The following is a 56614-nucleotide window of genomic DNA, read 5'->3' as shown; positions in this document are numbered from 1 at the left end:
GCAAGGAGCAGTTGCAGGAGACACAATGGCTGTTTTCTCAACAGGTGCGTATGGATATTCGATGGCTAATAATTATAATCGTCTTCCAAGGCCGGCAGTTGTTTTTGTTGAAAATGGTGAAGCAAGTCTCGTTGTGAGAAGAGAGTCATATGAAGATTTGATTCGTCATGATTTGCCACTAAAACAGGTGATTATTTCAAAATAATATTCAATAAGTAGAAATGATATGGAAGAGCTTTAGTCTGTGCTATAATGAAAGAGATTTTAAGAAAATTGTTTGTGCAGGAGGATATACTAATGAAAAAAGGTACAATTGCATTTGAAAACGGTGAAGTAATTCAAATTGAATTCTTTCCAGAAGAAGCACCTAACACAGTAGCAAACTTTGAGAAACTTGCAAACGAAGGCTTCTATAACGGAGTAAACTTCCACCGCGTTATTCCTGGTTTTGTTGCTCAAGGTGGCGACCCTACAGGTTCTGGAATGGGCGGTCCTGGTTACACAATTGACTGTGAAACAGAAGGTAACCCTCATAAGCACAAAGCAGGTTCCCTTTCTATGGCACATGCTGGAAAGAATACTGGCGGTAGCCAATTCTTCCTTGTTCATGAACCACAGCCACATCTTGACGGAGTGCATACTGTTTTCGGTCAAGTAACAGACGGCATGGATACAGTTCTTCGCATCAAGCAAGGTGACGTAATGAAAGAAGTTAAGGTCTGGGACGAAGAATAGTCCTTCCTTATTCTAAAAACTAAAATACTTTCCTTCGGGGTCGGGTGAAAGTCCCAACCGGCGGTGATGACTGGCGATAACGCTAGCTAAGTCCGTGACCCGGTTGCAAAAGCAAACGGTGGATCTGGTGAGAAACCAGAACCGACAGTATAGTCTGGATGGGAGAAGGAAAAAAGTGACCAATTTCCTTTTGAATCATAGATTCAGAAGGTTTATTTGGCATATGCTTTTTACCTCCCTGACTGTTGTTTGGGAGGTTTTTTATGTCTTTCTCATCACCATTATTGGAGAGTGACACAGGAGTCGATCGTATGAATCATTTAGATTATATGAAAACTGCAATTAGTATGGCTAGAACCACTCTTGGTCAGACGAATCCTAATCCAGCCGTCGGAGCAATTATTGTTAATAATGGGCGTGTCGTCGGTATGGGAGCCCATTTAAGAGCTGGTGAGGGACATGCAGAAGTACATGCCCTAAAAATGGCTGGGAAGGAAGCTAGTGGTGGTACTGCTTACGTTACACTTGAGCCATGTAGTCATCACGGGCGAACCCCTCCGTGTGCAGACGCTCTTATTGAAGCAGGAATAAAATCGGTTTTTATTGCTAGTCAGGATCCCAATCCTCTTGTAGCGGGAGGAGGAGTAGCAAAATTAAGGAAAGCCGGTGTTACTGTTGAGGTAGGTCTCGAAGAAGAAGAAGCATTAAAGCTTAATAAAATGTTTTTTCATTACATCACCCATAAACGACCTTATGTAACGTTGAAGTCAGCTACTACACTTGATGGAAAAATAGCAACTAGAAATAGAGACAGTAAGTGGATTACTGGAGAAGAAGCAAGAAAAGATGTCCATTCTATTCGCCATCTTCACGATGCTATTCTAGTAGGGGTTGGAACAGTCGTTGCAGATAATCCATCGTTAACGACAAGATTCGGTGAGGGATTGTCACCTATTAGAATCGTACTTGATCATCACCTTAGAATTCCATCCGACTCAATAGTACTTACTGATGACTCTGCTGAAACCTGGATTGTGACAACTACAAGTGCTTTAAATAAAAATAACCGCAAGTTTCAAAAACACGTTCATTTAATTGAGGTGTCACTAGATTCGATTTCAATCGATGAAGTGCTCGTTCTCCTAGGGGAGCGTAACGTTACTTCTTTGTTTGTAGAAGGTGGCTCAGAAGTTCATGGAAGTTTCCTTGAAAGTGGATGCTTTCAACAAGTAATTACATACCTCGCACCTAAGTTAATTGGGGGGAGAGATGCACCGAGTTCATTTGGGGCAACTGGCATTTCTATGATGAGTGATGCAGTCAACTTGACGGTTGAGAGTGTAGACCAAATTGGAGAAGATATTAGAGTGATTGCAACACGAAAGGAGAATGCATAATGTTTACTGGAATTGTTGAAGAAATCGGAAGGATAGAAAGTGTTCAGCAAGCAGGGGAATCCATTGTCATGCAAATTGCTGCTACCACGGTTTTAAAAGACGTACATCTAGGAGATAGTATTTCAATTAACGGGGTATGTTTGACCGTAACGTCATTTACAGATTCTACTTTTACTGTAGACATTATGCCTGAAACTTTTAAATCAACTGCACTCCGTCATCTTGGACCTAATTCTTCTATTAATCTTGAGAGGGCTATGGCTGCTAATGGCCGTTTTGGTGGCCATTTTGTCTCAGGACATGTAGATGGAGTAGGTGAAATCACTCGTGTTGAAAAAGTTGAGAACGCAGTGTATTACGATATTTCTATTCCAAGAGATCTTATCGTTTATTTTGTTGAAAAGGGTTCAGTTTCAATTGACGGGACAAGCTTGACGGTATTTGGAATAGGTGACCATTCTCTTACGATCTCTCTCATTCCACATACAGTTGAAGAGACGGTTCTCGGTCGGAAGCGCGTTGGTGAGCAAGTTAATATTGAATGCGATATGCTTGGTAAATATATTATGAAATATTTAAACCAAAGGAATGGGGCCAAACAAGAACCTGCTTCGCTTGGTAGCCAGTTCTATGAAGAGCATGGATTTAAATAATGAGGCAACAGGAGGGTCAGATATGTTTCATACAATTGAAGAAGCCATTTATGATTTAATGCAGGGAAGAGTAGTCATCGTATGTGATGACGAGGATCGTGAGAACGAAGGAGATTTTGTTGCACTTGCAGATAAAGTTACACCTGAAACTATTAATTTCATGATTACAAAGGGGCGGGGGCTTGTATGTGCGCCAATTACCAATGAACGCGCACAGGCTCTGCAATTAAATCCTATGGTTGATCATAATACTGACTCACATGGGACTGCATTTACAGTTAGTGTTGATCATATAAGTACGACGACAGGAATTTCAGCGGCAGAACGTTCTGCGACCATTCAAGCGCTTATTGATCCAAATGCAAGACCTGCTGATTTTAATCGTCCAGGACATATCTTTCCCCTTATCGCAAAAGACGGCGGTGTTCTGAGAAGAGCCGGCCATACTGAAGCGGCAGTGGATTTAGCGAGACTATCAGGTTCAGCTCCTGCGGGGGTTATATGTGAAATAATGAAAGAAGATGGTGAGATGGCACGCGTGCCAGATCTCGCTGAGATAGCAAAGGAATTTGATTTAAAGATGATTACGATTAAAGACTTAATTCAGTACCGTAATCGGAAAGATGTACTAGTTAAAAAGGAAGTTGAAATTGAACTTCCAACAGAGTTTGGCTCATTTCGAGCAGTAGGATATTCAAATGTTCTTGATCAAAAAGAACATGTTGCACTGATTAAAGGTGAAATTCTCCATGATGAGCCAACGCTAGTCCGTGTTCATTCTGAATGTTTAACAGGAGATGTATTTGGTTCATATCGATGTGACTGCGGACCACAACTTCATGCAGCATTAGCTCAGATTGAAGAAGAAGGCCATGGTGTCTTGCTTTATATGAGACAAGAAGGTAGGGGCATTGGGCTCTTTAATAAAATGAAAGCATATAAACTTCAGGAGCAAGGCTATGATACCGTTGAGGCAAATGAGAAGCTTGGCTTCAAGCCAGACCTAAGAGATTATGGAATTGGAGCCCAAATTCTACGAGATTTAGGGATATCAAAAATGAACCTGCTCACAAATAATCCGAGAAAGATAGCAGGACTAACCGGATACGGTCTTGAGGTAACTGCACGTGTTCCTTTGCAAATGCCTTCGAGAAAAGAAAATGAACGTTATCTAAAGACAAAACATAGCAAGCTAGGGCACATGCTCCATTTCTAAGTAATAAACAAAACAAGGAGGTTTTTCAATATGGGACAATTATTTGAAGGAAATTTGGTTGGATCTGGTCTAAAAGTGGGTATTGTAGTAGGAAGGTTTAATGAATTTATTACCAGTAAGCTTCTAGGAGGTGCAGAGGACGCTTTAAAAAGGCACGGATTATCAGAAGAAAACATTGATATTGCATGGGTGCCAGGGGCTTTTGAAATCCCTTTTGCTGCCAAAAAAATGGTTGATACTGGGCGCTATGACGCAATTATTACGCTTGGAACCGTTATTCGTGGCGCGACGCCTCACTTCGACTATGTGTGTGGTGAAGTCTCAAAAGGTGTAGCAAACTTAACGATGCAATCTGGTATTCCTGTTATCTTTGGCGTGTTAACAACAAATACAATTGAGCAAGCGGTAGAACGAGCTGGAACAAAAGCGGGTAATAAAGGCTGGGATGCTGCAACAGCTGCAATCGAAATGGCGAATTTATCAAAATCATTTGAAGGTTGATTATCAGGTGATTTTTGGCTATGATGAGTATGGTGTTCGATAAAGGCAAGGGAGTTCTACTTTTGAAGCCAGGAAAAGATCAAGAAAAATGGTTGATTCGTATATGTGTGGTCATTGCGATCATCATGCTCGCTGCGCTTGTCCGTAGATTATTGTGAACATTTTATTCGTTCCTTGAATAGTTATATAAACGGCGAGCCAAGAATTACTTTAATGAGGGATAATCATGCTAATTCGTTATAAGAAAGCCCATGAGAAAATTGCGATGGGATTATTAAGCTTTATGCCAAACGAAAAAGACATTAAACGATTGCAACAATCGATTAAGGACTATGAAGAAATGGATTCATGGCAGCTTTTTCTTTGGAAAGAGGAAGATATTATTGGTTTACTTGGTATAGAGTGGGTCAATGATAATGAAGTTGAGCTTAAGCATATTAGCGTCAACCCTTCTCATCGCCATCAAGGGATAGGTAAGCAGATGGTGGAAGCACTTCGTGAAATGCTAAGTGAAGAGATTGATATAAAAGGTAATGAATATACAGGTACGTTCTTTGAACGATGCCATTTAGAAGAGAATATTAAATGAATTCTCTATTTGAAAAGGAACGGCTTAGCCGTTCCTTTTTTGCTGTTTAATTCGATATTGTTGGTCTCTTTCTTCAAGGACATCAGAGCGATCACGTCTGGAATGTCTGTGTACGAGGTCCGCATTTGATAAATCACTAGAATCTCCGTATTTACATCCTAATTCGGTACACCGAGCACGGCATTTTTCTAGAAGTTCATTGCTTACGATAGGAATTTCAAAACCGGCATATGGAGCTTTCGAGTTAATTAAGTGATGTTCATGAGATAAATCCAGAAGAAGCTGATCAACATCAATGGAGAGCTTCTCGAGCTCGGTTCGCTCACTCGTGATAATACGCATTGCATTAGCGATCATCCGCTCTGCTCCTGTGAAATTATTTCTGCGATGGTGGTAAAGCCCGACTGCAACCTGAATAAGTCCTACCCAGTGAAGCTTTCTTTTACCTCTAGGATCTTCTTTCCAGTGCTCTTCGAGAATTTCGTGACATTCAAAGTAATCTCTTAGTCCATGGAAATGCACTAAATACTCAATGTAGGCATCTGAATACATGTCGTCCCTCCATTTCTTTAAGTAGTGTAGCATACTCAAGTTGGTATGATAAAGCGCATGGGTTTCGGTCAGAAGCAGCATAATAGGAATGGTTCTTATGAACCAATACGAATCAGGGAGTTGCTTCATATGGGCAAGGGAAACGGAATGATGTCTGTACTGGCAACGATCAGTGCAGGTGCTGCAGTGTACAGCTATTATCAAAATCACAAATCCCCAAAAATGAATTCTGGTAATGTGATCCAAAGTATCCTCTCCCAGCAAAAGCAATAACAAGACCGGGTTAAAGCCCGGTCTTTCCTTTTACCTCAAGGCTCTTTTCTATAAGCTATTGTAAAAATTTTCATAAAAACTACACTACGCTAATTGGAGCGGAAGGAGGCTCACCGCCCGTCCCGCGGAAAGCGAGCATCCTGGAGCGGAAATTAATCCACTATTATAGCAACAATGTTTACGAAAAGAGCCTTCCTAAAGTTGTTAACTTTCTAAAGAATTTCTATTGACCGTGGGTGTATTCATCTATGATATAATCGGTTAAGAGATGTACAAGGATAAAGGAAGATGAAGACATGATGCAATATAGTGTTAAGGTTGATGCATTTGAGGGTCCATTGGATCTATTGCTACACCTAATTAATAAGTACGAAGTGGATATCTATGATATCCCTGTTTCGCAAATAACAGACCAATATTTAACATTCATACATACAATGAAAGAACTGCAATTGGATGTAGCTAGTGAGTATCTCGTAATGGCAGCAACGCTGTTAGCTATTAAAAGTAAGATGCTACTACCTCAAAGAGAAGAAGAATTACTTGAAGAAGACATGGATTTCGATGAAGATCCACGTGAAGAGCTTGTTCAGCGTCTTGTGGAATATAGAAGATTTAAAGAAGCAGCTAATGATTTAAAGGAAAAGGAAAGTAGCCGCAGTCTTCTTTACTCACGACCTCCAGCTGATATAAGTGAGTATAGCCGTGAAGATAGTAACACTTCGATAGGGGATGTCACTCTTTATGATATGCTTGCAGCATTTCAGAAAATGTCTCGGCGAGTGAAAGAGAAAAAACCGAAGCGAACTAGAATTCAAGGACAAGATATATCAATTGAAGAACGAATGAATGATATTCGGAAGCAGTTACATGGAAAAGGCAGAAGGCGATTTATAGATCTATTCGGGGAAGAAGATCGCGGGCATATGATTGTGACATTTCTTGCAGTTCTAGAGTTAATGAAAACGAGAGATGTGGCGTGTGAGCAAGATCGGAATTTTGGAGAAATTATGATTTTTGAACGTGAAGGGAAGGTCTCGGAGTGACGAAAGAAGAAGTAAAGAGCATTATCGAAAGTCTCTTATTTGTGGTAGGTGACGAGGGAATTACAGTTAAAGATCTCTCAGAAACGATATCACTAGAAGAAGAGACACTTCTGGATGCGTTAAATGACTTACAACAGGAATATGATGATAGAGATCGCGGATTTAGAATAGCATTTATTGGTGGTGGCTATCAACTTACGACAAATGCCAAAAACGCTCCTTTTATTGAAAAATTAATCGATAAACCTGGAAATCACTCATTGTCTCAAGCTGCCCTTGAAACGCTAGCCATCATTGCCTACAAACAGCCAATCACAAGAGTGGAAATTGAGGAAATTCGTGGAGTCAAAACAGATAAACCACTGCAAACTTTAATGAGTAAGTTGCTGATTAAAGAAGCTGGAAGAGCTGAGAAGGCTGGTAGAGCGATACTGTATGGAACAACAAGAGAGTTTCTGTTTCATTTTGGACTGAGTACCATTAATGAGCTGCCTCCATTGCCAGATGGCAGTGAGGAAACAGAAGATGATGAAGCAGATCTATTTTTCGAGAAATTCCAGGAAATTCCAAGTAAAGAATAGTAACTGGTTTTTCATAAGGAGGGCTATACTTGCGGTTAACTCATATAGCTTACGAACAGCTTGAGAAGGAACGTTCTAATTCACCTGAAGATTCATTTGTTCGATCCTCAGTGACATACGAAGAAGCTGGCAATCAGAAAACTTTCTATGTGCTCTACCCTGCTATTTTTGCGTTACGTGCAAAAGAGGTGGGGGTGTGGATTGCTGAGTCGCCGGTCCATGAAGTGGTAGCCCTCAATCTGTTGCCTAGCTACACGGGGAGAAAACGACTTTATATAAGCGACGAGTCTGAGTTTCTACTAGCATTAGAAAAAGCCGATTTATCAAAGCTCCTTGAAATCGTTCAGGAAGTGAAATTAAATGGTTTTTATCACATATAAGAGATGCCTTCAGAGGCATCTCTTTTCTTGTTTCTGAGATCTTCCCTTCCTATCATTTCTTGTATAAAAGTACCCATCATTTCTCAAACTACTTAAAAAGAGTAGCTAAAGGAGCTAAGCGGAATGATTTTATCGATCGGAAAACATCTTCTTCCACATTGTCTTCAACAGTCAGAGGCTGCAGCTTTTGCAAAAAAGCAATTTGGTGACCACTTTCGTGATATAGATCGTCTTCTCCCAGTTTTCCAGAGTGCTGAAATTGATACACGATATTTTGCAATGCCGTTGGATTGGTATAGTAGTGGACCGACATTCGAAGAAAAAAATGAACGGTATATCGCTTTATCAGTAGATTATGCTACAGAAGCGATAAAAGATTGTTTAAACAATACTTTTTATTTAGAGAGAGAAATAGATTGTAGTGATGTGGCAGCGATCTTTTTTGTCTCAACTACGGGTATATCAACTCCCAGTATTGAAGCAAGAATTATGAATGTCCTTCCTTTTTCACCACACACAAAGCGTATTCCGATCTGGGGACTTGGATGTGCTGGAGGAGCATCAGGCCTTTCACGTGCAAATGAATACTGCATGGCTCATCCCGAAGAAGCTGTACTTGTTGTGAATGTAGAATTATGTAGCTTAACGTTCCAACATGGAGATTATTCCAAAAGCAACTTAATAGGCACAGCACTTTTTGCTGATGGCGTATCGTGTATGCTCGTTACTGGTGAAAAATCACCGTTACTCCAATACTCGAAAATGAACAATATACCAGCTATCGTTTCGGTTAAGTCCACTCTTATGAAAGATTCTGAGGATGTTATGGGATGGGAAGTAAGTAACGAGGGGTTACACGTTGTTTTCTCAAAATCCATTCCATTAATTGTTTCGACATGGCTTGAACCTAACGTTAAGGAATTCCTTACATCACAGAATAAAGTCCCTGAAGATATTGACTATTTTATTGCGCACCCGGGAGGTACAAAAGTGTTAACAGCTTATGAAGAGGCGCTGGGTTTAGAGAAGTCAATGACCGCTATATCACGCGAGGTACTAAGACAATTCGGCAACATGAGCTCTGTTACAATCGTTTATGTATTGGATCAATTCCTGAGAAATGGGTGCGAAACGGGTGCCAATGGCCTAATGGCTGCTCTTGGTCCTGGCTTTTGTTCAGAGTTATTACTCCTAGAATGGAAAGAAGGGGCGTAATCTATGGTTTTTCTCTTTACATTGGTGTTTATACTTCTTATTGTGCAAAGGGCAGGTGAACTTATACTTGCTAGAAAAAATGAAAAGTGGATGAAGGATCGAGGTGCAATAGAATGCGGAGAAGACCACTACAAATACATTGTTATGTTGCACATTGGTTTTCTACTTGCTGTTGCGGTAGAAACAGCTCTTCGCGGTTTCACTCTTTCATTAATTTGGACAGTAATGCTTGGAATATTTCTGTTAGCACAGTTGTTAAGAGTTTGGACAATCAGGTCTCTAGGAAAGTTCTGGAACACTAAAATTATCGTGTTGCCTAAAGCAAGCGTTGTTGCTAAAGGGCCGTATCGTTTTATACGACACCCTAATTACGTGATTGTAGCGTTAGAAATCTTATCTCTTCCCCTTATCTTTTCTTCGTATTGGACTGCCATTGTTTTCACATTTTTAAATGCTGGATTACTATTAAAGGTTCGTATTCCAGCTGAAGAGAAAGCGTTAAAAGAAGTAACGAATTATACAGATGTTTTTACTGAACCAACCAATAATTGATATACATATCCAACGTCTCCTCCTCATAGACTTGTACAAATACGGAGCTTAAGGGACGTGGATGGCATGATCAAATCGTTGCATACAAAAATTGGCGTCTTTATTTTGATAGCAGCTCTGCTGTTTCTTATGATTCCTCGAAATGCTTCAGGAGAAGGTGTTGGTGTCTCAGCTAGAAGTGCCATCCTAATGGAACAAGAAACCGGACGAGTGCTTTACGAGAAAGACGCTTATACACAAAGAAGGATAGCAAGCATAACAAAAATTATGACAGCAATTCTAGCGATTGAGTCAGGGAAATTAGATGATATGGTTGTTGTAAGTTCAAGGGCTGCAGGAACAGAAGGATCGTCACTTTATTTAAAAGAAGGCGAAAAAATAAAGCTCGAGAATCTGGTTTATGGGCTTATGCTCCGTTCTGGTAATGATGCAGCAGTTGCTATTGCAGAAGCAGTTGGAGGAAGTCTTGAGGGTTTTGTAAGTCTGATGAATCAAAAGGCAGAAGAGATTGGGATGTCTAATACTGTTTTTGCCAATCCTCATGGACTTGATGATCATGAGAATCACCTTTCCACAGCATATGATATGGCTTTATTAACTCAGTATGCTATGAATAATGAAATTTATCAGGTCATATCTGGGACTAAGGTACATAGAGCTCCCAACGAGAAAGAAGACTGGGATTATGTGTGGCGGAACAAAAATAAACTATTAACAGGTTTATATGAAGATTCAACCGGTGGAAAGACGGGCTATACAAAGAGAGCGAAACGTACCCTTGTTTCAACAGCAGAACGTGATGGAATGAATCTGATTGCGGTAACACTTGATGCTCCGAGCGATTGGAATGATCATATTTCAATGTTCAACTTTGGATATAAGAATTATGAGCTTACCTTATTGCAATCTAAAGGCGTCCTTAAGGATCTGAAGGAGGAGCCTTACAAGGGTAGGGTGAAGTTAAATAGGGATCTACTATATCCATTAACTGAAGAGGAAAAAGACAGCATTGAGTCAACAATACAGCTTGCAAAACCTCCAGAGAAAAGTGATTGGGATAAGCCAGATTCTTTTCAAAATCCAATCGGTTTATACAAAGTCACACTAAATAACGAAACCCTAATTAAAGCTCCTCTTACTTATGAAGCTGTTGAGAAAAAACCAAAAGGATTTTGGGGATTCTTTAGAAATCTATTCTCTCTAGATTCCGGACGTGATCTCAATGGTTAATATCATCTGGGTTGCTTTATTTCTTATCGGCATCATCTTTGCGTTCATAAACGGGACAATGGAAGAAGTAAACAAAGCTATTTTTAGTGGTGCTGAAGAAGCAATTGCTGTTTGTATTGGTCTACTCAGTGTTCTTGTTTTCTGGCTTGGTTTAATGAAGATCGCCCAAAAAGCTGGACTACTTGAAGTCATGGCGCGTTGGTTTAAACCAGTTGCTAGAAAGCTTTTTCCTGAAGTGCCGACAGAACATCCTGCAATGGGTTATATCCTATCCAATATGATCGCTAACATGTTTGGACTAGGGAATGCGGCTACACCAATGGGTATAAAAGCTATGGAGGAATTAAAAAAACTGAACGATATGAAAGATCATGCTTCGAGATCAATGATTACTCTATTAGCACTCAACACATCTAGCTTAACGTTAATACCTACGAGTGTGATTGCAATTCGAATGAAGTATGGTTCCGTTTCACCTACAGAAATCGTAGGTACTACTATTGCTGCAACGGCTTGTTCCACAATAGGTGCGTTAATGATTGATCGGCTTTTTAATAGAAAAAGCAAAGGGGGAATTAAATCGTGAACATTTCGATTTGGATTATCCCCTTGTTAATTGGCTTTATCCTTGCTTATGGAACGTGGAAGAAAGTACCAACCTACGAAGTGTTTGTGGAAGGTGGAAAAGAAGGTCTTTCAATTGCTTTCTCAATCGTTCCTTATCTAGTAGGCATGATGGTAGCTATTTCTGTTTTTCGAGCATCTGGAGCAATGGCATTTTTAAGTGGTCTACTTAAAGCACCATTTGACGCAATAGGTATACCGACAGAAATTGTCCCACTCGCACTGATACGTCCAATCTCAGGTACGGGCGCTTTAGCAATGACAACTGATATTATTAGCACATATGGACCTGATTCATTTATAGGAAGGTTAGCATCAACTATGCAAGGTAGCACTGATACAACCCTCTATATCCTTACTGTTTATTTTGGTGCTGTAGGTATTAGGAAAATGGGGAACGCTTTGAAAGTTGGGTTGTTGGCTGATCTAGTAGGAATGATTGCAGCAATCGTTTTTGTCACCATTGTTTTTGGATGATGGCCACCGTAAAAAAGCGGTGGCTTTTTTTGATTTTAACAAAGGGTTTGCAGGATTCTGGTTTGAGCATAATAAATGATAGAATGAATCTGTACTTGAGGTTTGACTACGACAAGAGTATGATGTTTTAGTGAGGTGAATATGATGGAACGTTTACAAAAGGTAATTGCTCAAGCTGGAGTTACTTCCAGACGGAAAGCAGAAGGATTAATTGAAGAAGGAAGAGTTAAAGTTAACGGTAAAGTCGTTACTGAACTCGGTACGAAAGTTTCTGATCGTTGTAAAATTGAAGTGAACGGTATTCAGGTAGAACGTGAAGCGCCGGTTTACTTTTTGTTCTATAAACCGACAGGAGTCATTTCAGCGGTTGAAGACGATAAAGGAAGAAAGGCAGTAACAGATTATTTCCATGAAATTGAAGAGAGGGTTTTCCCTGTAGGAAGACTTGATTATGATACATCAGGTGCTCTTCTTCTAACAAATGATGGAGACTTTGCAAATAAGCTCATGCACCCAAGCTATCATGTAGATAAGGTATATGTAGCTAAAGTAAAAGGTCTTATGAACAAAGAAACGATTCAAAAGCTTGAAAGAGGCGTGCAGCTTGAAGATGGTAAAACGTCTAAGGCACGTGCACGAATTCTGTCAGTGGATAAACAAAAAGAGAAATCGATTGTAGAACTGACGATTCACGAAGGTAAAAATCGACAGGTGCGAAGAATGTTCGAAGCAATTGGTTTCCCTGTACAGAAGCTAAAGAGAGAACGCTATGGTTTTCTTGAGTTAACAGGAATGAATCCTGGAGATTATCGTGAGTTGAAACCATACGAAGTTAAACAGCTCCGTAATCAAGCTGTCACACAAAAGTCAAAAAAGCGATAAGTTGACACCCTAACAGCACGTTATAGTGAGAGTAGTATTGCTTAGTTTGATTGGAGTTGGTTTAAATGAACAAAAAAAACCGGCTGATCGTGCGGACTGTTATATTGGCGATTGTCTTTATAGCAGTCGGCTATACGTTCTATACAAACTTTTTCGCAAATGAAAGCGGAATCGTACAGGCCGGGGATCAAGCCCCTAACTTTATTTTGACTGACCTTGAAGGAAATGAAGTAGAGCTTGAAGATTATAGAGGAAAAGGTGTATTTCTTAACTTCTGGGCAACATACTGTGAGCCGTGTAAGGATGAAATGCCTGCAATGGACAAGAAGTACAAAGAGTATAAAGACAAAGGCGTAGAGATTCTTGCAGTTAATGTATCAGAGCCGAAATTGACTGCGGAAAGTTTCGTAGATCGCTATAAGCTAAGTTTTTCTGTACTGCTAGATAAAAGTAACGATGTAACAAATCACTATGGAGTTGGGCCAATTCCAGTTACATTCTTAATTGACAAAGACGGCCAAGTCATCAGAAAGACACAAGCTAGCTTGTCTGAAGAAGTAATCGATGACTATATGAAGCAAATCCAACCGTAACGGGGTGTTCCAATGAGCGACAAAAACATCACCTGTGAATGCGGACATGTTAACCCTTATGGAACTGAGATATGCGAAGTATGTGGTAAGCCGCTCCAGGGAGATTTGAAATCTAATAAACTTCTTAATATGAGATATGAGGGAAGCGCTCGTAGATCTCAAACTTATAAAACGACTATAATCGATAAAATATGGAATTTCTTTTCTTCTGTAAAAGTAGGGATATGGATTATTGTCCTTCTTCTCGTTGCTTCTGCAATTGGAACGATTTTTCCTCAGCAAATGTACATACCACCGCTGTCTGATCCTACAGTCTATTATGAGGAACAATACGGTATACTAGGACAACTATATTATGATCTTGGATTTCATAATCTATACGGCTCTTGGTGGTACATGCTATTAATTGCAGCTCTCGGTTTGTCGTTAATAGTTGCAAGTCTTGATCGATTTGTTCCACTATATCGTGCACTTAAAAAACAGCGTGTTATTCGACATGAGAGCTTTATGAAGCGTCAGAAATATTTCGGTATAACTGAGAATCCAGACAACAAAGTTGAATTATCGAATATCAAAGAAGCTTTGCAGAAGAAAAGATACAATGTAAAAGAAGAAGACGGTCATTTGTTCGCCGAGAAAAATCGGTTTTCAAGATGGGGCCCTTATGTTAACCATATTGGACTTATTCTATTTCTAATTGGTGGAATGCTTCGTTTCTTCCCAGGTATGTATGTTGATGAGGTACTCTGGCTACGTGAAGGAGAAACTGAGAAAATTAAGGGAACAGAAGAAGCCTACTATTTAAAAAGTGATGGGTTTATTCTCGAAACCTATGACAATAACGACGCCAAATTCAAGGATGCTATTGAAGCGTCTGGACAAGCAGCTGTTGCCAAAAACTATCAAACGGATGCAGTGCTTTATAAGCAAGTTGGCGAGCGAATAGCAGGAACGGATCCTGAACTTGAAAAGATTAAAGAGCATCCAATTCAAGTAAATAAGCCACTTAAATTTGATGGTTATGCAATCTATCAAGTTGATTACAAGTTAAATGAGCTTCAAAGTATGACGTTTACAATGGATAATAAGGAGACTGATAAGCCGGTAGGTGAACTCACAGTTAATCTTTATAATCCTGAGAAAGAATATGAGCTTAAAGATGGTTATCGAGTAGAGGTAATGGACTATTTTCCTGACTTCGAATTCAATGATAAAGGAGAACCCACAACTAAGTCTAAAGTTCCGAATAACCCAGCATTTATTCTTAATATGATTTCTCCTGAACATCCAGATGGTGAAGTGGCATTTGTTGCGATCAAGCAGAATCTAGAACCTCTTGGTGAGAATGATTACAAGATGTCCTTCCAGAATGTTGATACAAAGAATGTATCGGGTCTTGTCGTTCGTAAAGACAATACGCTATGGATTCTTGCTATAGGTGGAGCGATCTTTATGATCGGTGTTATCCAGGGGATGTACTGGAATCACCGTCGTATTTGGGTGCGTAGAAAAGACAATGAAATTTGGCTAGCGAGTCATACGAATAAGAATTGGTATGGACTTAAGCGAGAGCTTGAAGGTGTGACAGATCAAACGGGTCTTCAAATGCCGCTCGATCAATCTGAACAAAAATAATAGATTTTTATAGCACGAAGGGAGGCGGATAAGATGGCTCAACTTAGTAGTAACTTGCTTTATATTGCTTTCTTCATCTATTTTGCTGCAAGCATTGTTTTCGCTATTTCATTATTCGGTAAGAAATGGAGAAAATCAGATGAAGCTACCCATTCAAGGAAGTGGGGAATGTGGGGTTTTACGTTATCTGCAGTTGGTTTTCTATTTCAACTGAGCTATTTTATTACGAGGTGGATTGCTGCAGGGCATGCACCTGTTAGTAACCTTTTTGAATTTACTACATTTTTTGGAATGGCAATGGTTTTTGCTTTCTTGATTATTTATTTGATTTACAAAAGTAATGTCATCGGCTTATTTGCAATGCCAGTTGCCATCATCGTCATTGCTTATGCTAGTGTGTTTCCATCTGAAATTCAGCCTTTGATTCCAGCATTACAAAGTAACTGGCTTAAAATTCATGTAACGACTGCAGCTCTAGGCGAAGGCATTCTGTCGATTAGTTTCGCAGCTGGACTTGTCTATCTTGTTCGTACAGTTAATCAAGAGAAAGCGAGCAAATCTACTTTTTGGCTAGAAGTCGTCATGTATACACTGATTAGTACAGTTGCATTCGTTATTCTATCGTTAGGATTTGAAGCTGCTGGTTACTCTTCAACTTATGAGTTTGTTGATCAAAACGAGCAGCAAATTACAGTTGAGTATACCTTACCAGCATTAACTGGACCAACAGATGGTAGCTACGTTAGCGGAAATGAATTTGGCCCGCTTTTAGAGGCTCCAGCTTGGATGAAAGGCGAGAAGGCTGCTCATAAGCTTAACACCTTAATCTGGTCTATACTAGGCGGTCTAGTGTTATATGGCTTAATTCGTCTCATTCTTCGCAAACGAATTGGTGCAGCTATTCAACCTGCTTTGAAAAACGTTAATGAAGAATTGGTCGATGAAATTCAGTATCGTGCAGTGGCAATTGGATTCCCTGTTTTCACGCTTGGAGCCCTTATTTTCGCTATGATTTGGGCGCAAGCTGCCTGGACCCGTTTCTGGGGATGGGATCCAAAAGAAGTTTGGGCCCTTGTTACCTTTTTATTCTATGCAGCATATCTTCACCTTCGTCTTTCACGTGGATGGCAAGGAGAGAAGTCAGCATGGCTTGCTGTTGTAGGGTTCGTTATTATTATGTTAAATCTCGTGGTTGTTAACCTCGTTATTTCTGGACTACATTCATATGCATAGTACTGAAAACCTTCACGAGTAGTGAGGGTTTTTTTGTCATTTATAAGTGTATGCGGTTTCCTCATGACTGGTCTAGAAAGCTTTATACGTGGTAGAATAGAAGACATGAGCTATTGTAGGAGGGAATCTTCTTGGAAAAAGATGCAAGAATTTTAGTTGTAGATGATGAAGAGCGTATCAGAAAGTTATTGCGCATGTATCTTGAAAGAGAAAATTATGAAATTAAAGAAGCAGAAAATGGAGAAGAAGCACTTGAGATCGCAACAGAAGATGATTTTGATCTTATCTTGTTGGATTTAATGCTCCCAGGTATGGATGGCATTGAAGTTTGTCAGCAAATGCGCGAGCAAAAAGCGACGCCAGTTATTATGTTGACAGCCAAAGGAGAAGAAGCCAATCGTGTTCAAGGATTTGAAGTGGGCGCGGATGATTATATTACAAAACCATTTAGTCCGAGAGAAGTCGTTCTTCGGGTGAAGGCACTTCTCAGAAGATCATCAACAACCAAGTTTCTACAAACGGAAACAACGACTAAAAATGTGATTGTTTTTCCTTATTTAACAATTGATCACGATGCACATCGGGTACTCGCAGAAGATGAAATTATCAATTTAACACCGAAAGAATATGAGCTCCTTTACTATCTTGCGAAAGCACCTGATAAAGTGTTTTCTCGAGAAGAACTACTTAAAGATGTTTGGAACTACGAGTTTTTTGGAGATCTTCGCACAGTAGATACCCATGTTAAGCGCCTAAGAGAAAAATTAAATAAGGTATCACCTAATGCTGCGTCTATGATCTCGACTGTATGGGGAGTTGGGTATAAGTTTGAGGCAGTAAAAGAGTAATGATTTGGAGAAGTGTAGTTGGTAAGCTTTGGCTTACAATTATTTTACTAGTTGCATTTGTACTTTCGATTTTAACCATCCTTTTGCTTCAGTTTTTTGAAGATTTTCATGTTGAGAAAGAAGCAGAGCAAATGGAGCGACTAGCGGATAAAGTAGCTTCAGTTATTGAACGATACGATGATCGCGACCAAGCGCTTGATACAGCGTGGGAGATTACTGACTTTTATCCTACGAGAGTGATGATCATTAAAAATGAAGAGGCTAATGAAGGCCTGTGGTATTCCCCTAATGCGCACGGGCTCCCACGAATCTCATTAGACGTTTTTAAAGAAGATCCTGTTCTAAAGGATGTATTTACAGATGGAGAAACAGTTGTCAAACAAGGTAACTTTGAAACGAAAACAGAAGCAACATCCTCTAATGAACTTTTAGTTGTTGGTGTTCCTATGCAAATAGATGGAGAAGATCATGGAGCAGTATTTCTATATCAATCTCTTGATGTAATTGCAAAAACAACAGGACAGGCACGTAATTTAATATACATAGCAGCAGGTATTGCGATCGTTTTAACTACGATCTTTGCATTCTTCTTATCAACTCGAATCACGGCACCACTCTTAAAGATGAGAGAAGCTGCTACACAAGTTGCAAAAGGGAAATTCGATACAAAAGTGCCGATGGTAACTCACGATGAAATTGGTGAGTTATCCATAGCCTTCAATCGTATGGCACGCCAGCTGAACAACTATGTAACAGCACTGAATCAAGAAAAAGAGCAGCTTGCTAGTATATTAAGCAGTATGGCAGATGGTGTCATCACTTTTGATAAAACTGGGGCTATTCTTAGCACAAATCCACCTGCGGAACGTTTTCTGAAAGCGTGGTATTACGAGCAAGGTATGGATGAGCAACCGGGTACAGAGATTCCTGAGGACATAAACGAGTTGTTTAGTCTTGTTGTCATGCTTGAACGTGAACAGCTTACTGAAGTCGAATTACAGGGTAGAAGCTGGGTGGTGGTAATGACCCCACTTTATAATCAGTCGGCTATTCGTGGAGCTGTTGCAGTATTTCGCGATATGACAGAGGAAAGACGTCTCGATAAGCTGAGGAAGGATTTCATAGCGAATGTATCGCATGAGCTAAGAACACCAATTGCTATGCTACAAGGCTATAGTGAAGCGATTGTAGATGATATCGCAAGTAGTGATGAGGAAAAGAAAGAAGTTGCTCAGATTATTTATGACGAATCATTGCGGATGGGTAGACTTGTGAATGAGTTACTTGACCTTGCTAGAATGGAAGCAGGACACAACGAACTGCATTATAGTAACATTCATCTTCAAGATTTTGGTCAGAGAATTGTAAGGAAATTCTCAGGTCTTGCTCGAGATAGAGAAGTCGAGTTGAAATTTCATTTATCGAATCCTGACCGAATGTTAATGATCGATCCTGATCGTATTGAACAAGTACTTACAAATTTATTGGATAATGCAGTAAGGCATACACCGAACGACGGCGAAGTAAGTTTGCTTATTACGTCACTTGAAAAAGGTGTGCAGTTCAATGTGAAAGATACAGGATCTGGTATTCCAGAGGATGATTTACCATTCGTATTTGAACGATTCTATAAAGCTGATAAAGCTAGGACAAGAGGAAGATCCGGAACTGGCCTTGGCCTTGCAATTGCCAGAAATATTGTGGAATCCCATCGTGGCCAAATATCAGTACACAGCAAAAACGGAGAAGGCACTGTTTTCTCTTTCTTTATCCCTGATCAAGCTGACGAGTGACAGGCACCACCCGTTATTTGTTGAAAGTTGTCGAACGAGTAGTTTAGCTCCTGAGTGTATCTCAGGAGCTTTTTTACTTTCCTCCTAATTTGAAGATGAATAAAGAATGGGAAGTGGTATGCTAAAGTTCAATTTATGCGGTACAATTGTAGTGGGAACTGTCAAACTAGTTCGATAAAGGAGCTGACATTTTGTATACTGACTATCATAATCATCTTGAAAAAGGAACACTCACATTAGATTATTTATCACAATTTGTTGAAGAAGCTAAACGGAAAAACGTTAGCCACTTTGGTATCTCAGAACATGCTTATCACTTCTATGAGACTGAGAACATTTTAAGTAACCCATGGGTGAATCAGCGAAGGTGGTATAACATGGATCAGTACGTCAATCTCTTTCAACAAGCGGAAGAACAGGGCATGGACGTTAAAATGTCGATTGAAATGGACTATACACCTGGTAAACACACTGAAATGAGAGACTTTATTTCCAATTACAAGTTCGATTACGTTATTGGTTCGATCCATTGGGTCGAGGATTTTGGCATTGATTTAGCTGAATATCGTCATTTATGGGACGAGAGGGATATTCATACTGTTTACCGTAAGTATTTTGATCAAGTAGTTACACTTGCCGAATCAAATTTATTTGATATTGTTGGGCACCTTGATCTTGTTAAAATCTTTAAGTATAAGCCCGACAATCGAGATTTTCTTCTAGAACAGTACGATCGCGCAACAAATGCTTTGTCTAATTCAAAAACATGTGTAGAAATTAGTACGGCAGGATTACGAAAGCCAGTAGGTGAATTATATCCTGACCCAGATCTTCTTAAAATGTGTTTTGAAAAAGACATTCCTATTGTCCTTTCATCAGATGCTCATGTTCCAGGAGATGTAGGGGCGGATTATGACAAAGCTGTGGACCTGGCGAAATCTGTTGGATACTCTAAATTAATGACATTTCAGCAAGGGGAGCGTAAATCGATTTCTCTATAGCAAAAAGAACAAGAGCTATTGCGCTCTTGTTCTTTTTCATTACTACACTCCGCCAATTTGTTCAACTTTTACAATATCCTGAACAGATTCAAGCGTCTCTTCGATATTTTTAGGAAGTTCGCTATCAAATGAGAGCATCATAATTGCTTCTCCTCCAGCTGTTTTTCTTCCAACTTGCATCGTAGCGATATTAATTTCGTGTTCTCCTAATACTTTCCCAACATTACCGATAACACCTGGTCTGTCATTATGCTGAATATATAACAGATGTCCCTGAGGGTGGAAGTCAATATCAAACCCGTTTAATTGTGTAATCCGATCTCCGTATTCTTTTATATATGTGCCTTGTAGTGAAAAAGCTTCTTTATCACCTTTAACCGTCACTGAAATGAGGTTCGAATAACCATGTGTTTCGGAGCTATGCTTCTCTCCATACGTAATACCGCGCTCTTTCGCGATAGAAGGAGCATTCACTTCATTAACTGTCGTGTCTAGTCTTGATTTAAGAAAAGAGGCCATGAGGTTTCTTGTCAAGATGACAGTATCAAGTTCCGTTAGTTTACCAGCGTAGCTTACTTCAACGAGATTAACTGCTGACTTCATACATTGTGAAAGAATACTTCCCATTTTACGAGTGAGTTCATAATAAGGTTTGATCTTCTCATACTCTTCTTTCGAGAAGCCTGGAAGATTAATAGCATTTCTAATTGGTTTACCTTGAAGGAAATATAAGACCTCATCTGCTACTTGAGCCGCGACGTTAAGCTGCGCCTCTTTCGTAGAAGCACCGAGGTGTGGCGTGACGATAACCTGATCGTAGCCAAGAAGAGGATGGTCATGTTCAGGCGGCTCTGCTTCAAATACATCAAGTGCTACACCGCCAATATGTCCGGAGTCAAGGAAAGGGATCAACGCTTGCTCATCAATAATTCCTCCTCGAGCGCAATTAATCAGAAAGACGCCTTTTTTTGTTTTTGCAATCGTATCTTCATTCAACAGGCCGCGTGTTTTGTCTGTAAGAGGTGTGTGAACTGTAATAATATCGGCACTATCGAGCAAATGATCAAATTCAACAGATTGAACATCAAGTTTTTGAGCTCGATCATTTGTCAAAAATGGATCAAATACAACAACATTCATTCCAAATGCTCTTGCTCTCCTTGAAAGCTCAGTACCAATCCTTCCCATACCTACAATTCCAAGTGTTTTGCCATGGAGTTCTGTGCCGACATAGTGCTTACGCATCCATTTTCCGGTTTTTAAAGATGATGTTCCCTGTGGAATATTGCGAACAAGTGCCGCCATCATAGCGAAAGTATGTTCAGTTGTAGAAATTGTGTTACCGTCAGGTGCGTTAACAACAATGACTCCCCGTTTGGTTGCAGCGTCAAGATCAATGTTATCAACACCTACCCCCGCTCTAGCTACAATCCTTAAATTTGGCATTTTATTGAGAACTTCGGCAGTTACTTTCGTCGCGCTTCGAACTAATAGTGCCTCATATTGATTTAGACGATCGCTAAATTCGTTCAGTGAGCCAATATCACATTGAACCTGACTGTCATTTAATAAAGGTTGCAATCCATCTTCCTGAATTCCATCTGTAACAAGAACGTAAGCCAACTTCTCCACTCCTTTTTTCTATCTCTTCTAATTTTTTAGAAAACTTAATACTATACTTTTTATCATGAAAGCATTAAAGTGTCAATTTCAATTAGATTTTAAATAGAACCAATCTGGAGAAAAGGAAATCCCCGGTTACATAACCGGGGATTTGAAACATTACTATTCGAATTTTAATGCGTCACCGTCGAAAGACTCGTCAGCAATTTTGATTGAGTCAGTAGGGCAACCTTCAAATGCATCCATCATATCTTCATGAAGTACTTCAGGAATTTCGACAATACCTTCGTTATCGTCGAGGGTTACAAACGCGATACCTTCGTCGTCATAATCGTAAATGTCTGGTGCAGCAGCGCCACAAGCACCACAAGCAATACAAGTGTCTTTATCTACAATAGTATACTTAGCCATGATTTAACCTCCTATTCAATACTTCTATATGCCTTTCATCGTTCTTTTATACATAAATGAAAGTTTTTAATAACTTTATTGTAAAGGTGATTTCTTGACTTTTCAATAGTCAAATACTTTTCTGAGTGCCTAATTGGTTGTTTCCCGATTTTAATTTAAGTAAACACTGCATAAAATTTGATACAATGAGAAGAGAGCTAGTGACAGGGTGGTCTTATCATGGAATATTTAGATGGTGTAGTGTTATTTGTTCTTAATCGTTATAAAGGTGAGCGCTCTTTATCAGCAGTGTATCATCTCTTAAAGGGAAAGAAGTCTTCACAAACGATTCAAGATGCCAGGCTTTTCGACGTTTCGTTCTTGTTTGGAATGCTCAAGCATCTGAACAGAGAACAGCTCGAGGAAGCAACTGAGCACCTAGTGAATGCGGGGTCACTTGAGCAAACAGATCGAGACCGTTATGTGATCACATCCGATGGAAATGGTACTCTTCAAATATTCTTAAATTCCGACCCATTTCCAACACATTTAAACGGATGGAAGTATCATCACCTAGCCGATCAATTCTGGCAGCGCCTTAGTTTATACGTGCAGAGTCTTTCTTATTCTGTTCATAACAATATGAATTTTTACCCCGTCATGAAAGATGAATTGACGCAAGGTTGGGTTAGAAAGCATTTCCCTATTAGTTCTGAGGAAAGAGTAAAGATAGCAGCAGAACTGTATAAAGAGGTAACATGTGTCCTTGAAAATCTGCCTAATCAACTTGCCACTTTTTTCGTTCATCGCCTTAGTGGTGTTGGGAGAACTGGACTTACTTTACAACAAACTGCAACCGAGTTTGGGATTACTTTAGAAGAAGCTACCATTAAATTCTATAGTATTATACATGCTTGTCTTACTTTCGTTCAAAATACCAGTGATTGTCCATTGCTTACTTCTTTAGCAGCAGATGAGCATGCTGAAATGCCTTTAACGTCTTCTACCAGACAAACTTATGTTCTGCTGCAGAAAGGTTTAACAATGGAGCATATTGTTAGAAAGCGACAATTAAAGAGAAGCACGATTGAAGATCATGTAGTTGAAATTGCAATCAATGTACCGGACTTTTCAATTGATCCTTTTGTTTCAAAACAAGCACAGCAATCGATTATTGCAGCTAGCCAGGAGACAAAGAGCCAACGTTTAAAAACAATTAAGGAACATTTAGATCATAAGTATCCTTATTTTGAAATCAGATTAACACTTTGCAAAGAAGGGGTTTAATGAATTTAGCCGACGTTTTATATAAACACTTCGGATATCACCAGTTCAGAGAAGGTCAGGAAGGCATTATTGAAGACGTATTAGATGGTAAAGATGTGTTTGCTATGCTACCAACAGGTGCTGGAAAGTCACTTTGCTATCAATTGTCAGCTTATGCTGGAGCTTCTCCAGTGTTGATTGTTTCACCACTTGTATCTTTAATGGAAGATCAGGTCCAACAATTAAAAACGCATGGAGAGAAGCGAGTAGTTGCTTTAAATAGCTTTCTTGATTTTAATAAAAGGATGAGTATATTAAGGCAATTATCAAAGTATTCTTTTATTTATGCATCACCAGAAATTCTACAAAATAAAACTGTTCAGCGTGTACTGAAGCAACTCTCATTTGGTTTAATGGTTGTGGATGAAGCTCATTGTGTTTCCCAATGGGGTCATGACTTTAGAACAGATTATTTGAAACTTGGGTCACTTAGAGAACAGCTAGGTCACCCACCTCTACTTGCTTTGACAGCGACAGCAACGAAAGATGTTCGTCAAGATATTGTAAAGCAGTTGCAAATGAATAATCCTGCGTACCATGTTCAAAGTGTTGATCGACCCAACATTGCGATTAAGCTAGAAAAACACAGCTCGATAGTTGAGAAAGTTAAGGCGGTGCACCATTACGCAGGACAGCTTGAAGGACCTGGGATCATTTACTTTTCTAGCAGAAATTGGGCAGACAAAATAGCCAGAGAGTTAGAAGAAGCGGGAATTGGAAGTGTGGCTTCGTATCATGCTGGACTTAATCAAGAAGATCGTTTGCTCATCCAGCAGCAGTTTTTAAATAATGAACTTTCTATTGTATGCTCGACTAATGCATTTGGTATGGGCATTAACAAAAGCAATATCCGCTATGTAATTCATTTTCATCCTCCCTCTACGATTGAAAGTTTTCTGCAAGAAATAGGTCGTGCTGGAAGAGATCAGAAGAAAGCCATTGCGATTCATCTTTATACAGAAGAAGATGAATTTCTACCTTTATCTTTTATTGACAGCGAGCTTCCGGCTAGAGCACAAATTATAGACGTGTTGAGCAACCTTTCTAAGCGTACTGGAGAACGGTTATCAGTAAAGCAATATGAGAGCCAGGATATACCGTTTGGTTTAACAGAGACTGCCTGGCGTCTTATTGTTCATAAATTAGAGGTCCACGACTTTCTGAAAAATGAAATCATACAGCCTTTTCAAATGACTGATGCTGTTGAGGTTATTACGGCAGAAGCTGAAAAACGAAGAAAAGAAAAGCTATTGAAGTGGACAAGGTTTAAAAGCTGGTTAGAAGACAATCAGTGTAGAAGGAATGGGCTTCTTACGCTATTTGACGAATCACCAGTCACCATAGAAGATTGTTGCGATTTTTGCGGACTATCCTTAAGCAACTATTTTAAAGATGATAAAGGGTCGTATCAACAAAGAAATCAAATAACCAATTGGAAGCAAGAGCTTAAAAGGTTACTTGTAAATAATAAGGAGGATTCTGGTGAGAAACCGACAGGCTGAAATTGTAAATAACCTCTCGGATCGTGAATTGCTCATCAATGTTTATTTAACACAGGGGATCCTTCTCATCCTGTCATTTGTGATTGGTGTCATTCTATTTTCTGAAGTATGGTTTATAGATGAAATAGTAGAATTTAATATGAGTGATATGTTATTTCTAGGTGGTGGGTTGGCATTATTGGTTGTTTTAATTGATCAATTTCTAATGAAAGTATTGCCAGAAGACAAGCTTGATGATGGGGGAATTAATGAAAGGATCTTCTCCAATCTTTCTGTACCACATATATTGTTCCTAGCCTTTATCATTTCATTTAGCGAAGAACTAATGTTTCGCGGCGTTGTCCAAACTCATTTGGGTCTGTTCATAGCGAGTGGTTTATTTGCTATTATTCACGTTAGGTATCTAGCTAAGCCTGTGTTGTTTACATTAGTTGTTGGGATTAGTTTTAGCTTGGGAATATTGTTTGAGTTGACGGATAACGTTCTCGTAACCATTACAGCTCATTTTCTAATTGATTCTACAATGGGAATCCTCATCAAACAAAAAGCACATTCTTGATCACATCATGAAAGGTGAGTTATATGAAGAACGAAAGTCCATTACCATCCAGAAAAGACTATCATCGCAATAAAGAAAACAAAAAAAAGCGAGCTAGAACTGGAAAAAAGGAAAGCGAGTTACCGTCGCTAACACTGATCCGTGTTCTTGCACTGCTTTTTATTGGAATGGTTTCAATATTTCTTCTCTATTCGTACTTCGCTTAAATTTATCTAGTACATCACTATTTCCCCAGTATTATCTGAAGCCTGAGGTGCATAGACTAGTCTCAGTAAAGGGGGGAGCGAAGTGGATGCATTCAAACAGTGGAATCTTCCGCAGCCTCAATCTGACGTGACGATCGTATTGCTACAAGAATTAGTGGAAAGGAAAAATGATGAAAAACACTTTAAAGCGAAGTCTCTTTTCTATGGATATGTTCTAACGTTTTTTGTGCTTATCATTGGAGCGTTATTTTTGTACGAGCTTGAAAGGAGTACGGCGTTATTTGTAAGAGCAGTTTCTCCTACAACCACGCCGTTTCTCTTCGTATCGATTACAATGAGTATAGTGGCATTTTATCAGTTAAGGAAGTTTACCAAAAAGTGTAAAAAAGCAGAGGATGAATTTGAATCCCTTAGATTAGAGGTATTGGATCGAAGCGACGAGCTTTTTGAAGGTCAGATTCAATGGCAGAATAGACATGATGTATTTAAATATATGAAAGAAACACATGACGTTAATCTTTATCATAAATAGCTGTTACCGTTGCTCAGGACATCCGAAGAACAGGTATTGTTCAATTTGGAAGTAGTTACCATTTATTGATAACTCATCCTCTACAAACATTTCAATTTTACCAAAAGCAACTGTATCTTTAAGTTTAGGGCAGAATACTTCAACGGGCATGCCAAGACGGCGATTAAAATCTAGATCTTCATTTCCCAACAATGATTTTGTTTTAAGTTTATTAATCATTGATCCATCATCTCCGTTTATTTGGTATCCGTCCCATTCGGTCTGGTTATACTTTTATTTTACATTAAAAAGACTGAATCTTCAAGAAATTAAAAAGCCCAATTTACGGAAATGTTAGCCCGATTTTGTGTGAATTTAGGTTTTTGAAGGATATTATTCTTGAATTGTGGTATTAATTAAGTGTAGTGATCTTACAAAGAGGTGATAGTTGTGTATGTACGTAGTGCAATGAAAACAATTCGAGAAACGGTTTATGTGAATGATGACACAAAGTTAAGTGAAACACTCCAACTGCTTAAAGAGCGTGAAATTGATGGTGTTCCAGTTATCAAAGGAAATAAATATGTAGGCATCGTTACCTTTAATCGTATTTATAAAGCATATTTTAAAAGTGATGTAACGGATAAAGAAAAGTTTCTTAATGAAACAAGTGCTGGAGATATCGCTTACCAAAAAGATGTCACTGTAGATCAAGAGGCAGTGTTTGAAACAACACTTCTACTTGCAAAGAATGCGCCACTCATTGCTGTTGTAGATGATAACCAGAACTTTATAGGAATCATTACAAGGTCTGATATTCTTGATCAATTTCAAAGTGCTTTTGGGATGCGAAAGCCAGGTATACGAATTGCATTTGCTTCTTCTGAAACAGAAGGAAGAATCGCAAGGCTTGCGAAAATCGCAAAAAAGTTTCATGAAAATATTATTTCGCTTTCAACATTTGATGAAAGCAATCAGAACGTTAGAAGAATAGTTATGAAAATAGAAAAAAGCGAAAACCTGGATCAATTTATCGCAAAGCTGGAACAGAATGGTTTCAAAGTGTTGGATATTAAAGAAGTTTAATCGCTTCTTACCCATAAAACCTCCTACTCTTACATACGTTAGAGTGGGGGGTTTTGCTTATGATAATTCGTCTATTTAGGTTAGCTGGAGTCTTGAGCTTTATCTATCTTGCAGAAAGTAACTTGAAGTTAAATAGCATTACGTTCACAGATATGATGTTAAACAGTGCTCGGTATGGATTAGGAGCTATTTGTTTTTTAATAGGTTTTCTTTTAGTTGCAAGAATCATTAAGGAACATGTTGAAGGTTTTATATCATTCTCTCTTCAAAACAGTGTTCATCTTAGAGTTTTCATCATTGAGGTAAGTTCACTAATTGGAGTATACTGGATATTGTTTCAAAATAATAAGTGGTTATCTCTTTCGTCGCTTGTTATGGCTTTTATATATGGTGGATTATCAGCTGATGTAAGTGCTGCGAAAGCGGTGAAAAGATTCCGAAGGAGTAATGAAGCATGATTTATTTTATTGGGTTGGTTGTAGTAGGCTTATTGCTACTGGGCTACATGTGGATTGAAGCACATCTTAATAGAGTTGTAACACAAGAACTTCAAATTAAAGATTTACCAAAAAGTTTCGATTCCTATCGAATCTTTTTTATATCTGATTTGCATAACCGATTAATTTCTAAACGTATTCTGAGTAAGGTGAAGAACAACGTTGATGCTGTCGTTATAGGTGGAGACGTGATGGAAAAAGGGGTTTCATTTGAGAAAGTAAACGAAAATCTCGAGCAGTTAAGTAAACTTGCCCCGTGCTATTTCGTATGGGGTAATAATGACTATGAAGAGAATCCAGAAACACTTGAAAAAATTCTTCTTGAAAATCATATAAAGATCTTAAAAAACGACGCTGCTAAAATCGTTAAAAACAACGAAGCGATTAACTTTCTAGGGATTGATGATTTGTCTACAGAGAATGCTTCTCTTGAGCAAGCACTAGATGCAGCAAATGAACATACAAAAATCCTCATAAGTCATAATCCCGATGTACAACATGATCTTCCTGAGAATAACGAGATACAACTGATTCTCTCAGGACACACACATGGAGGTCAAATTCGTCTGTTAGGTTGGGGAATTCGTGAAAAAGGAGGAACCAAGCAAGTAAACGGAACGACAGTAGTTATTAGTAATGGTTATGGAACTACTACCTTGCCGTTAAGGCTAATGGCGCCTGCTGAAACACATATTTTTATATTAAAAAGGAAATAAATTCAATTATTTATATTAAATACTTATACAAAGTTTACACAAACCTCATTCACCCTTTATACTAGGTGTGATAAAGGCAGTATTAGAGGGGAAGATTACTATGTCTGAAGGTAAATATAATATTAAAGCGGTCTCGAAAAAACTGGGTATACAACCGGGGACCTTAAGGGCATGGGAAAGGCGTTATAATATTATTTCTCCTATTCGTAATGAAGCCGGTCATCGTCTCTACTCAGAAGAACATATGTCTATCTTAAAATGGCTTGTTCAAAAAACAGAACAGGGGTTTACCATAAGTCAGGCTGTTGAGTTGCTTGAAAGTGGTCATACACCTTCCGATTCACAAAGTATAGATCTCGGTATAGGACAAGATCGAGCACAATTGCTCGCTGATGAAATTCTTGAAGCACTTCTCGCATTCGATGAAAGCAAAGCACAGGAATTGTTAAATCAAGCTTTTTCTGTATTTAGCATTGATAAAGTAGTTCACGATATTCTTGCTAAGCTCCTCGTACGAGTGGGGGATTTATGGGAAGATGGAAAAATCACAATTGCTCATGAGCATTTTACTAGTGCATTTTTACGTTCGAGAATAGGTATGATCTTTCATACGCTTCCTGTAGATGGCTATCTCCCGAAAGTAATGGCGGTTTGTTCGCCTGGGGAGTATCATGAGCTAGGGTTGTTAATCTTTACTCTTTATTTAAGAAGAAAAGGATTTGAAGTGATCTACCTAGGATCGAGTATTCCTGAATCAGATATTCAGGTAATTGTCGAGGATACGGATCCTAAAATTCTATTCCTATCCTGTACACTTATGAAAAATCTACCTAGGTGCTTAGACTTCGTTGACACACTAGACCAAAGGTTCCCTGAGTTGACAGTTGGGATTGGTGGAACTGCTATTTCTTATGTTGATAAAGAAAAAAGACAAACATATGATTCCTTTTGTGTTGGAAATACAAGAGATGAATGGGATATATGGATTAAAGATAAGCTTCAGAAATTAACGTATTAATGGACAGGTGTCCTGACTTGTCTAAGCTTCCCTAATCGGTGTAAACTAGAACAATAATGTCAACCAAGAACCAACTCTGCGTAATCACATATAGTATGAATAAAGGATTTGCGGGTGACAGACGGTAGGGGGGAATTAGATGCGTCTTGAACGTTTAACTTACGACAAAATAAAGATTTTTCTAACTTATGACGATTTAAACGAACGGGGAATTACGAAAGAAGAGCTCTGGCAGGACGTACCAAAAGTTCACAGGCTTTTTCGTGAAATGATCATGGAAGCTGATGACGAGCTTGGTTTCAAAGTGGATGGTCCTATCGCTGTAGAGGTATTCTCACTACCTGCACAGGGAATGGTGGTCATTGTGACGAAAGGCTCAAATGAGAATGACTTTGAAGACGACTACAGCGAAGATTATATCGAAATGCAGGTAACTCTTGATGAAAGCGATGAAGTGTTTTATGAATTTGCTTCATTAGAGGATGTTATTGGACTGTCTAAAATGTTAATTAACGTTGGGATTTTTGGAGGCACTCTTTACTCGTTCCAGAATCATTTCTATATGAAGTTCGATGAAGAAGAATTCGCGGAGTATGAATTAGATTCACTCATTGCACTTCTTGCAGAATATGGAAATCCGTCTACGATAACAAGCTATCGAGTAATAGAGTACGGAAAAACTTTGATGGACTCAACTGCAATAGAGCAGTTAAATAAGTATTTTAAATAAAAACCTCCCAATTGGGAGGTTTTGTTCGTTAGTTGAGAAGTGGGTCTGATTTGTACTGTGGGTGCTGCCATGCACGGATAAAGTACTCTTTATTATTAAACTTCATAAACGCTGTATCTTGAATAATAGTTGGGAAAACACGTTCTACAGACAAATGCTGTGTTTGGTGAGCAAGAAGCGCTTCTTTTATCTTATTCATATGATCTTGCGAAAATGATTTAATTAAAGAAATCGACTCATCAGGATCGGAGAATGCGGGATTCCCAGTTTCATTAGCTAGTGATTGAGGGAAAGTTGTATAATATAGTTCTTTAACACCAGATGAAGAATCTTGTACTGCTTCTAGAGTAGCTTGTTGAATGGCTTTATGGTCAGGATGGCCAGATAGTCCATGTGGTGGGAATGTAACGACTGCTTCGGGTTTAACAACATGAATTTGCTTAAGTACTTCATTTTTTAGAACGCCAGAAGGTAATTCATTTAACTTACCATCTTTAAAGTTATCAATAATTAGTTGGTCTATACGAAGCAAGTTAGCAGCTGTCTCTAATTCTTTTCTCCGGACCGATGCAAGGTTTTCAGGTGTACATAAAGGTGGTTCACCGCATTTTCCTGCATCACCAGGTGTTGCACTGTAAAGCACTGTTTTCGTATCCTTTTGTTTCGCTAATTCTAATAATGTGCCACCTGATGTAAATGATTCATCATCAGGGTGTGCGAATATAAACATAATGGTTCTTGACATAGGACATTTCCTTTCATAGTAAGAGTAGTGCTAGTATAACGAAGGTTGATCACTCTTTACCAATAATATTGTTTGGAGGTGGGTAAAGAGATTACATAGCTAATTAAAAACATGGTATGATAAGAGAAGTTTTGGTAAGTTCCACACCTATAACAATCGAATATAATGACTTACATAAAAGCAGCCCAGGAGGTATAGATAATGAAAGTAGGAGTACTTTATGGAGGCACATCTGCAGAAAGAGAAGTGTCACTATCCAGTGGAAAAGGAATTGTGAAAGCTCTTAAAGAGAATGGTCATGAAGTGATCGGATTAGATTTTCACCCAGAACGATTAACAGAGGTCATGGAATTAGACGTTGATATTGTGTTTATTGGACTCCACGGAAAATATGGAGAGGATGGGCGTATTCAAGGACTTCTTGATATGCTACAAATTCCATACGTAGGATCAGGTGTCCTCGGGTCAGCGGTTGCGATGGATAAAGCGAAAAGTAAAAAGGTCCTAAAGGACTCAGGTATCAGACTTGCTAAAGATCTTGTATTGTATAAATCAGATGATAATCATTCTGTTGATTTGCCATTTGGTTTTCCAGTTGTAGTTAAACCAAACAGTGAAGGTTCCACTATAGGGTTAACCATTGCTCAAAATGAAGAAGAGCTTAACAGAGGAATTGAAGAAGCATTTCGCTTTGATAACACTGTCATACTAGAGGAGTTTATTTCAGGAACAGAGGTAACCGTTGCAGTTATGGGAGAAAAGGGCAATGTCCAATCCTTACCTGTAGTAGAAATCGTTCCTAAAAATGCATACTATGACTATGAGTCAAAATATGCGGAGGGTGGTAGTGAGCATATTGTACCTGCTCGCATTTCTCAGACCTACACCAAGATGATTCAACATCAGTCTGTAATTGCTCATGAACTACTTGGATGTGAAACCTACTCAAGGGTAGATTATATCGTTCCCAAAGATGGAACAGAACCCGTTTTTCTAGAAGTTAACACTTTGCCGGGCATGACGCCTACTAGTTTATATCCTGATGCAGCCAAAGAAGTTGGTTATTCTTATGAGCAAATGATTGAGCATCTTATTCAACTAGGTTTAAAGAAAAAGTAAACGTTTGACCTCACAAAGATGTGAGGTCTTCGTTTTAATTCGTAATTAGGTGCACTTCGCTAGTAAGCGTTTTCATTTTATGCGGAACAAATTGCATAAATGTACCCGGAATGCCTTCTCATCGTTTAGCGAAACGTGTATACTATGTTTTGAAAGCAGAGCAAAGAATATTCTATAAACAAATTAAGAAAATATCCAATATGCAATTGCAAGCAGGGCCAGAATTGTAAGGCTTTCGATCTAAAAACAACCAAGTAAGTGCACAGTAATGGGAGGTAAATCAATGGTCGACAAAAACGAAACAGATAATGGACAAGGAAAGAAGAAAAAACGGAACGTATTAGAGTCGACACAATCGGTCATTCATGAAGCGCTTGATAAATTAGGTTATCCAAGTGAAGTATATGAATTATTAAAAGAACCAATGAGGTTAATGACAGTCCGTATTCCAATTCGTATGGATGATGGATCTACCAAAATTTTTACAGGCTATCGCGCTCAGCATAATGATTCAGTTGGACCAACCAAAGGTGGCGTACGTTTCCATCCGGATGTAACTGAAACAGAAGTTAAAGCTCTTTCAGTATGGATGAGTTTAAAAGCAGGCATCGTCGATCTTCCCTATGGTGGAGGTAAAGGTGGGATTGTTTGTGATCCGCGTGAAATGTCGTTTAGAGAACTTGAACGCTTAAGTCGTGGTTATGTACGAGCGATTAGTCAAATCGTTGGTCCTACAAAAGATATTCCAGCTCCAGATGTTTTTACGAATTCTCAAATTATGGCGTGGATGATGGATGAATATAGTCGAATTCGTGAATTTGATTCTCCAGGATTCATCACAGGTAAACCACTTGTATTAGGCGGTTCTCATGGAAGAGAATCAGCTACAGCAAAAGGCGTAACTATATGTATCCGTGAAGCAGCCAAGAAGAAGGATATAAAGATAGAGGGCGCTCGCGTTGTTATTCAAGGCTTTGGAAATGCTGGTAGCTTCCTTGCCAAGTTTATGCACGACGCTGGAGCGAAAATCGTAGGTATTTCTGATGCATATGGAGCCCTTCATGACCCAGAGGGTCTCGATATTGATTATTTATTAGATCGACGTGATAGCTTTGGAACGGTAACGAAACTCTTTAAAGAGACAATCACGAACCAGGAACTTCTTGAGCTTGATTGTGATATTCTCGTTCCAGCTGCGATTGAGAATCAGATTACAGAAGAGAATGCGCACCAAATTAAAGCAAGTATCGTTGTGGAAGCGGCTAATGGTCCAACAACCATTGAGGCTACCAAAATTTTAACTGAACGTGGAATTCTTCTTGTACCTGACGTACTTGCAAGCTCAGGAGGAGTGACAGTATCATACTTCGAATGGGTTCAAAACAATCAAGGTTACTATTGGACAGAAGAAGAAGTGGAAGCAAAGCTTGAAAAAGTGATGGTTAACGCTTTCAATTCAATCTATCGTACTTCAGAAACTCGTCGCGTTGATATGAGACTTTCTGCTTATATGGTTGGAGTTCGCAAAATGGCAGAAGCATCTCGATTTAGAGGCTGGATTTAAATAGTTGCTAAACCGATGAAAATTCCCTATCATTCAGGTAGGGAATTTTTCTTTTACAATGCGTACAATGAGAATAGAAATTGTAGTTTTTATGGATAGGTTCGGGAGTGAGTAAAATGAGAGAAGAACAAGTAGTGATTATTGGTGCTGGGCCGTGTGGCATGTCAGCAGCGATTGAATTAATGAATGAGGGTTATGACCCATTACTAATTGAAAAAGGCAATATCGTCAATGCAATTTATCATTACCCAACGCATCAAACGTTCTTTAGTTCAAGTGAAAAGTTAGAAATTGGTGATGTTCCTTTTATTATTGAAGAACGAAAGCCAAAACGAAATCAAGCACTGGCTTATTACAGGGACGTAGCAAAGCGCAAGGATCTTCGGATTCATTCATTTGAAAAAGCTAATCTAATTAAGAAAGAAGAAGACGGATTTGTGATTCATACAGAGAAAATTCACGAATCTAAAAAAATAACTTATCATGCAAAGCGTCTAATCATCGCAACTGGTTATTACGACAGCCCTAACTATATGGGGATTCCTGGAGAAGATCTGGATAAAGTTTTACATTATTTTAAAGAGCCTCACCCTTACTTTGACCAAGATATTGCGGTAATTGGTGGAAAAAATTCTGCAGTGGATGCTGCTTTAGAGCTTGAGAAGGCAGGAGCAAGAGTTACCATTTTGTATAGGGGAGCCGACTACTCTAAAAGTGTTAAACCTTGGATTCTTCCTGAGTTTGAAGCCCTTGTAAAAAATAAAAAAGTAGCTATGGAATTTAATGCTAGCCTTATTAAAGTCCGTGAGAAGGAAATAGATTATGAAGTGAATGGAAAGAAAAAAACCATTCCAAATGATTTTGTATTTGCTATGACCGGTTATCATCCCGATCATTCTTTCCTCACTAAGATTGGTATTGAAATTGATGAGAAAAGTGGGCGTCCTACATTTGATGAGAAAACAATGGAAACGAATGTAGAGGATTGTTACATTGCAGGTGTTATAGCTGCAGGTAACAATGCGAATGAAATTTTTATAGAGAATGGTCGACTTCATGGTGCTATGATTGCACGTGCCATTATTAATAAAGAAAAAAAACCTACCGATTAAGGTAGGTTTTTTGCATACATGGAAGAACATAATGCCGATTTACCTTAGAAATAGTTTGTGTAAGTCTTCAGGGTTCTCTGTTGCTTCAAGTGTAACGAGTAATTTCAATCGAGCTTTCTGCCCATTTAATCCGTTTGAGAAAATGACGCCGAGCTCTTTTAAATTTTTCCCTCCGCCTTTATACCCATAAACATCCTGGACAATGCCATTAAAACAGCGAGAAACCATGACGATAGCGATTCCTTTCTTTCTTAGTTGCTTTATGCCTTCCATCATTTCAGGCGGCAGGTTGCCCTGTCCAAGCGCTTCTATCACGATGCCGTCAATTCCAATTTCACCAGCGGCAAAAAGGAGCTGGGAGTCCATTCCAGCATATGCTTTAAGGAGCATCACTTTCTTGGTTAATCCTGAAATATGGTAGCGGTCTCGATTTGTTAAGGTGTGATGAAAGAACACTCGCTGCTTCGTTACAATTCCGATTGGTCCATATTGAGGGCTTTGAAAGGTAGAGACATTGCTCGTATGGGTTTTTGTTACGTTCTTTGCTGTATGAATTTCATCATTTAATACAACAAGAACCCCTTTCCCTTTCGCTTCTTCACAGCAGGCAACCTTGATGGACGAGATGAGATTATAGGGGCCGTCTGAACCTATTTCATTACTAGAACGCATCGCACCTGTTACAACAACAGGTAAGTCAGTCTGAAGCACCAGGTCAAGTAGATAGGCTGTTTCCTCAAGCGTGTCAGTACCGTGTGATATAACGACTCCGCTAATATGCTCTTGTCTAATTCTAGTTTCAATTCTCTCAGCTATTTTAAACATGATATCAGGAGTCATATGTGGTGATGGGATGTTGAGAAAATCATCAGTAATCACATCTACACCGCTTAATAGGTTTTCGAGAGTTGCGTTTAGAGGATTCTCTTTGCCGGGTGCTACTGTACCGGACTCTTTATTCTCCTCCATTGCAATGGTTCCTCCCGTATGTATAATTAATATTTTGCTCATGGGGTCACCTCGTCATATTCCTAATAATTGTATCCATAAATAAAGTAACATGATACGATTATAAAAGTATAGGTACAAATGAGTCAGTCTTTTTAATTACGTGCAGATAGAAATGAGGAAAGCCTATGTTAGCCGCAATAACTGCTGGAATAGCACCGGGCATTGCACTTCTTTGTTTTTTCTACCTTAAACAGCATCAGTACGGAACTGAGCCTATAGGGCCAGTTGTACGAAGTTTTGTATTTGGAGGGATGCTTGTATTCCCAGTAATGGTGATTCAACACGGATTTAAGGTAGAGGATTTTTTGCAGTCTCCTTTTAGCCAGGCCTATCTAATGTCTGGTTTGCTTGAAGAGTTTTTAAAGTGGTTTATATTCTATTTTACTGTGTACATTCATATAGAATTTAACGATTTCTATGATGGAATTGTTTATGGAGTAGCGATTTCACTTGGTTTTGCGTCCGTTGAAAATGTGTTCTACCTATTCGCTTACGGTATCCAAGAAGCATGGTGGCGTGCCCTTCTTCCAGTATCCAGTCATGCTTTATTTGGATTAATGATGGGTTCGTATCTCGGAAGAGGGAAGTTTACGCTGCAAAATAAAATAGGAAAGTGGATCTCGCTTTCACTACTAGTTCCTTTTTTGTTTCATGGGACCTACAATTATCTCGTTCTCCAAATTAATAGCAATACGATTTATTTAATGATTCCTTTTATGCTCATATTATGGTTTGTCGGATTAAGGAAAATCAAAGTTGCAGATTTGAATCAAGCTGAGTTTCTACAATCGAAAGATATGAAAATGTTATAAAGAAACAAGGATTAAGATGCCGAGTGTGGCATCTTTTTTTGTTTAAAGCAAGAAGAAGAGCAATCTTGGAGCTGTTTGTTGTATAAAATGATTGCTGCTACAAAAACTACATATATGAAACTGAATGAGCAGGAGGTCCTCATCATGAGAAAGGTAGTTAGTATCTTGAAATTCCCTCTGATAGTCGGTCTACTATGTATTCCGTTTATCACGGTATTAGATACAGGAAATAAGGTAGATGCTTTTTCTAATCAGATTATTCAAAAAGGAGCAATAGGAACAGATGTTATTGAACTTCAAACGAGATTAAAGAATATTGGGTTCTATACTGGTTCTATAGACGGAGTGTTTGGTTGGGGGACCTATTGGGCCGTTCGAAATTTTCAATATGAGTTTGGGATGAAGGTAGATGGACTTGTAGGATCTGACATGAAGGCGAAGTTAAATAAGACTACTAAATATGATCAATCTGCTAAGCAACAGTCGAATAAGGGACAAAGTCCTAATACAGCTCAATCTTCTGGAGATAAGTCTAAAGACTCAAATACCAACGTTCAGGGTAAGAACACCCCTTCAGGCTATTCTCAAAATGATATTAAACTCATTGCGAATGCTGTATATGGCGAATCAAGAGGTGAGCCATATGAAGGACAAGTGGCAGTAGCTGCTGTCATTCTTAATCGTGTACAAAGCTCTTCTTTTCCCAACACTGTTTCAGGGGTAATTTTTGAACCTCGAGCTTTTACTGCTGTTTCAGATGGTCAGATATGGCTTACTCCTAATGAACGTGCGAAAGAGGCTGTAATTGATGCGATTAATGGTTGGGACCCAACCGGAGAGGCGTTGTACTATTTTAATCCGAATACAGCCACTTCAGGATGGATATGGACGAGACCGCAAATCAAACAAATTGGCAAACATATATTCTGTGAATAATGGAGGTGGATAGACATGATTCGTTCGATACTTATCGGAGCACTAGCAATCGGTGTTGTTGGTACAGGCTACTGGGGATATAAGGAGCATCAAGAAAAAAATGCAGTCTTAATTAATGCTGAAAATACGTACCAACGTGCATTTCACGATTTGAACTTCCATATGGATGCACTAGAAGAGAAAATAGGTTCAACACTAGCGATGAACTCGAGAAGTAGTTTGTCACCAGCGCTAGCAGAAGTGTGGCGCTTGACTTCAGAAGCACAAAATGACGTTGGTCAGCTTCCGTTGACGCTGATGCCATTTAACAAAACAGAAGAGTTCCTATCAAACATTGGGTCCTTTAGTTACCGTGTCGCCGTAAGAGATCTTGACGAGAAACCACTCTCAAAAGAGGAATACGAAACACTCAAAAAACTTCATAATCATTCAAATGACGTAAAGAATGAGCTGAGAAAGGTTCAAGCAATGGTTATTGATCACAATTTAAGATGGATGGATGTTGAATTAGCACTTGCTTCAGAGTCACAACCTCAAGACAACACCATCATAGATGGATTTAAAACCGTTGACAAACAAGTTGAAGGCTATAGTGAGGTGAATTGGGGACCTGAAGTAAATCAATTGAATGAGAAGAAGCAAAATCTGTCTAAAAACATTACGGGTAAAGAGCTTAGTGAAAAGGAAGCTAAGAAGCATGTCATGGATTTTCTTGATATTGATAAAAATGCGTCAGTAGATATCACAACAACTGGAAAAGATTCTAAATATCAGGCCTATAGTCTTTCTATAGAGAATCCAAATAAAAAATCTAGTGTTAATTTAGATGTAACAAAAAAAGGAGCAAAGCCCATCTGGATCCTAATGGATAGGAAGATCGGTAAACAAAAACTAAGCTTGAATGAAGCAGCGAACAAAGCTACTAGTTTTCTAAAGGAACACGACATTACAAATATGGAAATATCTGAAAGTAGTCAATATGACAGAATGGGGGTTTTTACTTTTGTATACCAGCAGGGAGATGTATCGATCTACCCGGATGCTGTTCATATTAAAGTAGCTCTTGATAATGGGGATATCTCAGGGTATGAATCTTTGGAATATCTCACAAACCATCATGAAAGAAAAGTAACTGAACCCTCGATTACCCGAAATGAGGCGTTAGAACAAGTGAATCCTAATGTTCAAATAATGGAGGAAGGGCTTGGAATCATCAAAAACGACCTTGGTGATGAAGTATTATGTTATGAATTTATGGGTACGATTGATAAAGAAACCTATCGTATCTTCGTTAACGCGAATAATGGTCGGGAAGAACGAGTTGAGAAAATGGATGGTACGGAAATGAATTACAATACGATGTAATAAAAGGGAGGAGCGGCAATGGCAAAAGTTGAAAAGTTGTTAATCAAGTTAATCACGATTCAATTTATCTTCTTGCTCATTTCACAGGTACTCCTCACTCAAGATGAGTTTCGAATCTATCTTAGCAAAGCACTCTATTATGAAGGTGTAGTAAAGGGATTGCCGCCAATCACCATACGCCAATAGTCAATAGACCGAGAATATGTCTTGTGTTATGATAAATATGACCATTTTGGTTTACAAAGAAAGCAGGAATCCCTGCTTTTTTTGTACGTTATATTGTAATTTTTCTTATAAATAACGATTGATGAATGGAATGTGGAGGCAAGATTTACATGAAAAAGAGAATTAATATTGCAATAGATGGACCTGCAGGAGCCGGCAAAAGTACAGTAGCTAGACAAGTAGCGGATTATCTTTCTTTTCTTTATATTGATACGGGTGCAATGTATCGAGCATTAACGTATAAAGCAATTGAGAGAGAAGTAGACCTTGAGAACGGTCCTTTACTTAAAGAACTTCTAAATGAGACAGTCATAGATCTTCAAGTTGGAGAAGAAGAACAGCATGTATTACTTGATAACAAGGATGTTACAACAGATATACGATCATTTAATGTAACGAACAATGTTTCTTTCGTTGCAAGACAAAGCGAAGTAAGAGAAGAAATGGTCAAGCGTCAGAAATTATTAGCTGACAAAGGCGGAGTAGTAATGGATGGAAGAGATATTGGTACGCATGTTCTCCCAAATTCAGAACTGAAGGTATTTCTTATTGCTTCGGTTGAAGAAAGAGCATCACGTCGTTATAAAGAGCTTATCAATAAAGGAATTGAAGCAGATTTTGATACAATCAAAAATGAAATAGCATTAAGAGATAAGCGTGATTCTGAGCGAGAAGTAGCTCCCCTTGTGAAAGCGGACGATGCAAATGAAATTGACACAACTTCGATGACAATTTCAGAAGTAGTGGAACACATTCTACAATTAGCGAAAGAAAGGGCATGATCAAGTGAGTTTATATGGAGTAGGGAAAGGCTTATTTCGCGTTTATTTTAAGCTTTTCAATAAAGTGACGGTTGAAGGTGAGGAGAACATACCTAAAGATAAAGGGATACTACTCTGCTCCAACCATATTAATAATCTTGATCCGCCTTTGGTTGGAGCGATGTGTCCGAGAGATGTTCGCTTTATGGCAAAGTCAGAGCTATTCACTATACCTGTTCTTGGTAAATTAATTTATAAAGTAGGCGCTTTTCCTGTTAAAAGGGGTATGAGTGATAAGCAGGCATTGAGAAGTGGGATGAAAATTCTAAAAGATGGCGGTGTCGTCGGTCTTTTTCCTGAAGGTACTAGAAGTAAGGATGGTAAGCTCGGGGAAGGTTTATCTGGGGCAGGATTCTTTGCGCTTCGACCTGAAGTCACTGTTGTACCGTGTGCAATCCAAGGCTCATATAAGCCATTTGGTCGTTTGAAGATCGTATACGGTAAGCCCGTTGATTTATCTCCGCTTCGTGAAGAGCAGGGAGCAGCCAAAAAAGCAACCCAAGCTATTATGCAAGAAATTCAAGAACTTATCGAAAAACATCATAAATAATTCAATATTGTTAAAAAATTTAAATAAATGCGTCAGGATACTTGACAAATCCGTCGATTTTAGTGAAAGTTAGAGGAAAGGGTGCTTAACTTTTCAATAAATTTCTTTCACAACTAGTGGAAGACTTTTATAAATCATATCGAAAAGTTTTATTTCTTTTGGATTGAAGGAGGAGTTTGTCAATGGGTGAAGAGATGAATCAGGAAATGACTGAGTTCAAATCATTCGAAATTGGAGATGTGGTGACTGGTAAGATCTCTAAAGTCGAAGAAAAACATGCATCAGTTGATGTAGGTTTTAAAGTTGATGGAGTGCTGCCAATCAGCGAACTGTCAAGCCTTCACGTCGAAAAAGTCAGCGACGTGCTCTCAGAAGGTGATGAAATAGAAGTTAAAGTAACCAAAGTATCTGAAGATGAGCTAGTGCTTTCTAAGAAAGCAGTCGAGGCTGACCAAGCGTGGGACGCTTTGCAAGAGAAATATGAGAATTCAGTAGCATTTGATGTGGAGATTGCCGACGTTGTTAAGGGTGGCCTTGTCGTTGACCTTGGTGTACGCGGATTTATTCCAGCATCTCTTGTTGAAAGACATTACGTTGAGGATTTCTCAGATTACAAAGGCAAAAGCCTGAGCGTCAAAATTGTTGAATTTGATCCTGAGAAAGCGAAAGTAATTCTGTCACATCGTGCAGTGCTTGAGCAAGAAGCGGATCATAAGAAACAAGAAACACTTGCATCTCTTCAAGCAGGACAAGTTGTTGAAGGTACTGTTCAGCGATTGACAGACTTCGGTGCTTTTGTAGACATCGGTGGAGTAGATGGACTTGTTCATATCTCTCAGATGGCACATCATCGCGTTGAGACACCATCTGAAGTTGTTTCAGAAGGACAGCAGGTAAATGTGAAGATTTTATCGGTTGACCGTGACAACGAACGAATTTCATTATCCATTAAAGAAACCCTCCCAGGACCGTGGGAAGAAGTAAAAGGCAGTCTTAATGCTGGCGATGAAATTGAAGGAACTGTCAAGCGTCTCGTAAGCTTTGGTGCTTTCGTAGAAGTTGCTCCTGGCGTTGAGGGTCTTGTTCATATTTCTGAAATATCGAACAAGCATATCGGTACACCTCAAGAAGTACTTACTGAAGGGGAAACCGTTCGTGTGAAAGTCCTTGATGTTAACCTTGATGAGAAGCGTATTTCATTAAGTATTAAGGTTCTTGAAACTGAGCAAGTTTCAAATGAAGTTGAAGAGTATCAAAAAGAAAGTGATGGAAACTCACCATTCTCACTTGGCGATATGATCGGTGATCAACTAAAAAAGTATAAATAAGTAACGAAAGCTTTCTGCCAATGGCAGAAAGCTTTTTCTATGCCTCACTATTCTAAGAAGCTACACCCTTCTACTGTAAACCGTTTCTCTTTCTTGCTTCAGTAGGACCTTCAATAGTAGTTGCTCCACGGTTCTCAAGAGATTGATCACGATCTGATTCCACACGTCTTGACTTCTTTAGCTTTTTCTCCTGCCGATCTTTACCCATCATTATCACTCCTTTTTCTTAAATTCTTCTCCTTCTTATCATGAAAAAAATGATTAAAAGTTATGCATTTGAAACTTGTGAGTCTATACATCATGAAATCATCCCATACTGAACATAATGGAAGGAGGAGATTTGAGTGGATGGCGCGTTTTTTCTATGGTTTGCCTGGATGGGAGTCGTAATCACTGTTTTCTTTCTTAAAGCGTCAAACAAAAGAAAGCATCTAACGTTTTTATTATTACTTGCGATCTGTAGTATAAATGTAGAGTTTCAAATGATGGAGTACACAGTTACTGGGCTATTTCTATTCGCATTGATTTATGGTTATAACGTTTTGTTGACATACATGCAAGTGACGAGAGTATACGCCGTCATCATAATGCTCATAGTAACAGCAGCGTATACGTCAATTGAACTGTTTTCAATATATGACCCAGTTTTTACATATTTGTATACGAAATGGTCAGTATCAGCAATCTTATTTATTATTATTCATATTTCACTTCATAGCTCTGCTGAGAGGTGTGCGCTCTTGCTCCTAGGGGTTTTACATGGTGAGGTCATTCTTACTACCTTATTTCATCAGATGGGCATTAATAGGGTAGCTGGTGAATTAGCTTCGTTTGATATCGTAGCCATCTCTATTATGAGTACTGTCGTTTGGCATTATTTTGTTCAATTAACGGCACACTTAGAAAAGATTGTTAGAAAACATCAAGAAAGGCGTGGATATTCATGAATGAGTATACTTTCTCAATTCTATTTGGCGTTACGGTTGGTACATTAGCACGTATTTATATGTTCCGTACTGATTATCGTCAATATCCGACGTATCCACACGGAATGATTATTCATCTTGCACTTGGCTTTATTGCTGCCTCGCTAGGTGCGTTGGTTGTGCCATCTATTATGGAGCAGGAATTTACTGCTGTAACGTTCCTTACTTTGGCGGCTTCTCAATTTAGGGAAGTAAGAAACATGGAAAGGAAAACACTAACTGAAATGGATTCGCTTGAGCTGGTTCCAAGAGGAGCATCATATATTGAAGGAATTGCAGTAACATTTGAAGGACGTAACTATCTTGTGATTTTTATTTCGTTTGTATCTTCATTAGCATACCTCGCAATCAATATATGGGCTGCATGCATAGCAGCATTTCTTGCGTTTTTAGTTGCTAAGAAATATATGACAGGAAGTAAACTAGGGAAAATAGCGGATATAGAGCAGGCTACTGTATCATTTGATGGCGCTGGTTTATATGTAGATAATATTTATATTATGAATATTGGGATTCCGGTAAGGCAAGAAGAAATTCTTAAACATGGACTAGGTTTTGTTATTAAGCCAAAGAATTTTGATGCTCGCTCGACAATAGGGAATCTAGGACAGCGTCAGGCTATTCTCCACGATCTTGCCATTTCTCTGGGTGTTTATCGTGATTCCGGAACTCCTGCTCTGGTTCCACTGATTAAAAGGGACTTGGATGATGGTCGAATAGGTGTTTTCATTCTTCCCCAAAACAAAAGCGCCGATCTCGCAATGAAAGTTATTTCGCAAGTACCAACACTTGAAAATGCGATAAGGATGCCTACAGAAACAAAAGAAAAAGGAAGTGAACAATCGTGATTCTAGAGAAGTTGATTCTAGCGGCTGTAACTCTTTCAGCGAGTAAAGTGCCTGTAGGTGCAAACGTGTTTGTGTGTGAAACAAAAGATGAAATGGATCAAGTAGCAGCTGATCTTGAAGCTATATTAGATGGAATTGCACATAAATTAAGTAATGATGTGTATATTATCGTAAAACATTAGCTGGGAAAAAGAACCACTGCAGGAAGATTCATTTTCCTCTGTTGTTCATTGGTTGCTTTTTTGATAAGATATAAAAGCTATCAAAGACTATACCCTTCTTATAGAGGAGGGTTTTTTACAATGAACTGTTGGAAAGTTTGTCCACGACTTTCTGGAGTTAAGCTTAGATAGTTTTTTAGAAAGGGCGTGCACATTAATGACAAAACCAGTTGTCGCAATAGTAGGTCGACCAAATGTTGGGAAATCGACCATTTTTAATCGTATAGTAGGAGAAAGAGTCTCTATTGTAGAAGATACTCCAGGAGTAACAAGAGATCGTATTTATAGTACCGGTGAATGGTTAAACCGCGAATTTAATATCATAGATACAGGTGGTATTGAGATAGGTGACGAACCATTTCTTTCTCAGATTCGTTATCAAGCTGAAATAGCAATTGATGAAGCTGATGTTATTATCTTTATGGTGAATGGCCGTGATGGTATATCCAACGCAGATGAAGAAGTGGCAAAGATTCTTTATCGTTCTAACAAACCTGTTGTTCTCGCAGTTAATAAAGTTGATAATCCTGAACAACAAACGCTCGTTTATGATTTCTATTCACTAGGTTTCGGTACTCCTTATGGTATTTCAGGCTCACATGGACTTGGGCTTGGTGACCTTTTAGATGAGGTATTTAAATCTTTCCCTGAAGAGAATGAAGAAGAATATGATGAAGGTACTATTAAATTCTCGCTAATAGGTCGTCCTAACGTTGGAAAATCTTCTCTTGTTAATACCATTCTAGGAGAAGAAAGAGTTATTGTTAGTGACATTGCAGGAACGACTAGAGATGCAATTGACTCAATGTTTACAAGAGATGGACAAGATTACGTTATCATTGATACCGCAGGAATGAGGAAGCGCGGAAAAATCTATGAAACGACTGAGAAGTACAGTGTACTCCGAGCGATGAGAGGAATTGAACGTTCCGACGTAGTATTGGTCGTCATAGATGGTGAAGAAGGTATTATTGAACAAGATAAGAAAGTGGCAGGTTATGCACATGAAGCGGGGAAAGCTGTCGTTATCGTGGTCAACAAGTGGGATGCTGTTGAAAAAGATGATAAGACAATGCGCGTCTTTGAACAGAAGATTCGCGATCACTTCTTATTCCTTAGTTATGCACCAATTGTTTTCTTATCTGCTAAAACAAAGCAACGTCTTCATACGCTATTACCTGTTGTGAATACTGTTGCCGAGAATCATGCTCTTCGCGTGAAGACTAACATTCTTAATGAATTAATTATGGATTCAGTAGCAATGAACCCTACACCAACTGATAATGGTAAGCGATTGAAGATTAACTACGCGACACAAGTTGCAGTTAAGCCACCAACGATCGTTCTCTTTGTAAACGATCCAGAACTAATGCATTTCTCTTACCGTCGCTTCTTAGAAAATCGTATTCGTGAAACGTTTGGTTTCCAGGGTACTCCACTTCGCATTTTTGCTCGAAGAAAAAGCGAATAGTTTCTCTTTCTTTTATACAGGGGAGTCATGCTAATACGAAGGGGGAAATGACATGATCACGATCCTGATTTGCATTGCAGCTTACCTGCTTGGTTCGGTTAGCTTTAGTTATTTAATTGCTCGCATAGTTAAGAAAATAGATATACGAGATCATGGAAGCGGTAATGCAGGAGCGACAAACACACTTAGGGTTTTAGGAACAGGTCCTGCTATCGCAGTTCTAATTCTAGATGTAGTGAAAGGCATACTTGCCGTCTGGTTAGGGTATTGGTTCTCTAGTGAACCGATTGTCCCTTTCCTTGCCGGAATAAGTGCAATCATTGGTCATAATTGGCCTGTTTTCTTTGGATTTAGAGGTGGGAAAGGTGTGGCAACAACTATAGGGGTATTTGCCACCCTTGCTTTTCTTCCATCTTTATATGCAGGTATTATCGCAATTCTTTCTATTTTTATTACCAGGTTTGTATCACTCGGTTCGTTGATTTTTGTAGTGTTAACTCCTGCATTTATCTTCTTGCTAGGCGGATATCCAACTTCATATATTTGGTTAGGGACGATGCTAGCGGTTGTTTCTGTATGGAGACATCGTACAAATGTGAAACGTTTGGTTTCTGGAACTGAAAGCAAGCTCGGTCAAAAGGTCGAGCAGTAGGGAGGAAGTTCAATGGCGACTATATCAGTAGTAGGCGCAGGTAGCTGGGGAACGGCTCTTGCAATCGTACTAGCAGACAACAATCATGAGGTTAAACTTTGGGCAAGAAGAGAAGATCTTGCTGAAGAAGTGAATGAGAAGCATTCAAATGAAAAGTATTTGCCCGGTATTACACTATCTGATCGAATTAAAGCGACGAGTTCACTTGAGGAAAGTGTGAAGGATTCAGAAGCGATTTTACTCGTTACTCCAACGAAGGCACTTCGAGAAGTATTACCAGAGCTTAAGAATTATTTGAAGAAGCCTGTCACAATCATTCATGCAAGTAAAGGAATTGAGCCCGACACATCTAAACGTATTTCTGAAGTAATTGAGGAAGAAATTCCTGAAGCTCTTCGTAAAGCGGTAGTTGTGTTATCAGGTCCTAGTCACGCAGAGGAAGTGAGTCTTCGTCATCCAACTACAGTAACTGTTTCTTCTAAAACAATCGAAGAAGCTGAGTTTGTTCAGGATCTTTTCATGAACTCTAATTTCCGTGTATATACAAACCATGACATTATCGGAGTAGAACTCGGTGGAGCTCTGAAGAACATCATTGCTTTAGGAGCAGGCTTATCTGATGGCCTTGGTTATGGAGATAATGCAAAAGCAGCTCTCATTACGAGAGGACTAGCAGAAATTGCAAGACTTGGAACAGCTATGGGCGCAAATCCATTAACGTTTATGGGGCTTACTGGAATAGGTGATCTAGTTGTTACTTGCACTAGTGTACATAGTCGTAACTGGCGTGCTGGGAACCTTCTCGGTAAAGGAAACAATCTTGATGAAGTTTTAGAGAACATGGGCATGGTTGTAGAAGGTGTTCGTACAACAAAGGCAGCCTATTACCTTGCTAAAGAACAGAACGTTGAGATGCCGATTACATCTGTCTTATTTGAGGTTCTCTTTAATAACAAAGCTGCTAAAGATGGGGTTGACCAACTAATGGGACGGCTTCGTACTCATGAAACAGAAGACTTAACATCGTTATTAGCAGATCGTTTTGAATTAAATCCTAAAGAACTGTAAATAGGCAAAGCACGAAGTATTCCTCCTTGCATACACTATGTTGAACGTTAATGGTAAGGAGGAAACAGCGTGAGCGATTTGTTTGATAACATTGAAAAGAAAACCAACGTAAAAAAGGAAGACATCTTTAAATTGGCAAATTCGGTCCAAGGCGCAGATTTTACTGATGAAAAAACGGTGCGCAAGTTAATTGCAAATGTTGCACGCGTTGCGAACGTAAACGTCTCGAAGGAAAAAGAAGACCGGATTGTGAAGGCCATTGTGAATAAAAACATTCCGTTTGACCTCTCGTCCATAGCTAAGTTGTTTAGCCAGAAATAGGAAAATAGTTTCAAAAATAGGCTAATCAACCATACCGCCTTCAAGTAAGAACATATACTAAAAAGGAACCATCAATGTGCATGAGCACACTTCAAAGTGAAATCCATATAGTCAAAGCTGAAGAAAAGCCCCTTTCTTCAGCTTTTTACTTATGGATTGTTAAAACCTCTATAGGTAAATCATATAAAGGTTTGTTATAATGATGGGCAGTGCAAGTTACTAAGACTAGGGGGATTATCATGTCACCAGCATTAATTAAAATGTGGGTAGCGCTGTCGGCGCTTGGTTTAATGTTTATTGCCGTTATGGCTATTATGTTGAGCCGATCGAAATTAAAAGGCTTTTTACGTGTTATTGTTTCAACATTTGCTTATATGTGTATGTTTGTTGCGGGAGTACTAATGCTACTTGTCGTATTCACAGGTCCAACTAACTAAGACCGGAAATTTTAAATAAGGAATGAGTGTAATGAAGCGATTAGTAACGCAGATTCTAGTATGGACATGCCTTGTTGCTGTTCTTTCTGGTTGTCTTTATCCAGAAAGTCAGAAAAACGAGAATCAAATCCCATATACGGATCAAATTCAATCTGTTCAATCGTCAGTAGAACAATATCAGGAGAATAAATCCATTCTTCCTATCAAAACAAGAGATCAAAGTACACCGATCTATCAAAAATATCCAGTTGACTTCAAAAAGCTTGTTCCTGCTTTTTTACAACAGGCACCTGGAAACTCTTTTGAAAATGGTGGTGTCTTTCAGTATGTGTTGATTCATGTAGAGGAAAATCCAACTGTAAGATTAATTGATTTAGTGACAGTCGATAAAGTAAAAGATCTTCAGCTTCAAGTTAACGATTACAGACGTAACCACAAGTATCCACCATTTAAGGATGTTTTGGCGAAGGACAGGTATTCTATCGATTATGATGCGCTTGGTATGGATGAGGAGCCAACTATAACAAGTCCATACACAAATGATCAACTTCCATTCTTCCTTGACCAAAATGGTGAGGTACATATAGATTACAAGGATGATCTTAACAAAGCCATTGTGAATAACCCTGATCACACGTATAAGAATGGAGAAGACATTAGAGATTTATTAGCAGATAATTCGTTTTATGTTCCCGTATCTTCTGTCCCATATACAATTGAAAATGATAAAGCTGTTTTTTTAGTGAAATAGGTATTTTCCCTTCTCTTTTGCAATACAACTATTAAAAAGAGGAGGGACTTTTTTATGGTTATTTCTAATAGAGGACAGAAAGTTTACCTGCTACACCAAATCCTTTTACTATGAACTGTCATATTTGTTGGACAACATCATAGAATGATAGTGTTCAAGAAAGTCTGCGGTCTAGAGTGAATCATTTCGTCCAGCGAGACGGAATTCAGGAGGCGATCACGTGGAGAGAGTGGATATCTTCAAAGATATCGCAGAGCGTACAGGGGGAGATATATACCTTGGAGTAGTAGGTTCTGTTCGAACAGGAAAATCGACATTTATTAAAAAGTTCATGGAACTTATCGTACTGCCTAATATGGAAAGTGATTCAGATCGAGCAAGAGCTCAAGATGAACTTCCACAAAGTGCTGCTGGCCGTACGATTATGACGACTGAACCTAAATTCGTACCAAATCATGCAGTTCAAATCCATGTTGAAGATGGACTTGATGTCAATGTAAGGCTTGTGGATTGCGTTGGGTATGCTGTACCTGGAGCAAAAGGATACGAAGATGAAGATGGACCACGAATGATTAATACACCGTGGTATGAAGAACCAATTCCATTCCAGGAAGCAGCAGAAATCGGTACAAGAAAAGTGATTCAGGAACATTCTACTCTTGGTGTTGTGATTACAACCGACGGATCAATTGGTGAAATTGCTCGACATGATTATTTGGAATCAGAGGAGAGAGTCGTAGAGGAATTAAAAGAAGTGGGCAAGCCGTTTATTATGATTGTTAACTCAGCCCATCCTCATCATCCACAAACAGAAGCTTTAAGAGGGGATTTGTCTCACAAATATGATATCCCGGTTATCTCGTTGAGTGTGGAAAGTATGACTGAGCATGATATCAACAATGTTCTAAGAGAAGTGCTATATGAATTTCCTGTATTGGAAGTAAATGTGAACCTACCTAGCTGGGTAATGGTGCTTCATCAAGATCATTGGCTCAGACAGAATTATGAAGAATCTGTTAGAGAAACTGTAAAAGATATCAAACGACTCAGGGATGTCGATCGGGTCGTAGGACAATTCGAGGAGTTTGAATTCATACAGGATGCACGACTTGCAGGAATTGAAATGGGTCAAGGAATTGCAGAAATTGACCTCTATGCACCAGATGATTTGTACGATCAAATTCTAAAAGAAGTCGTGGGAGTGGAAATTAGAGGGAAGGATCACCTTCTTCAACTTATGCAAGAATTTGCTTTTGCAAAGGCTGAATATGATCATGTTTCAGAGGCACTTCGAATGGTAAAGCAAACCGGTTATGGAATAGCTGCACCTGCAATTGAAGATATGAGCCTAGATGAGCCGGAGATTATACGACAAGGTTCAAGATTTGGTGTAAGACTGAAAGCTGTAGCTCCTTCCATTCATATGATTAAAGTTGATGTAGAGTCAGAATTTGCACCTATTATTGGCACTGAGAAACAAAGTGAGGAGCTAGTTCGTTATCTTATGCAAGACTTTGAAGAGGATCCGCTTTCAATTTGGAATTCAGATATTTTCGGACGTTCACTGAATTCGATTGTGAGGGAAGGTATCCAAGCGAAGCTCGGATTAATGCCGGAAAATGCACGTTATAAATTAAAGGAAACGCTTGAACGCATTATTAACGAAGGTTCAGGAGGATTAATTGCGATCATACTATAACTTAGCTGACTCCGCTATATGGAGTCAGTTTTTTTGTTTTGGTTTAAAGGTAGATGATAATTGGGTACTATTCTTTAGAAATAAGAAAGAGGATAATTCTATTCTCTGAAACACCCTCTAACTATGTAAAACGGTTTATTGTTAGGAAGTAGATTGAATAAACTAATTTCATCAAAGTGCACCATAAAGCGTTTACAAATGGTACTTTAAGCAGATAATAAGTAAAAAATCATTGAAAAATCGCTGAAATCAAGACAAACGTATTGAATTCTTTCGCATCTTCGTATAATATAGGGCTTGCAAACGTACTAAACGTGCATTGCAACGTATAAATATTGGTCAATAAGTGAATGAATGTAATTATCCATCTCTCTTGAGAGGAGGTGAACAGAATGAACAAGACAGATCTAATCAATGCTGTTGCAGAATCTGCAGAGCTTTCTAAAAAAGAAGCGACAAAAGCTGTTGACTCAGTTTTTGATAACATTATGCAATCCTTGCAAGAGGGTGACAAAGTTCAACTAATTGGTTTTGGTAACTTTGAAGTCCGTGAGCGTTCTGCTCGTAAAGGGCGTAATCCTCAAACTGGCGAAGAGATCGAAATCGCTGCAAGTAAGGTTCCTGCATTTAAACCTGGTAAAGCCCTTAAGGATGCAGTGAAGTAAGAAATACATAGGGCAAAGAAGAGCCGCACATTTTGCGGCTCTTCTTTTTTGCTAACTTTTTCACCTTATGCTAGAATCTTCATAGGTATTAAAGGCCCTGAATGGAGGAGTAAGAACCATGTACGAAGTTAATCATGATAAAATACAAGAAGCAGTTAAAATGATCCTTGAAGCAATTGGAGAAGACCCAGAGCGTGAAGGATTATTAGATACTCCAAAACGAGTTGCTAGAATGTATGAAGAGATTTTTCAGGGACTTCATCAAGATCCTAAGGAACATTTCCAAACCATTTTTGGAGAAGATCACGAAGAGTTAGTGCTAGTTAAGGATATTCCTTTCTATTCAACTTGTGAGCACCATCTTGTTCCTTTTTTTGGAAAAGCGCATGTAGCATACATACCTAAAGGTGGTAAAGTAACTGGTCTAAGTAAGCTTGCAAGAGCAGTAGAATCTGTAACAAAACGACCACAGCTTCAAGAGCGTATTACATCCACCATTGCTAATTCAATGGTAGAAACTCTAGAACCTCATGGAGTTATGGTAGTAGTGGAAGCTGAGCATATGTGTATGACGATGAGGGGTGTTAAGAAGCCTGGATCATCTACTGTGACATCAGCTGTAAGAGGCGTTTTTGAAAATGATGCTGCAGCTCGTGCTGAAGTGCTTGGCCTAATTAAGGGTTAATTCTGTTAAGCGGAGTGATAACTATGAAAAGCGAAAGTAATGATTTCTTTGTAATTAAAGCCCTGGAGAATGGCGTTAACGTCATAGGGTTAACACGTGGTTCTGATACGAGGTTTCATCATTCAGAGAAACTTGATAAAGGTGAAGTGATGATTGCTCAATTTACTGAACATACATCTGCCGTTAAGGTAAGAGGCAAAGCAGTTATTCAAACAGAACACGGTGAAATAAGTACAGAAGAGTAAAGCAGGATGTATGAACCTGCTTTTCTTTGATTTAAGAACGGAGCAAGTCCCGTTTTAGCAAGGGGCTTATTGTGCTATACTATGAGTAAATACATATTTATACTTTATGAAAATCATATGAGGTGGAATAAAGTATATGAAAAAATGAAGGCTTCCATTAAGGTTTGATGGTAAGCCGAATTTTTCTAATTGGAAGACATGTAAGGGGTATGGGATATGACAAATCCAAAGGAAACCACATATAAACAAATAGCTGGAGTTCGGGACATGCTGCAGTCTCGCCTATCCCATTCATATTTGCTTCAATTTATCGATTTTCCAATTATTGATGAAGAGAGGCTATATGTGTTCTATGGCATGCTAGAACAAACCAAGCTTGAACGAAAAAGGAAGGAAGATACCCTTCTATCCATTATGCTGGTGCAAATTGCACTAGATACACATGAACTAATTTCTCTCGATGAGATTGCAAATGAGAATGAGAGGAAGAATCGTCAGCTAACCGTTTTAGCAGGCGACTACTTTAGTAGCATGTATTACCATATTCTTTCTAAATGGCATGATAATGAACTGATTCGAACATTATCTGAAGCGATTCAAGAAATCAATGAAGCCAAAATGTCTTTTTATCAAACAGATCATCGCACGGTAGAATCGATATTTGATAATTTAATGGAAATCGAATCCATTTTAGTTAGAAAAGTAGCTGAACATTTCAGTCTTGATAACTGGAAGACATTCGGAATGCAATATTTCTATATGAATCGTCTTCTTCTAGAGCGAAAGCAGGGTTTAATTCATTCTAGTTCTAATTTGCTACAAAAGATTGCATCAACCCTACTTTCAGTTAAAGAATCTAAGCTAACATCTGATCAGCAAGCATCAAAAGCGAGAACCGTTTTGGACTCGTATGCGGCACATGCAAAAAAAGAAATTGATTTTCTTTGCCAGCATTATTCAGAACTGCATCGTTGGTTTCAAAATCGACTCGAGTATAACTGGGGAATCATTGGAATACAGGAAGAGAAATTGGCGGAAGAGGGATAAGGCATGACTACATCTAAAGAAGAACGCGTACACAATGTTTTTCAATCAATATCAAAACGCTATGATGTCATGAATTCGGTTATTAGTTTTCAACGTCATAAAGCCTGGCGCAAGGATACAATGCGTTTAATGGATGTTCAGAAGGGAGCATCTGCTCTCGATGTTTGCTGTGGTACAGCAGATTGGACACTCGCTATGGGTGAAGCTGTTGGTGAAAGCGGAAGTGCTATAGGACTTGATTTCAGTGAAAATATGCTAGAAGTCGGGAAAGTGAAGGTTGAAGAAAAGAAAAGTGAGAATGTTACACTTATACACGGTAATGCTATGAATTTGCCGTTTGAAGACCATTCTTTTGATTATGTGACAATCGGTTTCGGTCTCAGAAATGTACCTGATTACGATCAGGTCATTAAAGAAATGCATCGAGTGGTTAAACCTGGTGGTCAAGTTGTCTGTCTTGAAACTTCCCAGCCAACTATTCCAGTTTTTCGACAAGTGTATTATGGGTATTTCAAACATGTCATGCCGGTTCTCGGTAAAATGATAGCAAAAAGCTATGAGGAATACTCCTGGTTGCAAGAATCAGCTAGCACGTTTCCTGGTAGAGATGAGTTAAAGCAGCTTTTCTTTAAGAATGGGTTTAGTCGTGTAGATGTTAAACCATATTCTGGGGGAGTTGCCGCAATGCATAGAGGATTTAAAGCAGTCCAATCATAAAAAGACAACAGATATTTTGTGATAATCAGTTAGGTGGATCTCATGAAATTAAAAACGATTTATGCTTCCTTAAAAAAAGATTTATCTTTTATTGAATCCGAATTAGAGCAGACAGTGAATGCTCATCATCCTGTTCTTCGTGACGCTTCTAACCACCTATTAAAAGCTGGAGGGAAACGAATCCGTCCTGTTTTCGTTTTGCTTTCAGGAAAATTCGGAGACTATAATTTAGTACATATGAAGAATGTAGCAGTTGCGCTCGAATTAATTCACATGGCTTCACTTGTACATGATGATGTTATTGATGATGCAGAAATGAGACGAGGCAAGAAAACGATCAAAGCAAAATGGGACAATCGCGTTGCCATGTATACAGGAGACTATATTTTTGCGCGTGCGGTTGAACTTGTTACTGAGCTTAAAGATCCTGCAGCCAATACCATCTTATCGAATGCCATTCTAGAAATGAGCATTGGAGAAATAGAACAGATAAAAGACCAGTTCAACTGGGATCAAAATGTAAGAGATTATTTTCGAAGAATAAAACGGAAGACAGCGCTTCTAATCGCTACTTCATGTGAATTAGGTGCTGTAGCTGCAGGAGCTTCGAAGGTCGATCAACGACACCTTAAACAATTTGGGTACTATGTAGGCATGTCGTATCAAATTACTGATGATATCCTTGATTATACCGGAACTGTTAAAGAACTTGGAAAGCCAGCTGGTGGGGACTTGCTACAAGGAAATATTACATTGCCTGTCCTTTACGCGATGAATCAAGGCAACAAGAAGCGTGAAATCATGAACATTTTCTCTAAAGAATTAAATACCTCGCAAGAAAAGGTCAATCAAGTTATTTCGATAGTAAAATCTTCTGGTGGCATTGAATTCTCACAGCGTATTAGTGATCGCTATCTTCAGAAAGCGTTCAATGAACTTGAGCAGCTTCCATCGCAATCTGCTAGAACTTCACTTAGACAAATAGCGGAATATATCGGCAAAAGAAAACATTAAAAGGAAATGTTGTTATTTTTGCGAATATTTGATAGAATTTTGAAGGGCAGAAAAACGCTTTCTGCCCTGTACATATACTTTGTTGAAGGTGAGGAGATTTTTCATGGAAAAGACATTTCTAATGGTCAAGCCTGATGGCGTGCAACGCAACTTGATTGGTGAAATTGTTTCACGCTTTGAGAAGAAGGGCTTTAATTTAGTAGGAGCAAAATTGATGACGGTTTCAAAAGATCTTGCAGAAAACCATTATGGGGAACATAAAGAGCGCCCATTTTTCGGTGAGCTTGTAGACTTCATCACATCAGGACCTGTCTTTGCAATGGTATGGGAAGGTGACAATGTGATCTCAACTGCTCGTACTATGATGGGAGCAACAAATCCAACAGATGCAAATCCTGGTACGATTCGTGGCGATTATGGTGTTCAAGTTAGCATGAATGTTATTCATGGTTCAGATTCACCAACAAGTGCAGAACGTGAGATTTCATTGTTCTTTAATGAAAATGAATTGAACGAATATACTAAAACCATTTCTAAGTGGGTTTAAAAATTTCGCAAAAATGAAAGCGCTTATATTTATTGGAGCCGGACTAATTGTCCGGCTCTTTATTTATGGTGAGAAAATTTAGTGAAATAAAGGAGAGGGAAAGCCTTTCTCTAACTCAATTGTTCGTGCAATTTGAAGTAATAAGCGATCATTAAATTTAGCAGTTGCAGCTTGCAGTCCTACAGGCAATCCTCCTGAAGTAAACCCTCCAGGGATTGAAATAGCAGGATGGCCAGTGCAGTTGTAAAGTTGTGTCATCATCCAATCAGAGATTGGTGAAGTGGTTTTTCCATTAATTGAAGCTGGTCCTTCTATGTTGTAAGGAAAAGCAGGTACACCTAATACTGGTGAAAGAATCGCATCGTAGTCAGTAAGTGTACTTTGTAGGGTATTCCATACAATAGTGCGTTGCATTTCTGTGTCACGTAGTTCCACGGCACTTAACTTTCTTCCTGCTTGAATCATCTTTGTAACCGATGGGCTAAACTGTGTTGGAAACTGATCGTATAAGGGACCATAAGCAGAGGCAAGCCCTGCAAACCACATTGTATTAAAGAAAGAGATAAGTTCTTCTAACTTCATTTCAATTTGTATGGACACCTTATCGACCTTCGCTCCATGCTTTCTTAAGATGTCAATCGTCTCTTCTATTTGTGCTTTTACTTCAGGATCACATGGATATAAACCATAGTCCTCTGTATAAGCAAAATTTAGCCCTTTCACACCATTTGAATATTCATCGAGTAGATCTCCATCAGGTACTGGAACAGAAAAAGGGTCATTGGGTTCATATCCTTGCATAACTGAAAGGAGGAGGGCAGCATCTTCAGTTGTTCGACTCATTGGACCATAGTGTACAAACGGTTGAGTTGTCCCAAAGCGATTAACAGGAGAGCTATCAAATGGTACTCGTCCAAATGTCGGTTTTAACCCAATGATTCCGTTAAGACTTGCAGGAATTCGAATCGAACCTCCCCCATCGCTACCTTCAGCTAAAGGAACGCATTTACTGGCTACAGCAGCTGCTGACCCTCCGCTAGACCCACCTGCTGTTACCGATGGATTCCATGGGTTTTTAGCGGGGCCAAGCACCTGGTTGTCAGTTGTTCCTTTATGACCAAATTCTGGTGTGTTTGTTTTGCCTATAATAATAGCACCAGCTTTTTTGATTCGTTTAACGATAGTAGGCTCATGTGTAGCGATGTGATCATGGAAAAGAGTTGATCCAAATGTTGTGCGTCTCCCAATTACAGGTGTTAGATCTTTAATGGCAATCGGTATTCCATGAAGAGGTTCAATTGATTCACCTTTCATTAGAGCTTCTTCGGCTAGGTTGGCTTCTTTTAGAGCTTCTTCTTCGAATACAGTAATAAACATATTTAACTCAGGATTGAGTTTTCTAATCCGCTCAAGATGACTGGAGACGACATCTACTGGAGATATCTCTCGGATTGCAATTCGGTTTGCCATTTCTCTAGCGGT

The 56614-nt window shown here is 38.9% G+C and carries 69 protein-coding genes and 1 riboswitch (2 of these 70 only partly in view); of the genes, 61 read left to right on the top strand and 8 right to left on the bottom strand.

The features are described 5' to 3' along the window. The 8 genes from lysA to JI666_RS04765 all read left to right on the top strand — a co-directional run. On the top strand, positions 1-205 hold the 3' portion of the coding sequence (lysA, locus tag JI666_RS04800) for a diaminopimelate decarboxylase (RefSeq protein ID WP_206889487.1). It extends 1115 nt beyond the left edge of the window; the window shows 205 of its 1320 coding nt (coding positions 1116-1320); the start codon falls outside the window, past its left edge; the stop codon is at positions 203-205. 92 nt (positions 206-297) lie between these two features. Next, complete coding sequence (locus JI666_RS04795) at positions 298-735, top strand: peptidylprolyl isomerase (protein WP_048309178.1); 438 nt, start codon at positions 298-300, stop codon at positions 733-735. Positions 736-761: 26 nt separating this feature from the next. Next, positions 762-909: riboswitch (FMN riboswitch) on the top strand. Between the two features lie 137 nt (positions 910-1046). After that, on the top strand, positions 1047-2132 hold the full coding sequence (gene ribD, locus JI666_RS04790; RefSeq protein ID WP_206890363.1) for a bifunctional diaminohydroxyphosphoribosylaminopyrimidine deaminase/5-amino-6-(5-phosphoribosylamino)uracil reductase RibD: 1086 nt from the start codon (positions 1047-1049) through the stop codon (positions 2130-2132). Beyond that, entirely contained in the window at positions 2132-2785 is a 654-nt protein-coding gene (ribE, locus tag JI666_RS04785) for a riboflavin synthase (RefSeq protein ID WP_206889486.1), read from the top strand. The genes ribD and ribE overlap by 1 nt, the downstream gene beginning before the upstream one ends. 22 nt (positions 2786-2807) lie before the next feature. Further along, complete coding sequence (locus JI666_RS04780; RefSeq protein ID WP_206889484.1) at positions 2808-4001, top strand: bifunctional 3,4-dihydroxy-2-butanone-4-phosphate synthase/GTP cyclohydrolase II; 1194 nt, start codon at positions 2808-2810, stop codon at positions 3999-4001. A 30-nt stretch (positions 4002-4031) separates the two neighbouring features. Beyond that, positions 4032-4502 (top strand): 6,7-dimethyl-8-ribityllumazine synthase, encoded by a 471-nt coding sequence (ribH, locus tag JI666_RS04775; RefSeq protein ID WP_206889482.1) that lies wholly within the window; start codon positions 4032-4034, stop codon positions 4500-4502. A 20-nt stretch (positions 4503-4522) separates the two neighbouring features. Then, positions 4523-4660, top strand: coding sequence for a hypothetical protein (locus tag JI666_RS04770; RefSeq protein ID WP_206889480.1), 138 nt, complete (start codon positions 4523-4525; stop codon positions 4658-4660). A 68-nt stretch (positions 4661-4728) separates the two neighbouring features. Next, positions 4729-5091, top strand: a complete 363-nt coding sequence (locus tag JI666_RS04765; RefSeq protein WP_136947324.1) for a GNAT family N-acetyltransferase — start codon at positions 4729-4731, stop codon at positions 5089-5091. Positions 5092-5115: 24 nt separating this feature from the next. Here the strand turns inward: JI666_RS04765 and JI666_RS04760 are convergent, their stop codons facing one another. Then, on the bottom strand, positions 5116-5643 hold the full coding sequence (locus JI666_RS04760) for a DUF309 domain-containing protein (RefSeq protein WP_206889478.1): 528 nt from the start codon (positions 5641-5643) through the stop codon (positions 5116-5118). 129 nt (positions 5644-5772) lie between these two features. On the opposite strand from JI666_RS04760, the gene JI666_RS04755 reads away from it, so the two are divergent. The 16 genes from JI666_RS04755 (at position 5773) to JI666_RS04680 (ending at position 20006) form a co-directional block, all read left to right on the top strand. Beyond that, complete coding sequence (locus tag JI666_RS04755) at positions 5773-5916, top strand: hypothetical protein (protein ID WP_206889476.1); 144 nt, start codon at positions 5773-5775, stop codon at positions 5914-5916. A gap of 299 nt (positions 5917-6215) precedes the next feature. Continuing rightward, on the top strand, positions 6216-6962 hold the full coding sequence (locus JI666_RS04750) for a segregation/condensation protein A (protein WP_206890361.1): 747 nt from the start codon (positions 6216-6218) through the stop codon (positions 6960-6962). Then, complete coding sequence (gene scpB, locus JI666_RS04745) at positions 6959-7543, top strand: SMC-Scp complex subunit ScpB (protein ID WP_206889474.1); 585 nt, start codon at positions 6959-6961, stop codon at positions 7541-7543. Before JI666_RS04750 ends, scpB begins: the two co-directional genes overlap by 4 nt. A 29-nt stretch (positions 7544-7572) precedes the next feature. Continuing rightward, complete coding sequence (locus JI666_RS04740) at positions 7573-7923, top strand: hypothetical protein (RefSeq protein WP_206889473.1); 351 nt, start codon at positions 7573-7575, stop codon at positions 7921-7923. 123 nt (positions 7924-8046) lie between these two features. After that, positions 8047-9138, top strand: a complete 1092-nt coding sequence (locus JI666_RS04735; RefSeq protein WP_206889472.1) for a type III polyketide synthase — start codon at positions 8047-8049, stop codon at positions 9136-9138. A 3-nt stretch (positions 9139-9141) separates the two neighbouring features. Beyond that, entirely contained in the window at positions 9142-9690 is a 549-nt protein-coding gene (locus tag JI666_RS04730; protein ID WP_206889471.1) for an isoprenylcysteine carboxyl methyltransferase family protein, read from the top strand. 66 nt (positions 9691-9756) lie between these two features. Further along, on the top strand, positions 9757-10920 hold the full coding sequence (locus tag JI666_RS04725) for a D-alanyl-D-alanine carboxypeptidase family protein (protein WP_206889470.1): 1164 nt from the start codon (positions 9757-9759) through the stop codon (positions 10918-10920). Continuing rightward, positions 10913-11506 carry a nucleoside recognition domain-containing protein gene (locus tag JI666_RS04720; RefSeq protein WP_206889469.1) on the top strand — a complete coding sequence of 198 codons (594 nt, stop codon included), beginning with the start codon at positions 10913-10915 and terminating at the stop codon, positions 11504-11506. The genes JI666_RS04725 and JI666_RS04720 overlap by 8 nt, the downstream gene beginning before the upstream one ends. After that, positions 11500-12021: a spore maturation protein gene (locus JI666_RS04715; protein ID WP_206890359.1), complete on the top strand. Its 522-nt coding sequence runs from the start codon at positions 11500-11502 to the stop codon at positions 12019-12021. Before JI666_RS04720 ends, JI666_RS04715 begins: the two co-directional genes overlap by 7 nt. A gap of 144 nt (positions 12022-12165) precedes the next feature. Beyond that, positions 12166-12903: a pseudouridine synthase gene (locus JI666_RS04710; protein ID WP_206890357.1), complete on the top strand. Its 738-nt coding sequence runs from the start codon at positions 12166-12168 to the stop codon at positions 12901-12903. Positions 12904-12968: 65 nt separating this feature from the next. Next, positions 12969-13496: a thiol-disulfide oxidoreductase ResA gene (locus JI666_RS04705; protein WP_206889468.1), complete on the top strand. Its 528-nt coding sequence runs from the start codon at positions 12969-12971 to the stop codon at positions 13494-13496. A 12-nt stretch (positions 13497-13508) separates the two neighbouring features. Beyond that, positions 13509-15131: a cytochrome c biogenesis protein ResB gene (resB, locus tag JI666_RS04700; protein WP_206889466.1), complete on the top strand. Its 1623-nt coding sequence runs from the start codon at positions 13509-13511 to the stop codon at positions 15129-15131. Between the two features lie 33 nt (positions 15132-15164). After that, complete coding sequence (gene ccsB, locus JI666_RS04695; RefSeq protein WP_206889464.1) at positions 15165-16364, top strand: c-type cytochrome biogenesis protein CcsB; 1200 nt, start codon at positions 15165-15167, stop codon at positions 16362-16364. Between the two features lie 131 nt (positions 16365-16495). Beyond that, positions 16496-17212, top strand: coding sequence for a response regulator transcription factor (locus JI666_RS04690; protein WP_206889462.1), 717 nt, complete (start codon positions 16496-16498; stop codon positions 17210-17212). Next, on the top strand, positions 17212-19005 hold the full coding sequence (locus tag JI666_RS04685; RefSeq protein WP_206889460.1) for an ATP-binding protein: 1794 nt from the start codon (positions 17212-17214) through the stop codon (positions 19003-19005). Before JI666_RS04690 ends, JI666_RS04685 begins: the two co-directional genes overlap by 1 nt. Before the next feature lie 191 nt (positions 19006-19196). Then, positions 19197-20006: a histidinol-phosphatase gene (locus JI666_RS04680; protein ID WP_206889458.1), complete on the top strand. Its 810-nt coding sequence runs from the start codon at positions 19197-19199 to the stop codon at positions 20004-20006. A 42-nt stretch (positions 20007-20048) separates the two neighbouring features. Here JI666_RS04680 and serA read toward each other — a convergent pair whose 3' ends face one another. Both serA and JI666_RS04670 read right to left on the bottom strand, forming a co-directional pair. After that, a complete protein-coding gene (gene serA / locus JI666_RS04675) occupies positions 20049-21629 on the bottom strand; it encodes a phosphoglycerate dehydrogenase (RefSeq protein WP_206889456.1) in 1581 nt (526 codons plus the stop codon). 162 nt (positions 21630-21791) lie between these two features. Next, a complete protein-coding gene (locus JI666_RS04670) occupies positions 21792-22040 on the bottom strand; it encodes a ferredoxin (RefSeq protein WP_048309199.1) in 249 nt (82 codons plus the stop codon). A gap of 219 nt (positions 22041-22259) precedes the next feature. Here JI666_RS04670 and JI666_RS04665 point away from each other — a divergent pair, with 219 nt between their 5' ends. From JI666_RS04665 to JI666_RS04645, 5 genes are all read left to right on the top strand, one after another. Next, on the top strand, positions 22260-23306 hold the full coding sequence (locus tag JI666_RS04665; RefSeq protein WP_206889454.1) for a YpbB family protein: 1047 nt from the start codon (positions 22260-22262) through the stop codon (positions 23304-23306). Continuing rightward, positions 23306-24847: a RecQ family ATP-dependent DNA helicase gene (locus JI666_RS04660; RefSeq protein WP_206889452.1), complete on the top strand. Its 1542-nt coding sequence runs from the start codon at positions 23306-23308 to the stop codon at positions 24845-24847. Before JI666_RS04665 ends, JI666_RS04660 begins: the two co-directional genes overlap by 1 nt. After that, complete coding sequence (locus JI666_RS04655; protein ID WP_206889451.1) at positions 24828-25406, top strand: CPBP family intramembrane glutamic endopeptidase; 579 nt, start codon at positions 24828-24830, stop codon at positions 25404-25406. Before JI666_RS04660 ends, JI666_RS04655 begins: the two co-directional genes overlap by 20 nt. A gap of 23 nt (positions 25407-25429) precedes the next feature. Next, the gene (locus JI666_RS04650) at positions 25430-25612 is read left to right on the top strand and encodes a hypothetical protein (RefSeq protein WP_206889450.1); all 183 of its coding nucleotides are present in this window, start codon (positions 25430-25432) and stop codon (positions 25610-25612) included. An 82-nt stretch (positions 25613-25694) separates the two neighbouring features. Next, on the top strand, positions 25695-26144 hold the full coding sequence (locus JI666_RS04645) for a DUF2663 family protein (protein WP_206889449.1): 450 nt from the start codon (positions 25695-25697) through the stop codon (positions 26142-26144). A 3-nt stretch (positions 26145-26147) separates the two neighbouring features. On the opposite strand, the gene JI666_RS04640 is transcribed toward JI666_RS04645, so the two are convergent. Next, the gene (locus JI666_RS04640; RefSeq protein WP_206889448.1) at positions 26148-26363 is read right to left on the bottom strand and encodes a hypothetical protein; all 216 of its coding nucleotides are present in this window, start codon (positions 26361-26363) and stop codon (positions 26148-26150) included. Between the two features lie 210 nt (positions 26364-26573). On the opposite strand from JI666_RS04640, the gene JI666_RS04635 reads away from it, so the two are divergent. From JI666_RS04635 to JI666_RS04615, 5 genes are all read left to right on the top strand, one after another. After that, on the top strand, positions 26574-27209 hold the full coding sequence (locus JI666_RS04635; protein WP_349769299.1) for a CBS domain-containing protein: 636 nt from the start codon (positions 26574-26576) through the stop codon (positions 27207-27209). A 59-nt stretch (positions 27210-27268) separates the two neighbouring features. Then, positions 27269-27667: a hypothetical protein gene (locus JI666_RS04630; RefSeq protein ID WP_206889446.1), complete on the top strand. Its 399-nt coding sequence runs from the start codon at positions 27269-27271 to the stop codon at positions 27665-27667. Further along, positions 27664-28422 carry a metallophosphoesterase gene (locus tag JI666_RS04625; protein WP_206889444.1) on the top strand — a complete coding sequence of 253 codons (759 nt, stop codon included), beginning with the start codon at positions 27664-27666 and terminating at the stop codon, positions 28420-28422. The genes JI666_RS04630 and JI666_RS04625 overlap by 4 nt, the downstream gene beginning before the upstream one ends. Positions 28423-28516: 94 nt before the next feature. Continuing rightward, complete coding sequence (locus JI666_RS04620) at positions 28517-29440, top strand: MerR family transcriptional regulator (protein ID WP_206890355.1); 924 nt, start codon at positions 28517-28519, stop codon at positions 29438-29440. Positions 29441-29579: 139 nt separating this feature from the next. Next, positions 29580-30170, top strand: a complete 591-nt coding sequence (locus JI666_RS04615) for a genetic competence negative regulator (RefSeq protein WP_206889442.1) — start codon at positions 29580-29582, stop codon at positions 30168-30170. 28 nt (positions 30171-30198) lie between these two features. Here JI666_RS04615 and JI666_RS04610 read toward each other — a convergent pair whose 3' ends face one another. Then, a complete protein-coding gene (locus JI666_RS04610; protein WP_206889440.1) occupies positions 30199-30915 on the bottom strand; it encodes a PIG-L deacetylase family protein in 717 nt (238 codons plus the stop codon). Positions 30916-31116: 201 nt separating this feature from the next. Here JI666_RS04610 and JI666_RS04605 point away from each other — a divergent pair, with 201 nt between their 5' ends. The 3 genes from JI666_RS04605 (at position 31117) to JI666_RS04595 (ending at position 34710) form a co-directional block, all read left to right on the top strand. Further along, a complete protein-coding gene (locus JI666_RS04605) occupies positions 31117-32034 on the top strand; it encodes a D-alanine--D-alanine ligase family protein (protein WP_206889437.1) in 918 nt (305 codons plus the stop codon). A gap of 283 nt (positions 32035-32317) precedes the next feature. Beyond that, complete coding sequence (locus JI666_RS04600) at positions 32318-33598, top strand: Glu/Leu/Phe/Val family dehydrogenase (protein WP_206889435.1); 1281 nt, start codon at positions 32318-32320, stop codon at positions 33596-33598. Positions 33599-33714: 116 nt separating this feature from the next. Next, entirely contained in the window at positions 33715-34710 is a 996-nt protein-coding gene (locus JI666_RS04595) for a YpdA family putative bacillithiol disulfide reductase (protein WP_206889433.1), read from the top strand. Between the two features lie 39 nt (positions 34711-34749). On the opposite strand, the gene JI666_RS04590 is transcribed toward JI666_RS04595, so the two are convergent. Then, on the bottom strand, positions 34750-35721 hold the full coding sequence (locus JI666_RS04590; RefSeq protein ID WP_206889431.1) for an asparaginase: 972 nt from the start codon (positions 35719-35721) through the stop codon (positions 34750-34752). A gap of 125 nt (positions 35722-35846) precedes the next feature. On the opposite strand from JI666_RS04590, the gene prsW reads away from it, so the two are divergent. The 7 genes from prsW (at position 35847) to rpsA (ending at position 41758) form a co-directional block, all read left to right on the top strand. Further along, positions 35847-36533: a glutamic-type intramembrane protease PrsW gene (prsW, locus tag JI666_RS04585; protein ID WP_206889429.1), complete on the top strand. Its 687-nt coding sequence runs from the start codon at positions 35847-35849 to the stop codon at positions 36531-36533. Between the two features lie 144 nt (positions 36534-36677). Then, positions 36678-37469: a spore cortex-lytic enzyme gene (gene sleB, locus JI666_RS04580; RefSeq protein ID WP_206889427.1), complete on the top strand. Its 792-nt coding sequence runs from the start codon at positions 36678-36680 to the stop codon at positions 37467-37469. A 15-nt stretch (positions 37470-37484) separates the two neighbouring features. After that, entirely contained in the window at positions 37485-38834 is a 1350-nt protein-coding gene (gene ypeB / locus JI666_RS04575) for a germination protein YpeB (protein WP_206889425.1), read from the top strand. 18 nt (positions 38835-38852) lie between these two features. Continuing rightward, a complete protein-coding gene (locus JI666_RS04570; RefSeq protein WP_206889423.1) occupies positions 38853-39020 on the top strand; it encodes a DUF5359 family protein in 168 nt (55 codons plus the stop codon). A 149-nt stretch (positions 39021-39169) separates the two neighbouring features. Then, positions 39170-39841, top strand: a complete 672-nt coding sequence (cmk, locus tag JI666_RS04565; RefSeq protein ID WP_206889422.1) for a (d)CMP kinase — start codon at positions 39170-39172, stop codon at positions 39839-39841. A 4-nt stretch (positions 39842-39845) separates the two neighbouring features. Further along, a complete protein-coding gene (locus JI666_RS04560; protein WP_206889421.1) occupies positions 39846-40430 on the top strand; it encodes a lysophospholipid acyltransferase family protein in 585 nt (194 codons plus the stop codon). Between the two features lie 182 nt (positions 40431-40612). Next, positions 40613-41758 (top strand): 30S ribosomal protein S1, encoded by a 1146-nt coding sequence (gene rpsA / locus JI666_RS04555; RefSeq protein WP_206889420.1) that lies wholly within the window; start codon positions 40613-40615, stop codon positions 41756-41758. Between the two features lie 70 nt (positions 41759-41828). On the opposite strand, the gene JI666_RS04550 is transcribed toward rpsA, so the two are convergent. Then, positions 41829-41966, bottom strand: a complete 138-nt coding sequence (locus JI666_RS04550) for a YpzI family protein (protein WP_206890353.1) — start codon at positions 41964-41966, stop codon at positions 41829-41831. 136 nt (positions 41967-42102) lie between these two features. On the opposite strand from JI666_RS04550, the gene JI666_RS04545 reads away from it, so the two are divergent. The 17 genes from JI666_RS04545 (at position 42103) to ndk (ending at position 55132) form a co-directional block, all read left to right on the top strand. Continuing rightward, positions 42103-42705 carry a YphA family membrane protein gene (locus tag JI666_RS04545; protein WP_206889419.1) on the top strand — a complete coding sequence of 201 codons (603 nt, stop codon included), beginning with the start codon at positions 42103-42105 and terminating at the stop codon, positions 42703-42705. Continuing rightward, positions 42702-43592 (top strand): YIEGIA family protein, encoded by an 891-nt coding sequence (locus JI666_RS04540; protein WP_206889418.1) that lies wholly within the window; start codon positions 42702-42704, stop codon positions 43590-43592. The genes JI666_RS04545 and JI666_RS04540 overlap by 4 nt, the downstream gene beginning before the upstream one ends. Next, positions 43589-43774, top strand: a complete 186-nt coding sequence (locus JI666_RS04535; protein ID WP_206889417.1) for a capping complex subunit for YIEGIA — start codon at positions 43589-43591, stop codon at positions 43772-43774. The genes JI666_RS04540 and JI666_RS04535 overlap by 4 nt, the downstream gene beginning before the upstream one ends. Positions 43775-43970: 196 nt before the next feature. Next, positions 43971-45284 (top strand): ribosome biogenesis GTPase Der, encoded by a 1314-nt coding sequence (der, locus tag JI666_RS04530; protein ID WP_206889416.1) that lies wholly within the window; start codon positions 43971-43973, stop codon positions 45282-45284. A gap of 52 nt (positions 45285-45336) precedes the next feature. Next, positions 45337-45936: a glycerol-3-phosphate 1-O-acyltransferase PlsY gene (gene plsY / locus JI666_RS04525; protein ID WP_206889415.1), complete on the top strand. Its 600-nt coding sequence runs from the start codon at positions 45337-45339 to the stop codon at positions 45934-45936. A gap of 12 nt (positions 45937-45948) precedes the next feature. After that, complete coding sequence (locus JI666_RS04520) at positions 45949-47004, top strand: NAD(P)H-dependent glycerol-3-phosphate dehydrogenase (RefSeq protein WP_206889414.1); 1056 nt, start codon at positions 45949-45951, stop codon at positions 47002-47004. A gap of 69 nt (positions 47005-47073) precedes the next feature. Further along, positions 47074-47325 (top strand): stage VI sporulation protein F, encoded by a 252-nt coding sequence (locus JI666_RS04515; RefSeq protein ID WP_206889413.1) that lies wholly within the window; start codon positions 47074-47076, stop codon positions 47323-47325. 239 nt (positions 47326-47564) lie between these two features. Further along, entirely contained in the window at positions 47565-47762 is a 198-nt protein-coding gene (locus JI666_RS04510; RefSeq protein ID WP_206889412.1) for a DUF2768 domain-containing protein, read from the top strand. 31 nt (positions 47763-47793) lie between these two features. Beyond that, complete coding sequence (locus tag JI666_RS04505; protein ID WP_206889411.1) at positions 47794-48513, top strand: YphF family lipoprotein; 720 nt, start codon at positions 47794-47796, stop codon at positions 48511-48513. Positions 48514-48733: 220 nt separating this feature from the next. Beyond that, a complete protein-coding gene (gene spoIVA, locus JI666_RS04500; RefSeq protein ID WP_206889410.1) occupies positions 48734-50212 on the top strand; it encodes a stage IV sporulation protein A in 1479 nt (492 codons plus the stop codon). Between the two features lie 392 nt (positions 50213-50604). Further along, positions 50605-50877, top strand: coding sequence for a non-specific DNA-binding protein Hbs (gene hbs, locus JI666_RS04495; RefSeq protein WP_048309232.1), 273 nt, complete (start codon positions 50605-50607; stop codon positions 50875-50877). A gap of 118 nt (positions 50878-50995) precedes the next feature. Next, the gene (folE, locus tag JI666_RS04490; RefSeq protein WP_206889409.1) at positions 50996-51562 is read left to right on the top strand and encodes a GTP cyclohydrolase I FolE; all 567 of its coding nucleotides are present in this window, start codon (positions 50996-50998) and stop codon (positions 51560-51562) included. A 23-nt stretch (positions 51563-51585) separates the two neighbouring features. Further along, entirely contained in the window at positions 51586-51807 is a 222-nt protein-coding gene (gene mtrB / locus JI666_RS04485; protein ID WP_160918977.1) for a trp RNA-binding attenuation protein MtrB, read from the top strand. A gap of 216 nt (positions 51808-52023) precedes the next feature. Beyond that, a complete protein-coding gene (locus tag JI666_RS04480) occupies positions 52024-52854 on the top strand; it encodes a heptaprenyl diphosphate synthase component 1 (RefSeq protein ID WP_206889408.1) in 831 nt (276 codons plus the stop codon). Positions 52855-52857: 3 nt separating this feature from the next. Continuing rightward, positions 52858-53571: a demethylmenaquinone methyltransferase gene (locus JI666_RS04475; protein ID WP_206889407.1), complete on the top strand. Its 714-nt coding sequence runs from the start codon at positions 52858-52860 to the stop codon at positions 53569-53571. A gap of 42 nt (positions 53572-53613) precedes the next feature. Further along, positions 53614-54585: a heptaprenyl diphosphate synthase component II gene (hepT, locus tag JI666_RS04470; protein ID WP_206889405.1), complete on the top strand. Its 972-nt coding sequence runs from the start codon at positions 53614-53616 to the stop codon at positions 54583-54585. Between the two features lie 103 nt (positions 54586-54688). After that, a complete protein-coding gene (gene ndk / locus JI666_RS04465; RefSeq protein WP_206889403.1) occupies positions 54689-55132 on the top strand; it encodes a nucleoside-diphosphate kinase in 444 nt (147 codons plus the stop codon). A 78-nt stretch (positions 55133-55210) separates the two neighbouring features. Here ndk and JI666_RS04460 read toward each other — a convergent pair whose 3' ends face one another. After that, positions 55211-56614: the 3' portion of an amidase gene (locus JI666_RS04460; protein WP_206889402.1), read on the bottom strand. Its footprint extends 18 nt past the window's final position; the window shows 1404 of its 1422 coding nt (coding positions 19-1422); its start codon lies off the right edge, out of view — the gene reads right to left on this strand; its stop codon occupies positions 55211-55213.

Origin of the sequence: Bacillus sp. NTK071 (assembly GCF_017303315.1) — a bacterium.
In the GTDB taxonomy this organism is placed as follows: Bacteria; Bacillota; Bacilli; order Bacillales; family Guptibacillaceae; genus Guptibacillus.
This window is presented reverse-complemented; position numbering and strand designations above follow the sequence as displayed.

Bases quoted from the DNA above. Each gene is read 5' to 3' on its own strand.
- JI666_RS04795 (WP_048309178.1), top strand. From the start codon at position 298: ATGAAAAAAGGTACAATTGCATTTGAAAACGGTGAAGTAATTCAAATT.
- ribD (WP_206890363.1), top strand. From the start codon at position 1,047: ATGAATCATTTAGATTATATGAAAACTGCAATTAGTATGGCTAGAACC.
- ribE (WP_206889486.1), top strand. From the start codon at position 2,132: ATGTTTACTGGAATTGTTGAAGAAATCGGAAGGATAGAAAGTGTTCAG.
- JI666_RS04780 (WP_206889484.1), top strand. From the start codon at position 2,808: ATGTTTCATACAATTGAAGAAGCCATTTATGATTTAATGCAGGGAAGA.
- ribH (WP_206889482.1), top strand. From the start codon at position 4,032: ATGGGACAATTATTTGAAGGAAATTTGGTTGGATCTGGTCTAAAAGTG.
- JI666_RS04770 (WP_206889480.1), top strand. From the start codon at position 4,523: ATGATGAGTATGGTGTTCGATAAAGGCAAGGGAGTTCTACTTTTGAAG.
- JI666_RS04765 (WP_136947324.1), top strand. From the start codon at position 4,729: ATGCTAATTCGTTATAAGAAAGCCCATGAGAAAATTGCGATGGGATTA.
- JI666_RS04760 (WP_206889478.1), bottom strand. From the start codon at position 5,643: ATGTATTCAGATGCCTACATTGAGTATTTAGTGCATTTCCATGGACTA.
- JI666_RS04755 (WP_206889476.1), top strand. From the start codon at position 5,773: ATGGGCAAGGGAAACGGAATGATGTCTGTACTGGCAACGATCAGTGCA.
- JI666_RS04750 (WP_206890361.1), top strand. From the start codon at position 6,216: ATGCAATATAGTGTTAAGGTTGATGCATTTGAGGGTCCATTGGATCTA.
- JI666_RS04735 (WP_206889472.1), top strand. From the start codon at position 8,047: ATGATTTTATCGATCGGAAAACATCTTCTTCCACATTGTCTTCAACAG.
- JI666_RS04730 (WP_206889471.1), top strand. From the start codon at position 9,142: ATGGTTTTTCTCTTTACATTGGTGTTTATACTTCTTATTGTGCAAAGG.
- JI666_RS04725 (WP_206889470.1), top strand. From the start codon at position 9,757: ATGATCAAATCGTTGCATACAAAAATTGGCGTCTTTATTTTGATAGCA.
- JI666_RS04720 (WP_206889469.1), top strand. From the start codon at position 10,913: ATGGTTAATATCATCTGGGTTGCTTTATTTCTTATCGGCATCATCTTT.
- JI666_RS04710 (WP_206890357.1), top strand. From the start codon at position 12,166: ATGGAACGTTTACAAAAGGTAATTGCTCAAGCTGGAGTTACTTCCAGA.
- JI666_RS04705 (WP_206889468.1), top strand. From the start codon at position 12,969: ATGAACAAAAAAAACCGGCTGATCGTGCGGACTGTTATATTGGCGATT.
- resB (WP_206889466.1), top strand. From the start codon at position 13,509: ATGAGCGACAAAAACATCACCTGTGAATGCGGACATGTTAACCCTTAT.
- ccsB (WP_206889464.1), top strand. From the start codon at position 15,165: ATGGCTCAACTTAGTAGTAACTTGCTTTATATTGCTTTCTTCATCTAT.
- JI666_RS04685 (WP_206889460.1), top strand. From the start codon at position 17,212: ATGATTTGGAGAAGTGTAGTTGGTAAGCTTTGGCTTACAATTATTTTA.
- JI666_RS04670 (WP_048309199.1), bottom strand. From the start codon at position 22,040: ATGGCTAAGTATACTATTGTAGATAAAGACACTTGTATTGCTTGTGGT.
- JI666_RS04665 (WP_206889454.1), top strand. From the start codon at position 22,260: ATGGAATATTTAGATGGTGTAGTGTTATTTGTTCTTAATCGTTATAAA.
- JI666_RS04660 (WP_206889452.1), top strand. From the start codon at position 23,306: ATGAATTTAGCCGACGTTTTATATAAACACTTCGGATATCACCAGTTC.
- JI666_RS04650 (WP_206889450.1), top strand. From the start codon at position 25,430: ATGAAGAACGAAAGTCCATTACCATCCAGAAAAGACTATCATCGCAAT.
- JI666_RS04640 (WP_206889448.1), bottom strand. From the start codon at position 26,363: ATGATTAATAAACTTAAAACAAAATCATTGTTGGGAAATGAAGATCTA.
- JI666_RS04630 (WP_206889446.1), top strand. From the start codon at position 27,269: ATGATAATTCGTCTATTTAGGTTAGCTGGAGTCTTGAGCTTTATCTAT.
- JI666_RS04625 (WP_206889444.1), top strand. From the start codon at position 27,664: ATGATTTATTTTATTGGGTTGGTTGTAGTAGGCTTATTGCTACTGGGC.
- JI666_RS04615 (WP_206889442.1), top strand. From the start codon at position 29,580: ATGCGTCTTGAACGTTTAACTTACGACAAAATAAAGATTTTTCTAACT.
- JI666_RS04610 (WP_206889440.1), bottom strand. From the start codon at position 30,915: ATGTCAAGAACCATTATGTTTATATTCGCACACCCTGATGATGAATCA.
- JI666_RS04605 (WP_206889437.1), top strand. From the start codon at position 31,117: ATGAAAGTAGGAGTACTTTATGGAGGCACATCTGCAGAAAGAGAAGTG.
- JI666_RS04600 (WP_206889435.1), top strand. From the start codon at position 32,318: ATGGTCGACAAAAACGAAACAGATAATGGACAAGGAAAGAAGAAAAAA.
- JI666_RS04595 (WP_206889433.1), top strand. From the start codon at position 33,715: ATGAGAGAAGAACAAGTAGTGATTATTGGTGCTGGGCCGTGTGGCATG.
- JI666_RS04590 (WP_206889431.1), bottom strand. From the start codon at position 35,721: ATGAGCAAAATATTAATTATACATACGGGAGGAACCATTGCAATGGAG.
- prsW (WP_206889429.1), top strand. From the start codon at position 35,847: ATGTTAGCCGCAATAACTGCTGGAATAGCACCGGGCATTGCACTTCTT.
- sleB (WP_206889427.1), top strand. From the start codon at position 36,678: ATGAGAAAGGTAGTTAGTATCTTGAAATTCCCTCTGATAGTCGGTCTA.
- ypeB (WP_206889425.1), top strand. From the start codon at position 37,485: ATGATTCGTTCGATACTTATCGGAGCACTAGCAATCGGTGTTGTTGGT.
- JI666_RS04570 (WP_206889423.1), top strand. From the start codon at position 38,853: ATGGCAAAAGTTGAAAAGTTGTTAATCAAGTTAATCACGATTCAATTT.
- cmk (WP_206889422.1), top strand. From the start codon at position 39,170: ATGAAAAAGAGAATTAATATTGCAATAGATGGACCTGCAGGAGCCGGC.
- rpsA (WP_206889420.1), top strand. From the start codon at position 40,613: ATGGGTGAAGAGATGAATCAGGAAATGACTGAGTTCAAATCATTCGAA.
- JI666_RS04550 (WP_206890353.1), bottom strand. From the start codon at position 41,966: ATGGGTAAAGATCGGCAGGAGAAAAAGCTAAAGAAGTCAAGACGTGTG.
- JI666_RS04540 (WP_206889418.1), top strand. From the start codon at position 42,702: ATGAATGAGTATACTTTCTCAATTCTATTTGGCGTTACGGTTGGTACA.
- der (WP_206889416.1), top strand. From the start codon at position 43,971: ATGACAAAACCAGTTGTCGCAATAGTAGGTCGACCAAATGTTGGGAAA.
- plsY (WP_206889415.1), top strand. From the start codon at position 45,337: ATGATCACGATCCTGATTTGCATTGCAGCTTACCTGCTTGGTTCGGTT.
- JI666_RS04520 (WP_206889414.1), top strand. From the start codon at position 45,949: ATGGCGACTATATCAGTAGTAGGCGCAGGTAGCTGGGGAACGGCTCTT.
- JI666_RS04510 (WP_206889412.1), top strand. From the start codon at position 47,565: ATGTCACCAGCATTAATTAAAATGTGGGTAGCGCTGTCGGCGCTTGGT.
- JI666_RS04505 (WP_206889411.1), top strand. From the start codon at position 47,794: ATGAAGCGATTAGTAACGCAGATTCTAGTATGGACATGCCTTGTTGCT.
- hbs (WP_048309232.1), top strand. From the start codon at position 50,605: ATGAACAAGACAGATCTAATCAATGCTGTTGCAGAATCTGCAGAGCTT.
- folE (WP_206889409.1), top strand. From the start codon at position 50,996: ATGTACGAAGTTAATCATGATAAAATACAAGAAGCAGTTAAAATGATC.
- mtrB (WP_160918977.1), top strand. From the start codon at position 51,586: ATGAAAAGCGAAAGTAATGATTTCTTTGTAATTAAAGCCCTGGAGAAT.
- JI666_RS04480 (WP_206889408.1), top strand. From the start codon at position 52,024: ATGACAAATCCAAAGGAAACCACATATAAACAAATAGCTGGAGTTCGG.
- JI666_RS04475 (WP_206889407.1), top strand. From the start codon at position 52,858: ATGACTACATCTAAAGAAGAACGCGTACACAATGTTTTTCAATCAATA.
- hepT (WP_206889405.1), top strand. From the start codon at position 53,614: ATGAAATTAAAAACGATTTATGCTTCCTTAAAAAAAGATTTATCTTTT.
- ndk (WP_206889403.1), top strand. From the start codon at position 54,689: ATGGAAAAGACATTTCTAATGGTCAAGCCTGATGGCGTGCAACGCAAC.